Below are 57,671 nucleotides of genomic sequence, written 5' to 3'. Positions count from 1 at the left end.
CTTGGCAACCGTCGCTGGGTGCTGGTGAACCAGCCGCCGGATGAAGTCTGGCCGCAACTGCATTACTTCCTGCGCACCGCCGGTCTGCAGCTGGCCATGTCCGACGCTGGTGCCGGCACCATGGAAACCACCTGGCTGACGTTCGGGGAAAACCCGGAAAGCAAAGACAAATACCGCCTGCAGGTTGAGTCCGGGGTGCAGCCGGATACCACCGAGATCCATGTGCGTCACCTCGCAGTGCCGCTCGACGCCCCTGTGGGCGGTTCGGTCAATTGGCCGGCGCAGTCCAGCAATCCCGAGCGCGAGGGATGGATGATCGATGAAATGTCCGGTGCCCTGGCCGCGGAGTCTACCGGAGCTGCGGCGTCCCTGGTGGCTCAGGCCATCGGTGGCGGCAAGGTCAAGGTGCAGGTGATGGAGCCGGCGGGCAAAGAGCCGTTTATCGCGCTGGACCTGGCCATGAACCGCGCCTGGGCCACTGTGGCCCACGCCCTGAATACCGGGGCTTACCGGCTGCACAAAGAGGATGCTGACCTTGGGATTCTCTACGTGACTTACGACAGCGATCGCGAGTTGTCGGAAGAAGACGACGGTTGGTTCTCCAGCTGGCGTTCCGGCAAGGGCGAAGACAAGCTGGCGAAGTCGGCCGATGCTTTCAGCCTGCAGCAGGTACTGGCAAATATCGACACCAGTGCTACCGCCGAGCCGGCCCTGTTTGCCAACTTACAGGGGCTGGGTGGTGCACCGGACAGCAATATCCCGGGGTATCTGGTGGTACTGCGCGGTGTGGATAACTCCATCGAAGTGCGTATCCGCAATACTCGCGGTCAGCCGCTGTCCCGCGCCAAAACCTCGGAACTGCTGATGGCGATCCGCCAGAACCTGATCTGACGAAAGGCTTTTTAGGATCTGTTGATGGCGATCAGATTTGCCTCCCTGGGCAGTGGCAGTAAGGGCAATGGCACTCTGGTCGCCTCTGGTGACCACTGCCTGCTGGTGGACTGCGGTTTCACCATCAAGGAGACCGAGCGGCGCATGGCGCGGCTCGGTCTTACCCCGTCCGAACTCTCTGCAATCCTTGTTACCCACGAGCACAGCGACCATATGGGCGGCGTCGGCCCCCTGGCGCGCAAGTACCGCCTGCCGGTCTATCTGACGCCGGGTACCCTGCGGGCCCGGGATATCGGCAGCCTGCCACAGGTAGTGCTGATTGAGGGCCACCAGCCGTTCTCGGTGGGGGATATCCAGGTAACACCGGTTGCGGTGCCCCACGATGCCCGCGAAGCGGCCCAGTTTGTGTTTCGCAGTCGCGGCAGCAGCCTGGGTTTGCTCACGGACCTGGGGACCATCACTCCCCATGTGGAATCCCATTTTGGCGACTGCGATGCGCTGGTGCTGGAGGCCAACCACGACCCGCAAATGCTGGCCCAGGGGCCGTACCCTCCATCGCTCAAGCGTCGGGTAGGCGGCGCCTACGGTCACCTCAGTAATCAGCAGGCGGCCGGGTTTCTGCAGCGTGTGGGCAGCGAGCGCCTGCAGCATTTGGTGGTGGCACATATCAGTGAAAAAAATAACAGCCTGGAACTTGCCCAGGCCGCGCTTGCGGACGCCGCGGCCAAAGCCGCCAACTGTATCTTTGCCTGTCAGCAGGAAGGGTTTGACTGGCTGCAGATAGAGCAGGCAGAGTAACCACTTTCCCGCCGCTGGCGCCGGTAGCGTTGGTGGCACCATCCCACTTTTTCCAATAAAGAAACGGAGTTTCATCTGTGGCAGCACTCGACTACCTCTCGCGCACCGACAGCGGCACCTTGTATGGCAAGCCCGGTCTGGATTTGCTCTTGATTGAAACCGGGTTGTGTCGCGCGGTGATCTCCCTGCAGGGTGCCCAGGTGCTGGAGTTTACCGCCGAAGGCCGTGCGCCCTTGCTGTGGCTGAGCCCGAGTGCCCAGTTTGAACCGGGTACCGCCGTGCGCGGTGGCGTCCCGCTGTGCCTGCCGTGGTTCGGCGAAAACCGCCGCGACCCGAGCAAACCCAAGCACGGGCTGGTACGCAACCAATTGTGGGAGCTGGCAGGTACTGATGAGCTGGCCGACGGTACCCTCGTGCTGGACTTTCGCTTTGTACACCCTGGCGACGCGTTGTTTGCTGCCAGCTTTGAATGTGTTCTCAAAGTTTCCCTGGGTAAATCCCTCGGTTTCGACCTGAGCCTCAGCAACACCGCCGCGGAGGCTGCGGAGTACAGCTGGGCCCTGCACAGTTACTTTGCGGTGGACAATGTGGCCGAGGTGGAAGTCGAGGGGCTCGACGGTGTGGAATACCTGGATAAAACCCGGGGCTTTGCCCGCGATTGTCTAGAGGGGCTGCAGACCTTTCCCACGGAAGTGGATCGGGTATTCGAGCAGGCGCCCGCCCGCCAGACCATCCGCACACCCAATCCCATCACCGCGGACAGCGAAAACTGCCACACGGTGATCACCTGGAACCCCGGTGCCGAGCTGGCTGCCACTCTGGCGGATATCGGCGCGGACTATCGCGGTTTCGTATGTGTGGAGCACGGTAACGCCTTTGCTGACAGCTGGCAGTTACAGCCGGGTGAAAGCGCCAGTGCCCGCTTGACCCTCAGCCGCTAACCTGCCGGGAGCCGCCCAATGGAATCCGGATTGATTCACGCGTATCTGCTCGATGGCAGCGGCAAAGGTCGCCGCCTCAGCTGGGCCGAGGTAAAGGACTGGCAGCCCTCCCAGGGGCGCCTGTGGCTGCATTTCGACTATACGGCTCCGGAAGCTCGCGCCTGGATCACCGGCCCGGCCAAACTCGATCCCCTGGTCTCCGATGCGCTGCTGACGGAGGAGACCCGCCCCAGAACCACCAGCATTGGCGACGGCCTGCTGATCGCGCTGCGCGGCGTCAATCTCAATCCGGAGTCGCAGCCGGAAGATATGGTGTCCATCCGTGTGTGGGCGGAAGCAGACCGGGTGATCAGTACCCGCAAGCGCCAGTTGTTGTCCATCACCGATCTCTGTCATCAACTCGACAGCGGGCGCGGGCCGCGCAATTGTGCCGACCTGGTGGTTGAGCTGGCGGATCTGCTGGTGTGGCGTATGAGCGATACGGTGGAGTCCTTTGAGGAAACCATCGACGAGCTGGAAGACCGGGTGGTGGCGGGGGCCAGCGGCGCGCTGCGCCTGGACCTGGCGTTGCTGCGCAAGCAGACCATTACCCTGCGTCGCTACCTCTCCCCACAACGTGAGGCGCTGGCTCGCCTGATGGCCGAGAAAATGGACTGGGTGAGTGAAGGCAACCGGCTGCAGTTGCGCGAAGTCAGCGACCGCCTGTTGCGGCACATTGAGGATATCGATGCGGTGCGAGAGCGCGCGGCGGTAACCCAGGAAGAGTTGATGAGCCGGATTTCCGAGCAGCTCAACAGCCGTATGTATGTGCTGTCGATCATCGCCGCCATTTTCCTGCCCCTGGGGTTTCTCACCGGCCTGCTGGGGGTCAATGTGGGGGGAATTCCCGGATCCGAGAATCCCCGTGCCTTCCTGATTTTCAGCGTGTTGCTGACGGTGACGGTCGCAATCCAGCTGGTGGTTTTCCGCTGGAAGAAGTGGCTCTAAACCGGACTTTGCCCCTGGTTTCCCGCAAATACCGGAAAGCCTGGGGGCATTAACCGAATACCGCCGCTGTCTGCCGGGACAGGGCGATCAGCTTGCCTTCCGCATTCCACAGTCGCGCCTGAATCGCCGCGTAACCGTCCTCTGCCTGTTCCACTTCCGCCAGGTACTGCCACCAGTCGCCGCTGTCGGTTTGCGCCTGGAAAGCGGCTGGCATCAGCTCCAGCGTCCAGGTCAGGGAGCTCGCCGGGGCAAAATCTTTCAGCATCGACAGTACCGCCGGTGGCCAGGCGTCGATCAGTGCCAGCAGGTGTCCGGTGGTTGCCGGTCCGGCAGACTCTTTGAAACGGATCCAACCGCCCAGGCAGGGCTCGCTACTGCCGCTGTAGGGCATGGCGCCGGCGGCGATGCGGTAATCGAAGTGCTGGGTGAATTCCGGCACCAGCCCTTCGATGTAGGGCAGGGCTTCGCAGGCTTGCGGTTCGCGGAACTCGGGGGCCTTATCGGGTACTACGGAAATGGTCGAGGTCCGCGGCTTGCCAAAACTGGCCAGGGCTGCGGTGACCACCTGCTCCCCCTGGTGTGCGTGGGCTTCCAGCTGAACCGCCGAACGGCCGGCGCGCAGCACCTGGGCGCGTGATTCCAGTTCACCGGTTGCCGCCGGGGCCACAAACGAGATCGTCATCGAGCGCAGGGCTGTGTCCTCGGGCGATCCCTCTGCTGCGCCCTCTTGGGCGCTCTTCAGTGCGTTCTGCAGCTGGCTATCTATCTGCTGGTACAGCATCGCCGCCACCAGGCCGCCAAAGGTGGCGCGCCCCTGGGTCCAGCCGGCTGGAATTTCTGCCGCGGGGTTCTGGCGGGCGTTGCGGAGAATGGTGTTGAAGTCCATTTTATTGACCTGTAACTGCTCGGTTGACTCAACTAAAGCTGTGATCGCTGTCGGGGAAGGTGCCGTTTTTTACATCTTCGGCGTACTTGCGCAGGGCGCCGGGAATGTTTCCGGTTTCTTCGAGGAAATTCTTGGAGAACTTCGGTGGCTTTTCCGTGAGCCCGAGAATGTCGTTGATGACCAGCACCTGAGCATCCGTATGAGGGCCGGCTCCGATGCCGATGGTGGGCATGGAAACGGTGTTGGTAATGCGTTTGGCCAGCTCGGAGGGTACGCACTCCAGCACCAGCAGGTCTGCACCGGCTTCATCCAGCTGTACCGCGTCGTCGAGGATCTCCCCCGCGCGGTCGTCGTCGCGGCCCTGTACCCGGAAGCCGCCGAGCTTGTGTACCGATTGCGGGGTCAGCCCCAGGTGCGCACAGACCGGAATGCCGCGCTCGGTGAGCATTTTCACCGTGGGTGCCAGCCAGGCGCCGCCCTCGATTTTCACCATGTGCGCGCCGGCCTGCATGATGCGGGTGGCGTTGGTGAGTGCCTGCTCCGGGGTGGCGTAGGTCATAAAGGGCAGGTCGCCCATGATCAGGGATTTCTTGTTGCCGCGAGCCACCGCTTCCACGTGATAAATCATCTGTTCCATGGTGACGGGAATGGTGCTGTCGTAGCCCAGTACCGTCATGCCGAGTGAGTCGCCGATCAATACACTCTCAACCCCGGTTTTTTGTGCCATGGCGGCCATGGGGGCGTCGTAGAGGGCGACGCAGATAAACTTTTCTCCGTCGGCCTTCATTTTGCGCAGGGTCTGTACCGTAATCGGTCTGGTAAGCTCACTGGGGGCGTAGGGCATAGTGATCACTCGCTTTGCGGGCTAAATCCCGATAAATCGGCCCGGCCTTTCGTTCTTTCGAAGGCGGCCGGGATAGGTGTGCGGAATGGTGTTTTTACGTTGAAGCATCGCAGTTAATAACTGCTTACTTCCCCGCTTTTTACTTTCCTTGGCTTTACTTTCCAGGATTGTAATAGTGGCGGCCGCTGGTCACATTCAACAGGTACTCCACCAGCTGCTGGTAGTCCTGCTGATGGTCGACGATATCAATTTCCGCACAGTTGACGATCAGCAGGGGCGCCTGGTCGTAGTAGTGGAAAAAGTTGGTGTAGGCCTCGTTTAATGTGGCCAGGTACTCATTGCTGATGCTGCGCTCAGAGGCAATACCACGTTTGTGGATGCGCTCCTGCAACACATTGAGCGGTGCCTGCAGGTAGATCACCAGGTCCGGTTTCGGCGCCTGCAGGGTCAGGTGCTGGTATACCTGTTGGTACAGTTTCAGTTCATCGCTATCCAGGGTGACTTCCGCGAACAGGTAATCTTTTTCAATCAGGAAGTCGGCAACCCGCACCGGCTTGAACATATCGTCCTGGCGCAGGGCCTGAATCTGCTGTGAACGCTGGAGTAAAAAATGCAGCTGGGTGGGCAGGGCCGCGCTTTTGGGGGCGCGATAAAAGCGTTCAAGGAAGGGGTTGTCTTCCGGCAGCTCGAGCAGGGTATCGTAATTGAAGGTGGCTGCGAGCTTTTTCGCGAGGGTAGTCTTGCCGACCCCAATGTTGCCTTCCACCGCAATAAAACGCGGCAGGGTCCGGCCTTCGAGGTTGAGCTCATGGGCCAGGTTGTCTGCGCTGTAATCTTCGGTGGGGGATCTGTCAGAGGTTGCCGCAGTGGACGAAGCGGCATTGGATGGGGCTGAGTCGGAAGCGGTAAATCTTGTCACCGGGAGTACTCCTTCTTTTCCCTGATTACAGTCGATGTAAGCGGTTGGCCGGGCATTGTGCCAGCAACTGCGGCAGTGGTGTGCCGTCGGGCATGATCAGCGCCGGGGCCAGCTCTGCCAGTGGTTCCAGTACAAAATTTCTTTCTGCCATACGCGGGTGGGGCACGCTGAGCCGCTGGCTTGCGATCTGATCATTCCCGAACAGCAGGATATCCAGATCGAGCGTGCGTGCGCCCCAGCGCAGGGTCCGCTCGCGGCCGTGCTGGTTTTCTATTGCCTGCAGGGCATCCAGCAGGCTTTCCGCATCGAGCGCCGTTTCCAGGCAGGCTACCGCATTGACGTAGTCCGGCTGTTCGCCGGGGCCGATAGGGGCGCTGGCGTAGAAACTGGAGCAACCGCACAGTGCAGTGTCCGGAATCTCCGCCATGCGGTCCAGTGCGCTGCGCAGTTGCCCGGCAGGGTCGGCCAGGTTGCTGCCGAGGCCAATATAACAGCGTGTCACTTGTGATATCCGCTCAATTTGAAGGGCCTTGACCACCTTGGGAACCGCTGCGGCGACGTCCACCACGGTTGCGGCGGCCGCGGCCCTTTTTCGCACCGGGGGCATTGCGCGGCAGGTCGCGAATCATCTCCAGGCGTTGGTCCTCGTCGACTTGCTGGAAGTCTGTCCACCACTGGCCGAGACCCGCGGGAATCTCACCGCTGTCTTCCCGCAATAACAGGAAGTCGTAGGCCGCGCGGAAACGGGGGTGCTCCATCAGGCGCAAGGCGCGCTCACCGCCGCGGCGGGGCAGGCGGGATTGCATATCCCAGATTTCGCGCATGGGCATGGAGAAGCGCTTGGGTATGGCCGTGTGCACCAGTTGCCCGCTGGTAATTTTCTGTGCGGCCTGCGCCAGTGCGGGCACTGGTGGCAGTCCTTTTTCGGTCAGGAATTTCTGCTCCGAATTGACCGCCGGCCACAGCAGTGCCGCATACAGGAAGGCGGGCGTAACACGCTGATCTGCGCGGATGCGCTTGTCGGTGTTTTGCAGTGCCAGGCGGGTCAGTGCCAGGGCCGATGGGTCGTCCAGCTGGCGGGCGTTGTCCGGGAACAGGTGAGGCCACAACTGGTGCTCACGCAGCAGTTCAAAGGTGCGCTCGCCATGGCCGCTCATCAGAAGTTTGAGCACTTCATCGAACAGGCGCGCCGGCGCAATATTGCGCAACAGTGGCGCCAGCTCTTTGAGGGGGGCGGCGGTGGCCGGTTCAATCTCGAAGTCCAGCTTGGCGGCGAAGCGCACCGCGCGCAGCATACGTACCGGGTCTTCCTTATAGCGGGTTTCCGGGTCGCCAATCATACGGATCAGGCGCTGCTCGATATCGCGGATACCACCGGTGTAATCGTGAATCTCGAAACCGTTGGTGGTGTAGTAGAGCGCATTGACGGTGAAGTCCCGCCGCACCGCGTCACTCTCCAGGTCCCCGTACACATTGTCCCGCAGCAGCATGCCGTGTTCGGACTGCTGCGCTTCGTGGGCCTCGCCGTCGCTGTGGTGACCGCGGAAGGTGGTGACTTCGATGACCTCGCGACCGATACGGGCGTGCAGGATACGGAAGCGGCGGCCGACAATACGGGCGCCGCGGAACAGCTGTTTGGCTTCTTCGGGGGTGGCGTCAGTGGCGACGTCGAAGTCTTTCGGGTGCCCGCCAAGGAGCAAGTCGCGCACACCGCCGCCAACGATATAGGCCTCAAAGCCGGCTTCTTGCAGCCGCTTCATCACCGTGAGCGCTGCGCGGCTGACATCGCGCCGGGACAGACTGTGGTCGCTGCGGGGGACTATGACGCGAGCGCCACTGGCCGCGGAGGGCTTTCGATTCTGTGCGGACTGGCGCGGTGGCTTTTTGCCTTTGCCATGGCCGGGCTCATTATTTTCCGGCTCACCTTGCGTTGGTGTGGTTTTGGGCTTGCTGTGCCAGCGTTTGATGCTGCTGATCAGGGAATTGAACATAGAGCTTACTGTGTTATCCGCAGCCCGGCGATCGCTGGGCGGCAGTGCTGTGATTCCTGACACTGACTCCGGGCAAGCAGCCCCGGTACGACGGTGTTTCGGACTATTGTGGGGGCGGATTCTAACACACACAGCGGAATGCACAGCTGCCGGTCCCGCTCCCTGCGGGGGCCAGCAAAAGTGTGCATGATTCTGATACGAGAAAAGAAAAAGAAAGGAATTATTCTTATTCGGTATGAAGGCAGCGGCTTCCTTGCGCTATCAATTTGCTTTTCAGCAAACCCTCTCCCAGGCACAATCAGTCAGTTTGTCACGTGCTTGTCGTTATTTTTGTTGTCTTCTACAAGTTATTGTTTTTGTTATTACTCTTTATTCTTATTATTTATTGTTATTTTATTTTTTATTACTTTTTGTTTATTTTTATTGTTGTTCTGAGCCTTATTGTTTTTATTGCTCGTTTTTTGCTCCGGTTTCGATCACTTTGGCTTTTATTGTCGATCTTCCCGCTATTATTTTTATTGTGCTTCGCCCGCTTATTGTCAGTTGTTATTAGGGCTTAAACAGTCATTTATTTTTATTCTTGGCTGTTATTGTTGTTTGATCTATACAAAGCAGATAGCGTGCCAACTTTTAAAAGTCCTTTAAAATCAATAACTTAACTTTTTCTGGAACTTTTTCCTGTCACAGAAACACAGTTTTCCGTTACGCATAGCGCGGTAACTGTTACTCAACTGGGAGAGGGGGTAACACTTTCAGTTGTTACCAATTTGAGCCGGTGTTACCTCGCACACTCCCTGCGGCTCTTCTCGCATGACTTATTGCCAAGTTATTGATTTTCAATGATTTTTTGATTCTTGTGGTTGCCTGGGCGAGCGTTTTTTGCTGCCGATGGGATAGTGACAGGGCTGGCAGTGGCCGCAGCTGATTGCTGCCAGAGGTGCTCTTTGGGGAGTGGGGACCGGTGGGGATCGGGTGGGACGCCAGGCGCCAGATGTAAAAAAGCCCGGGCAGTGTGCTGACCGGGCTTTTTTGTGTTTAACGCGAGAGGCGAAGAAGGTGGTGCGGCGAGCGAGGCTCAGGCCTCCATGGCGCGCCGGGCCTTTTTACGCGGAATACCGAGCTTTTGGCGGCGCTCCCACAGGCATTTGCGGCTTACCCCCAACTTCTTGGCCAGTTCCGTTTCACTCATGGTTTCCTGATGCTCAATTACGAAACGGGCGAAGTAGTCTTCCAGTGACAGGTCCTCCCGCGGGTCCGCGTGCAGGCTGCTGCGCGGGCGGCGTTCCGGGTCGGCTTCCTCGATGGGTACCAGGTCCAGGTCGATATCCAGGGTGCGGTGATCGATCTCGCTGCTGTCTTCGGTGAGGATAACCGCACGCTGAATGGCGTTCTCCAGTTCACGCACGTTACCCGGCCAGGTGTAGGTGGTAACAGCCTGCACCGCTTCCGGTGACAGTTTGAGGGTGGCGCGGTTGATCTTGGCGCAGAATTTTTCCAGCAGGTTTTCCGCAATCGAGAGTACGTCTTTGCCCCGCTCCCGCAGGGGCGGCAGGGTCATCTGGACCACGTTGATCCGATAGTAAAGGTCTTCACGGAATTTGCGTTCCGCCGCCAGCTGGCGGAGGTTGCGGTGGGTCGCGGCTACCAGACGCACATTGACCTTGCGGGATTCGATGGCACCGATGGGGCGCACTTCGCCTTCCTGCAGTACCCGCAGCAGGCGGGCCTGGGCTTCCAGCGGCAGTTCGCCAATTTCGTCCAGGAACAGGGTGCCGCCGTCAGCGGCGGCAACCAAGCCCTCGCGGGCAGTCTGGGCGCCGGTAAAAGCGCCCTTTTCGTGACCAAACAGTTCGGCTTCGATCAGGGTTTCCGGAATGGCGGCACAGTTGACCGAGATCAGGGGCTTGCCGTTGCGCTTGCTCTCCTCGTGAATGGCGCGCGCTACCAGCTCTTTACCGGTACCGGTTTCACCGTGAACCAGCACGGTGGCGTCGGTGGGAGCCACTTTGTGGATGCGGCTGTAGAGGTCGCGCATCACCGGGCTGTCGCCGATCATGCCGGAAATGGCGCGGCCACTGGTCTTGCTGTCGGCCGCGGCGGCACTGGCGGTGCGATTCTGCTCGGCCTTGCCGATGACCCGGCGCACGGTGGCGAGCATTTCGTCGTGATCGAAGGGCTTGGCGATATAGTCCGCGGCGCCCATACGCATGGAGTCCACCGCAGAACGCAGGCTGGCGTAACTGGTCATGATCAGAACCGGCACATCCCCTGCCAGTTTCAGCAGGTCGGTACCGGGCGCGCCGGGCAGGCGCAGGTCGGAAATGATCAGATCCATATCCGCGAGGCGGTACTTGGTGGTTGCCTCGCGAACGGAACCGGCCTCACTGATCTTGTAGCGGTGCCTCTCCAGCAGTTTGCGCAGAGCGGTGCGGATAATGGCTTCATCTTCTACGATCAGGATGTGGCTCATGTGTTACGCCTGGTTACAAAATGTTCAGAGGGGCCTAAGTTTTACCTTTTGGGCGTTTCTATGCAACCCAATCTCACCGATTTGATTAATTTTTATTCGAAAAACTGCTATGCAGTGGTAACAAATCATTAGGCGATCGTACTTTAATTTTGCCCTTCGAGGGGCAGTTGCACGATAAACCGTGCTCCGCGGCCGGTATCGAGGTTGGCCGGGCTCACCAGCTCCAGCTGGCCGCCGTGCTCTTCCACAATGCTGTACACCATGGCGAGGCCGAGGCCGGTTCCTTCCCCGGGCTCCTTGGTGGTAAAGAAGGGTTCCAGGATACGCTCGCGATGGGCCGGAGAAATACCCGGCCCATTATCGGTGACCGACACACAGGCGAGGCCGGCGCGGACATAGCCCTCCACATCAATGTGACCACCATCCGGACTGGCGTCGCGGGCGTTGCTGAGCAGGTTGATGAAGACCTGGATCAGGCGCTGGTTGTCACCCAGCGCATAGAGGTCTTCCGGCACCCGGTTGGCAAAGGTGACCTGGGTTTTGTCCCGCTGCAATGACAGCAGCTGCACGGCTTCTTCCACACAGGCGTGGAGATCCACCGGTGCTTTTTCGCTTTCCTGGCTGCCGCTGTGCGAAAAACTGACCAGTGAGTGGACGATACGGCTGATGCGCTGGGTTTGGCTGAGGATCTGGTCTGCCGTCTCCAGCACTTCCGGATTGTCGGATTCAAACTGTAAGTTCTGTGCCAGACAGGCGATACCGGTTACCGGGTTGCCTACTTCGTGCGCCACACCGGCGGCCAGCCGGCCAACGGAAGCCAGGCGCTCACTGTGCATCAATTCCTGTTCCAGTACCTGGGTCTCGGTAATGTCTTCCACCAGCAGCATCTGGCCGTCGCCGCGGTTGTCCTTGCCGCGGTCGCGAACGCTGTCTTTACCGGCTTCGCGGCCATATTTGCCAGTGCGTTGTTTGAGGCGGGTCTTGTGCAGGTTCAGCCAGTGGCTGTTGCCGTCCATCTCCACCTGTTGTTTGAAGCGGCTGCCGTCAGCGGATTGCGCAAATTCGGTCAGCAGGCCGCGCCAGGGCTCTGGCAGGTATTCCAGTTTTGAGCCGATCACTTCGCTGGCGCCGACCCCGGTGAGGTCGGTCATGGCGTAATTCCACAGCAATATCTCGCCATCCCGCCCCAGGGAGCAGGCAGCCATGGGCAGTTCTTCCAGCATCTGCCGGTGGTACAGACGCAGGTTGTTCAGCTCTGCAGCGAGGCCGGTGAGCTGGTTTTTGTAGCGGCTCAAACGGGTTTCGATGAGGTTGATGTCTTTGTTCGCCGGCTGGTCGCTGGTGACAAATGGCAGGTGCCGGTCGACGATCTGGCCCGCCAGCACCCGGCCCAGCAGGCCCGAGAGGTTGGCTTCCAGTTTGTCGCGCAATTGCCGCAGGGCGTAGGGGCGCCGCTCGTTTTCAGGCAGGTTGAGTTGGCGCAGGGCGCGGCTCACTTCCTGGCTGGCCGTGGCGGCGCCGAGGCTTTCCGACAGTCGCATGCGGAAGTCCGCCGCCGATTGCACGTCCAGTTCCAGGCGCAGGGCCTGGCTGATGGAGTCGTCGCTGCAGAGATCCGCAGCGTAGCGCTCGAGGCTGGAGGCGCGGGTGAAAATCGACAGCCCGACAAACAGCAACACATTCATCGATAGAGACAGGGTGGTGATCTGCGGCCAGATTTCCATGCCCAGAGGAATCTGGTAATTGCCACCGGGGAGGGCAATGCCGCTGTTGCCGACCATCGCCGGAAACAGCAGTCCCGCCGCCCAGATCAGCATGCCGGCGAGCAGGCCGCCGATAAAGCCGCGGCGATTGCCCTGGGGCCAGTGGATGACAGCGAAGATACCAGGCAGAAACTGCAGCGAAGCGATAAACGCGATGATCGCGAGATCGGAAAGCGACAGGCGATTGTTCAGCAGCAGGTAAAAGGCAAACCCAGCCAGGAACAGGGCGGCGACCAGCGCCCGGCGCAGCCACAGCAACTGGCGGTACATATTGTCGTCGGATTGCCAGCGGGTTCCGGGCAGCAACCAGTGGTTCATGACCATGGTCGACAGCGCCAGGGTGATCATGATCAGGGCGCCGGTGGCGGCAGAAAGACCGCCGATAAACGCCACGATGGTTAGCAGCGCGGAACCACTGGCGCGGGGTACGGCCAGGGTGAAGTACTGCACTGGCTCTGCCACATCCAGGGCAAAGCCCGCCCACATAATCGGGAAGATCGGCAGCGCCATCAGCAACAGAAACAGCGGAAAGCCCCAACTGGCCGTGCGCAGCCCCTGGGTGGCGGGGCGCTCGGCAATACTCAGGTAAAAGATATGCGGCATGGCCACGGCGGTGGCAATAAACACCAGCAGCAAGGTGTGGGAGGATCCCTGTTTGATCGGTGAATAGAGCAGTTGCTGCATGTCGCTGTTCTGCGCCAGCCACTTGTCGAGCCCGCCCAGACCACCGAAGACACCGTAAACGGCGTAAAGGCCGACAGCCAGCAGCGCCACCAGTTTCACCAGGGATTCCAGCGCCATGGCACTGGCGAGACCGGCGCGGCGCTTGCGTGACGCGCCGTAAGTGCTGGTGAACAGCGCCAGTAATACACAGTACAAGAAGGCGATCAGGTCTTTGCTGGTGACGCCGCTGTCCGGCAGCGTCAGCGCTGCCACATTGTCGCGGGACAGCAGTGCCAGGGTTTCCGCCACGGCCTGGATCTGCAGCGCGATCAGGGGCAGCAGCCCCAGCAGCATAAACAGGGTGGCGAGGGTGCCCGCTTCGCGGCTGTGGTAGCGGAACACCAGCAGGTCTGCCGGTGAGGTGAGCTGATAGCGCTGGGCCAGTCGCGCCAGCGGTTCCAGGGCCACCGGTGCAAACAGGAACATGGCGCCGGTGCCCAGGTAATAGGCCAGCACGCCGTAACCGTGCTGCCAGGCGAGGTCGATGATGCCGTAATAAGTCCAGGCGCTGAGGGAGACCCCCAGGGACAGAACATAAAAGAAGGGATGCCGCACCCAGTTGGTCGACAGCCAGCCTTTGGAGGTGGCGAAGGCGACAAAAAACAGGGCAAAAATATAGGCGACGCCGATCAGCGCAATGTTGACGATCTCAAAGGTCATCGGGTTTGCGCCTCCGCTGAATAAAAATCGCCAGCAGGATCAGGACGAACCAGAGAATAAACGGGCGATACCAGGCGCCGGTGGGATTGATCATCCAGGTGAATACGGTGGGGCTGAATACATAGCCCACCAGTACCAGCAGGATTAACAGGGTACGGTTGCTCATTAAAGGCCTGTTGCGGCGTCCTGCGGTGAGGCAGATCGGACTCGTGGAAAACTGGCGCAAAATGTTAATGCGCGGTCGGGGGGAAGTTCAACCACTGGCTGCCTTTTGCAGGCTTAAACAATGTGTCGGGCGGTGTTGCCAGCGATGCTTGCTCTGCATCAGTCCGCACTACTGGTCGAGCAGGCGATTCCGGCGATCCACGGCTTTCCGCTGCCAGTGCGCGCAGGCCCAGGACAGGATCTGCGCGGGGGACTCCGCTGCGAGATCCGGTGGCGCCTGCATTCCGAGAAAGCCCAGCGCTGTGACGAGATTGCCGGGCGCTAAGTGATCATCCAGTGCCGCGGCGTGATTCTGTTTGCTCAGCTTTTGACCACCGGTATTCATGACCAGAGGTAAATGGCCGAACTGTGGCGGCTCGGCGCCGAGCGCGCGAAATAACTGGCGTTGGATTCCCGTGCAATCCAGCAGGTCGGCACCGCGTACCACGCAATTTATCCCCTGGGCGATATCGTCTACCACCACCGCCAGCTGGTAGGCGTAGAGGCCGTCCTTGCGTTTGAGGATCGGGTCCTCGTGAATGGCCTGGATCTGTTCGCCTTGCCAGATATCCGAAAAATGCTCGGTAGCGCCAGCGCAGTGAAAGCGCAGGGCGTAGTCACCCTGTTCACCCACACAGTTGTCTCTCTGGTGCCCGCCGGCTTTACGCACCTGTTCGCGGGTGCACGAGCAGGGGTAAACCAGGTCCTGGTCGCGCAATTGCTTCAGTGCCTGCTGGTACAAAGAGTGGCGGTGGCTCTGCCAGGCGATGGGGCCGTGGCTGTGCATGCCGTGGGCGCGGATGGATTTCAGGATGCGCTCTGCGGCGCCGGGCATTTCCCTGGGGGGATCGAGGTCTTCCATGCGCACCAGCCAGTGGCCGCCGTGGGCAATCGCATCCAGATAGCTGCCGAGGGCACATACCAGGGAGCCGAAATGTAACGGGCCAGTGGGCGAGGGGGCGAATCGGCCGGTGTAGGCACTGGTAAGTCCACTGCCAGAGGGCTGCTTGTCTGAAGCTGGCGATGGCGCGGTTGGGCTAGTCAAAACAGGAGGGGAATTGGTCACTGAAGGCAGATGCCGGGCGGCCTGATCACGAGTGCCGCCCGGTTGGGTCTGAATCCGTACAGCGGATCAGCCGGAAATCTGCTTTTCCTTGATCTCTGCCAGGGTTTTGCAGTCAACGCAAAGGGTGGCAGTGGGGCGTGCTTCCAGGCGACGAATGCCGATTTCCACGCCGCAGGCTTCACAGAAACCGTAATCGTCTTGATCGATCAGCTCCAGGGTAGAGTCGATCTTCTTGATCAGCTTGCGCTCGCGATCGCGGGTGCGCAGCTCCAGGCTGAATTCTTCTTCCTGGCTGGCGCGGTCGGCCGGATCGGGGAAATTCGCAGCTTCATCTTTCATGTGAGAAACGGTGCGATCCACTTCTGCCATGAGCTCGCCTTTCCAGGCCAGCAGCAGATTGCGGAAATGCTCCTGCTGCTTCTCATTCATGTACTCCTCGCCCTTCTGTTCCTGATAGGGCTCGAAGCCGTGCAGAGAATCGGATTTCGCAGCAGTATTGGGCATAGTCATTGCCTCTCTCGTAAAACGGGCCCTGTTTTATAGGGGCTCTACAACCAAATTCAAGCCTAGCAGGCACAAAGCCTTACGGACGCAGGCTGTATCCTCTGGCCGCCTTCGCGACCAAGGCGAGGAAACTATCAAATCTCTCTGGTCTGCGCCACAAAATGTTGCCCTGAGGGCGGTGCCAGCGATGATCCTCCGGAAAAGTGGGGAGCCGATGGTGTATTCTAGCGGCCGTTTTTTCTACAGGTTGGCGTGCAGTCCGTCCTTTACTGACTTTTTTGCAGGTTTTTCGTGAAGCTAGATCCTCCCCTGTCTCAGGGAAATCTTTTGCGCCGCTACAAACGCTTTCTTGCGGATGTCGAACTTTCCACTGGTGAAATTATAACCATCCATTGCCCGAACACCGGTTCGATGAGGAACTGCTGGGGGGAAAATACGCCATGCTGGTTTTCTGACTCGGGCAACCCCAAGCGCAAATATCGCCATACCCTGGAAATCACCACTACCCCGGAAGGGGCTTTGGCCGGGGTAAATACTGGTCGTGCCAATCACCTGGTGGAAGAGGCAATTCGCGACGGCGTGGTGGCCGAGTTACAGGGTTATGAGACCCTGCGCCGGGAGGTGAAATACGGAGAAGAAAACAGCCGTATCGATTTCCTGCTGAGCGGAGCGGCCGGCGACTGCTATGTGGAGGTGAAAAATGTCACCCTCGCGCAAGAGGCGCAAGGTACGCGGGGGTTGTTTCCGGATGCCGTCAGCAGCCGCGGTGCCAAGCACCTGCGCGAGCTGCAAAAACTGGCGGAGGCCGGCGTGCGCGCGGTGTTGTTTTACTGTGTGCAGCACTCGCAGATTGAGACAGTGGAAGCGGCCGTGGATATCGACCCCGCCTATGCCGCAGCGCTGGCCGAAGCCGTGGCTGCGGGAGTGGAAGTACTCGCCTACCGCGCGGTGTTGGGTGCCGATGAAATCCGCCTGACGGAAGCCGTACCTTACCGGCCCGTGGCGGCGGCCTGATCAGTCCGCCAGTATCACGTAGAGCCCATCCTGGGCGTATTCCACTGGTACTGGCGTGAGTGCATCGCCGGCACAGGGGCCGGCAATGCATTCGCCGGTACTGATCTCGAACAGGGCGCCGTGGGAGGCACATTGGATCAGGGCCTTTTCTGAATCCAGAAACTGGTTGGGTTGCCACTCGAGATTGATGCCCCGGTGCGGGCAGATGTTTTTATAGGCGAATACCTCGCCGTCTTTTTTTACCGCAAAGACATTATCCAGGCCGGCGCTGTTGTCGCCCAGGGAAAAGCCCTTGGAGTCGCCTTCGTTGAGATCTTCGTAGCGGCAGAGAAAATGTTTTTGCATCTTGTTGTATAAATTTTGTGGGTGTTCGGACAGTGAATTGGTTGCCCTAAAGTTTTACGGGGCCGGGTTTCAGGGCGCCAGGTTTCAGGGCGCGGCGAGTGTAATCGACGTCTGCAGTGCTTTGCCATCGCGCAGGTAGTCCAGGCGCACCTGATCCCCGGGGCGGTGGTTTTCCAGTGCATTCATCAGGTCGTCGTAATTACTGATGGGGCTGCCATCCAGCCCGACAATCACATCCCCCAGTTGCCAGCCACCGCGACTGCCCCGGTAAACGCCGCGCAGGCCGGCTTTTTCGGCGGGCATGCCCGGCGCGGTGCGCAGTACCGCAACCCCTTCAAAGTCGTAGCGACTCGCCCACTGATCCGGGGCGGATTCAATACCCAGAATTGGCCGCACCAGACGACCGTGGGCGATCAGCTCGGGGACAATTTTTTTCACCGTATCCACCGGAATCGCAAAACCGATCCCGACACTGGCCCCGCTGGGGCTGTAGATGGCGGTGTTGACGCCGATCAGGCGACCGCTGGAATCCAGCAGCGGGCCGCCGGAATTGCCGGGGTTAATCGCCGCATCGGTCTGGATGACATTGCGGATGGTGCGGTTGCCAGCTGCGTCAATTTCGCGGCCCAGGGCACTGACCACACCGGTGGTGAGAGTGGTGTCGAGACCGAAAGGGTTGCCGATGGCCAGCACCTTGCGCCCCACTGCCAGGGTGGCGGAATTGCCCGCGGCCAGCGGCTTGAGCAATTCCCGCGGGGCGTCGATTTTGAGCACTGCCAGGTCTTTTTCCGGCGCCGTGCCCACCAGCTCCGCCGACCACTCGCTGCGGTCCTGCAGGGTGATGGTGATCTTGCGCGCCTCTTCGATCACGTGGAAGTTGGTGACCACGTGCCCCTGCTCATCCCAGATAAAACCACTGCCGGCCCCTTTGGGTACCGTGTGCAGGCGCAGGGTCCAGCGGTCCCGCACCAGGGTTTCATTGGTGACGTACACCACCGATGGGCTGGCAAAGTTGAACACCTGCATGGTGTTTTGCTCGTCATCGGTCGAAAACTGGGGAATAGGGGAGTTGGCGCTGGCGTTCAGGGGGGTACCCAGCAGGGGAAACAGCACCGAGAACAACAACACCGAGAACAACAACGTCAGCGGAAAGGTAAGCTTGCGGGAATTTCTTATTGGATTCATGGCATTGGACATAGTTGCAGTCAGCGATGATGGGGCCGCCGGTCATTCACCCAAACCGGCAGGCCCATGACGGGATTCAGTTAACGCGCAGAATTTTGCAACGCCAGAATCCGATCCTCAAGTGGCGGGTGACTGGCGAGTAGAGCAGCCATGCTGTTGCCGTAAATACCAAAGGCCTTCATGTTGGCGGGCAGCGGTTGCTCGCGGCCGGACTCGGATTCGGCCTTGATGCGTGCCAGGGCGGCGATCATGGCATTGGGGCTGGCGAGGTGGGCACCGGCGGCATCCGCCCGATATTCACGGCGGCGACTGAACCAGGCCACCACCATCATGGCGACGACGCCGAACACCATATCCATGATGATGGAGGTGATGTAGTAGCCGATCCCCAGGCCCTGCTCGTTGCGCAGCAGCACCCGGTCGACAAAGAAGCCCACGATACGCGCAAAGAACATCACAAATGTATTTACCACGCCCTGAATCAGGGTCAGGGTGACCATGTCACCGTTGGCGACGTGGCCGATCTCGTGGCCGATCACCGCGCGCGCTTCGTCGCGATTGAAACGCTCCAGCAGGCCGGCACTGACGGCCACCAGGGCGCTGTTGCGGTTCCAGCCAGTGGCGAAGGCGTTGGCCTGGGGCATAGGGAAAATCCCCACATCCGGCATACCAATTCCGGCTTTCTGGGACAGCTCGCGCACGGTTTCCACCAGCCAGCGTTCATCGGCTGTCTGTGGCTGGTCGATGACCTGGGTGCGGGTGGACATACGGGCAATGGTCTTGGACATTAGCAGTGAAATCAGCGCACCGCCAAAGCCAAAAACCGCACACATGACCAGCAGGCCGGGCAGGTTCAGATTGACGCCATTCGCATCCAGAATGCCCTGGATACCCAGCAGGTTAAATATGACGCCAACCAGCAGCATGACGGCCAGGTTGGTTAGCAGGAAAAGCCCTATTCGTAGCATCAGCTTTCTCCGAAAGCAGTTGGAATAAAACGGTTGGTCCGGTTCATGACCTGACGGTTGGACAGAGGAACTCTGGCGAGTTTCAGGAGGCCATGAGCAATCCTCTCTGGCCTGCTGTTCAAGCCGTGGTTATCGGGAATTTGATAAGGTCGCAATGCCCCAATTACAAGTCTTACGGTACCGGCAAACGGCAAAATTTTACGCGCTGCGCGCGTCGTCTCGGGGCTGTGGGCCCCGATCGCCGGGTAAGGCTCTGGGTAAGGTTTCTGGGTACGGTTACTGGCTAAGGTTACTGGGTGATATTGCCGGGGTATGGATATTCAGGCAGTGGTGGTGAGCGCGAAGGTTTACGCGCTGTCTTTGCGGGAAAGCAGTTGCTCGGCTTCACTGACCAGGTTGGCCTTGAGGTCGGGATCGAGGTCGTTCCAGTGAATATCGAGAAGGGCGCCCTGCAGGGCGTACAGAAGAACGCGGGAGGCATTGATGCCGCGGCGGCGGATACTGGCGAATGCCTCGACCGGACCCACGCGGTGCAAATCGTCCAGCGTGCGAATACCGATGGAATGCAAAATGTTGACGGAGGCGAGCCCCAGGTTTTTCAGTTGCAACAACTCTGATTGACTAGGGTGCATAACATTCATTCCCTGAACAGTTAAGACGCTCATTCTTCGGTATATCGCCAGCAGCACTTTCACTGTGCTTCGTGTACGACGGAATTTTTGCGATCTACCAACCCTGCTTCCTGAGATCATCGGAAGCACTTTTAACCTGACTCGAGCCCGATGCTGAATGCAACGGGCGTCCAACATAGCACAAAAAAATAAAAGGCCAAACCGTGATAGCGGTCCAAGAAAGGTGCAAATAAAAATGCTTCTTTTTTACCGCATGTGTAACTTTCGGCTTGGTCCGGGTCCCTGTTATCCGGTGGTACCTTTGTGCTATTAAGTCACATCTGCAGCAAAAGCCTAGTCTGCATTGGAGAAGTTTGCAGTAAGGTTGTTTCGTCGCAAGGCGCTGTTTTTTGTCCAGAGGTTTACTTTTGATGAATCCCCATCTGCGCAATATGTTGTTTGGTCTCAATGACGCGCACGTCATAGTCGAGCCCGTGTCGGGGCAGCTGATGCACCCGGAGGCGCTGATTGCCTTTGACCAGTTGCGTCGGGATGCACAGGAAGCGGGTTTTTCCCCAAAGGTGGTTTCCGGGTTCCGGGATTTCGAGCGCCAGCGCGCTATCTGGAACGCCAAGGCGCAGGGATTGCGGCCCCTGCTGGACAGCGACGGGTGCGCACTCGACGTGGCGCAATTGTCGCCAGAGGAGATTGCATTCGCTATATTGCGCTGGTCGGCACTGCCCGGTGGTTCACGGCACCACTGGGGCACAGATTTCGACGTGATCGATGCGGCTGCCGTACCAGAAGATTACCGCGTACAGCTGACACCGGACGAGGTGTGCGATGCGGGAGTATTCGGCCCATTCCACTGCTGGCTGGATGAGCGTATCGCCAGCGGCAACAGTTATGGATTATTTCGTCCCTATGCTGAAGATCGTGGTGGGGTAGCGCCGGAGCGCTGGCACCTGAGCTATGCGCCACGAGCGATGGAATTCCAGCAGTTGCTGTCGGCGGAGGTACTGCGTGAGCAGTTGGAACTTTGCCAGTTGGACGGCGAACTGGCGCTGGCGGATACCATTTGTGCGCAGATGGATACAATTTATCCACGCTTTGTGTGGGTTCCGGAAGCGGCCTACCCCAGTAACATCAGCCGCCTTTAACCGTGCCAATGATTGATTCGCCTGAGCAAGGACAAACCCCGGGGATTGATGCCATCAACGTCAGTGAATTGAAACACCGTGATATCTGGTCCGCCATGCGCGCGGAAGCGGCAGCAGCGGCCTCCGGGGAACCGGTGCTGGCCAGTTATTTCCACAATACGGTTCTGCGCCACCGCACACTGGATAAAGCACTGGCTTACCAGCTGGCCTCGGTGCTGGATCACGCGGCGCTTACCGCAACGGCATTGCAGGAAGTGATCGCCGCGGCACTGGCGGATGAGCCAGCGATCTCGCGCTGTATGCAGGCGGACATTTGCGCCTGGTTTGACCGCGATCCGGCCTGCGATCAATACCTGACTCCGTTCCTGTATTTCAAAGGCTTTCACGCCTTGCAGTCACACCGTATTGCCCACTGGCTGTGGCGCAAGGGGCGCCACACCCTGGCCCTGTATTTCCAGAGTCAGGTATCCGAGCAGTTCGCGGTGGATATACACCCGGCGGCCAGGTTCGGCTGCGGCATTATGATCGACCACGCCACCGGTCTTGTGGTGGGGGAGACCACGGTGGTGGAAGACGATGTTTCCATTCTGCACTCGGTCACCCTGGGGGGCAGTGGCAGTGGCGGCGGTGATCGCCACCCCAAAATCGGGCGCGGTGTGATGATCGGTGCCGGTGCCAAGGTCCTGGGACCTGTGTGTATCGGCGAAGGGGTTAAAATTGCCGCGGGCAGCCTGGTGCTGAGGGATGTGCCGGCTCACGCGACCGTTGCTGGCGTGCCGGCGCGCATTGTCGCCGGTTGCGCGCGCGACAAGTCTGCAGCGGTGCCGGCATACACCATGGATCAGACCCTGGACCAGCCCCAGGAGCAGTCTCCAGAACAGTCTTCGGAGCAGGCCCCGGATCAGACACTGGATTCCGAAGACTGAATCCGTTTGAATATTCCCCTGGAAAATAACACGCCGGTTACGGCGGACCATCTATCGAGATCGAGGTGCCTTCCATGTCCGAGCCCACTTACAGCGTCATTTTTCGCGGTGATCTGCAGCCCGGTTATACCCTTGGTGATGTGAAAGCCAACTTTGCCCGCTTGTTCAAGGCCGGCCCGGAGATGGTCGAGAAGCTTTTCAGTGGCAGGCCACTGGCGATCAAAAAAGGCCTGGGTAAATCCCAGGCCGAACAGCTGCAGGCAACACTGCATAAGCTGGGCGCACAGTCGTTGATCAAGCCGGAAGTGGATTCCCCGCAACCGGTAGCGGCCCCCAGAGCGGCAGAGGAAGTACCCCCAGCACCGCAAAGTGCGGCGGTGGAGCCGGAGGCAGCACCGGAGGCGGCGGGTGATTCCGCCGGTGCGGGATTCACATTGGCGCCGATGGAGGGTTATTTGCTGAAAGAGCACGAGCGGACGGCAGTAGAGCCAGTGCAGGTTCCGGTCAGCCACCTGAGCCTCAAGCCGGCGCAGGGTAACCTGGTTGAGGCGGCGGAGCGCCCGCCAGAAGCGGTGGCACAGGTCACTGTGCCAGATTGGACGCTGGGTTCACCGGGCGGTGGTAAAGCGAATTTTACATTGCCCGATTGACTGTACCCGGTTGACTGTACCCGATTGAGTAATCGATTGACGTTGCGGCCGGCGTTTCCGTACCTGATTCAGTGATCAGAATGCCAGTTTCACTCCCACCGCAAAACGGCGTCCATTTTCATAAATTCCCTGGGGAATACCGCTGGCACTGTGGATCCGGATGACCTCATTCGTCAGGTTGATGGCTTCCAGAGAGAGTGCCAGTGTCGGCGACCAGCGCCACTGGCCTGTCGCATCCCACTGCTGATAGGCGGCGGTCTCGCTCTGGGAGCCGGCAATGATTTCCCCATAAGAGCGCGAGCGATAGTTGTAACTCAGGCGCGCTTCCCATTGCGCTCTTTCCAAATACAGTGATGCATTGAACTGGCTGCGGGAATTTCCCGGTAATTCCAGCTTTCGACTGCCGTCCTCCGATGGCACGCTGGCATCGGTATAGGTGTAATTGCTGAGTATTCCCCACCCCTGGCTAAATCCCTGTTGCCATTGAAGCTCCAGTCCGCGAATGGTCGCGCCCGGACCATTCTGCGGCCGCGTAATGTAATGCTGCTCGCCGTCGATCCACTCCGGTGCGACGTGGGGGTAAACAAAGGTTGAAATATCCTTGTAGAAAGCCGTCGCGGAAACCAGCGAAGCATCGGCAAAATACCACTCGATCCCAAGGTCCAACTGATCCGCGCGGTAGGGTTCAAGCTTGGGATTGCCCGCGGAACCGTAGCCACTGGTCGGATCCACAATGATATTGGGGGTGAGGTCCTGGAAATTGGGCCGGGCCATCACCTGGGCGATGCCGAGGCGGCCGAGCAGGTTGCCGCTCCAGTGATATTGCAGGTTGAGGGTCGGCAGCCAGTCCCGGTACTGGTTTTGCTCATGGCGCAGTTGCTCCGGATCATAGGCGCTGGCCTGCTGCCGGGTAGCCACCGCGCGCAGGCCCGCGTTGCCTTCCCAGTCTCCGGCCCCAAAATCCAGGCTCGCGTAGGTCGCCAGGCTCTGTTCGCGAATGCGGAAGAAGGCACTGCGATCGTACTGGTACTGCATGGCACCGTTCTGTAAGCCCGGATTGATCACCGCCCGCAGCAGTGCGGTATCGGCCAGCGCGTAGCGCACCAGGGTGCCACTGTTCGCACTTTGTCCACTGAGTGTGGGACTGAGGCCGCGACTGACCTGGTCCAGGCCGGTGAACTGCAGTGTCTGCCAGATATCCGCGTCGCGATCGATTTCGCCCACCGTGAGGTTGTTCTCCACCCGATGGTCGCGATATTTCAGCCCCCATTGCGCGCGTGTGAGCCAGCCGTTTTCGACGTCGTAACCCAGATCCCACTGGCCGTAGTACTCGCGGCTTTCCATTGCCCGTATCCAGTCCCGTGACAGTGGCGACAGCTGCTCCAGTGCTGCGGGATCCTCCGGATCCAGGTCGAGGTACTCGGTTGCAATGTGATCCCGCTCGAGGTGAAAGGCGACGCGGCTGTTGCCGGTGAAACGGTACAGGCGGTCGTGGCTGGTGCCGCCGCGGGCACTGGTGTGGCCAAATTGCATGTGGCTGTCCCAGGTATCGCCGCTGTAGTGGATGTCGATATCGTCAACCTGGGTATCGATGTACGCCTGGCGCTGGATGCTATCGAGCACGGCGCCGGTGCTGTCGGCGTTGCCTAGGGTGCCGCCTGAAAGCATCTTGTGGCCATCGTCGCTGGTCAGGAATTGCGGACGGCTTACGATGACTGGAGGTGTTTCACTCAACTTGTACCCGCCGGGTGAAAACAGAAAGTTGTGGTTGCTGTTTTCGATATCCATCTGTGAACGCACCAGATTTAACACGGCGTCCCACTGCGCGTTCGGGTTCCACTGCAGGGTAATATTGCCTGTGGTGTGATGGCGTTGCTGCTGCAGTAGCGCCGAGCCCCCGCCCCACACTGCGTACACATCCTCGGTGACATTGCCCTGTTCATCGGTGATGGTGTAGAGGTTGTTGTCGGCAAAGGTTTCCAGGCCGTCGCGGCGACTGTCCCGTTGCTGCCAGTTGAGCGAGGCCAGTACGCCAAGGGTTTGTGTCGTATTTTTCCAGCTGCCCAATGCCGAGCCCTGGGGCGCCCAGCGCTCCGCCAGCGCGCTGTATTGTTGTCCCACCGCCAGGTGCAGTTCCCGGTTATCCATCTCCAGGGGTTTGCGCGTGCGCACGATTACGGTACCGCCGATGCTGCCTTCGTCCAGGTCGGCGCGGGGTGTTTTGTGTACCTCCAGCGACTGCACCAGCTGTGACGCCAGGGTGGCGTAATTGAAGCCGCGACTGAGATTGTCATTGGCCCACCAGTAGGCGGAGGCCACATGCTGGCCATTCAGCAGGGTGCGGTTGATATCTTTATCGGTACCGCGGATATTCACATCCCGTCCCTCTCCCCAGATACGATCCACCGATACACCGGCAATCCGCTGCAGTGCGTCGGCCACGTTGTGGTCGGGGAACTTGCCAATATCCTCCGCGGTGGTGATCTCCACCAGGTTGTCACTGGCCTGTTTGATGGCCAGGCTTCGGCGTAAACTAGTGCGCACGCCGGTAACATAGGTTTCTTCCAGTGGGCGTGGTCGACGGATATCTTGCGGGTGCGAAGGTGTTTCCTGTTCGGCGGTGGCGGTCACCGGCGTAACCACAGGCGCGATCACGACCGTGCGATTGCTGCCGAGTTGCGCTTCAAGCCGGGTATTCTCTAGCAGTTTTGCCAGCGCTGCCTGCGGGGTCAGGTCACCGCGGACGTCCACGGAGATCTGTTCCGGTAACTGGTCCCGCCGGTAAAACAATTGAAGCTGCGCCTGCTCGGCGTAGAGTGTCAGCGCCTTGGGCAAAGGCTGCGGGGGAATGGCAAAAGGAAGGCGCTCCCGTTCAAACCAGCTTTGCTGTTGCGTGGTTGCGGGGAAAGTGGTTGCTGGGAAAATTGCTGAAGGGGATGTTGCTGCTGAGGAAGTTGTTGCCGGAACCTCGGTTAGCTGAAGCGCGATGGACGGATTTTTGGTGAGTGCCAGCGCCGCCGGTGTGGCACCGGCGGATATTGCTAGAACGAACGCCCGGAATAACGCGGAGGGTGGCACCGCAAGTCTTGCGTGCCGGCGTTGGGCGGGAACCTTTTTTTCCTTCATTATTATCGTTTGGCTGAGCGGGGCTATGGCGTAATGAGACCGAAACCGCAGATTCGCCAAAATACCCGATAATCGTCAAAGCCCGCAAGGGAGCTGGTCGCAGCCCCCATAAATTGGGAGGCCAGAAAAAAGTTTCATAAAACTGTCGGGTTTTCCCGCTGGTCGGCGTTTGCAGTGGTATGAGTCAACGTTTGCAAAAAATAAACACACCAGGCGGCTGTTGCGCGAAAGGAGGGGCCTGTGATTAGTTTCAAGTCCCGGCCCGCTCTGCGTCTGGTGCCTGCGGGATCAGCATCGGTAAATGATGACGGTCGCAGCGCATTTATCGAGGCACTTTACAGTGAACACTGTGTAGCACTTGGTCACCATGTTGCCCGAATGTTGCCGGGGGGGCGCCCGGAGGCGGAAGTCATACTGCAGGAAACTTATATCAAATTGCTGCGCCTGGAGAACCTGCAGCCTTTGCAGGAAAACCCCCGGGCCTACCTGTTCACCATTGCCACCAATCTGGTGCGCGACAGTCTGCGCCGCCACCTGCGGCGCAAGACCGAGCAGCACGACAGTTTTGAAGAGCGGGAGCACGCATCCCGCGAACCTTGCCCACTGCACAGTGCGGAGTGGCAACAGAGCCTGCAGCAACTGAAGCAGTCGTTGCTCAAGTTGAAACCCCTCACCCGCAAGGTTTTCCTGTTGAGCCGATTTGAAGAAATGACCTATCCGGAAGTCGCCGCGGCCCTGTCGATCAGTACCCGCAGCGTGGAGCGGCATATGAGCAGTGCCCTGAAGCACCTGCAGCAAGAGTTGAATGAGTTGTTATGAACCCGAAGCGCGAATTAGACAAGAGTATCCGGGCGCAGGCGGCAGACTGGTTGGCGCGACAGCAGAGTGGCGCCATGAGTGCCACGGAATCCGATGCCCTGGAGCAGTGGTTGCAGGCGAACCCTTTGCATCGCCAGGCCTTTGCGCAGTGCCAGCAGTTGGCGCTGATGACGGACTTTCTGAAAGAGGATCCGGAGTTGAACGCGGGACTCCCGGAAATCCGCAAAGCTGTGCGCCGTCGCGCCCAGTCTCTTCGCGCCCCATATCAATGGCGCTGGTTGGGAGCGATTGCCGCGACGATCCTGGTGCTGGTGGCTGGGGTTATTGCGCGGGACTATTATGCGATCGACTATTACCAGACCGAGATCGGTGGTCAGCGTGTTGTGCACCTGGAGGACGGGTCCACCTTGATGCTGAACACCAATACCCGGGTAGGCGTGCGTTACCAGCGTAAGCAGCGCTCCCTGTTTCTTGAGCGCGGCGAAGCCTTTTTCATGGTGGCGAAAAATCCGGAGCGGCCCTTTGTGGTTGCTGTGCGCGGCTCAGAAGTGCGCGCCCTGGGAACCGCCTTCAACGTCGCGCTGCAGGCTGACCGGGTACAGGTGGGCGTTACCCAGGGAATCGTTGAGGTGAGGGCAGAAGATGCTACCGGTGAAACCCAACAGTTGGCAAAAATGTTGCCGGGGCAGGGTGTTCGTTATACCGCGACCAACCCACGGGACAGCAGTGGAGTTGTGCCGGTGAACCTCGATCAGGTCACTGCCTGGCAAACGCACCGGATTTATTTTGACAATGAACGTCTAGAGGACGCCATCGCTGAATACAACCGTTACACCACGCGCAAGATGGTACTGGTGGGGGATGCCCTGACCAATCAGCGTATCAGCGGCGTGTTCAATATTGGCGATGCGGACGGCCTGGCTTTTGCACTGGAGCAGGGGTTCGGAGCGCGTATCAATAAAACCGACCAGCGTATCCTGGTGCTTGAACCCCGACAGTAACCGCTGGGCTGCCTCGACTCACAAATCCGCGGTGGCAAAGTGGTGACTGGTGATGTCAAAGCCTTCGCGCAGATAAAACCGGTGCGCGGAGAAACGCTGTACGCCGCTATCCAGATGTAGCTGGCCGCAGCCGATCTCTTTTCCGTATTGTTTCAGCCACTGGATCAGTAATCTTCCCGCCCCTTTTGACCGGTGGGCTTCGCAAGTCACCAGGTCATCCACATAAATGTGTTTGCCCCAGGCCAGCTTTTCACTGACAACAAATCCGGCGACACAAAGCATGTGCTGATGTTCGGTGACCCCCGCCAGTAGGTAACCCAATGCCTGCTGCTTGTGGATTTGCGCCAAAATGCTTTCCAGGTCGTACTGTGGGCGCAACTGCAGCAGCACCTTTGCGGCGGCTTCCAGTTCGGCGTTGGTGGTCAGTAACTGGGCGAGCATATCGGGTCCCTTAGCTAGTGGTCGTTATGTCTAGCGGTCGTTGTGTCTGGCTATTGCATTCGGGCGCTTGAACGATTTTCTCGCCCGTTCTACCTCTTTGCGCGATTTACACTCTGCCAGGTGATCGTTGATCAGCCCCATGGCCTGCATAAACGCATACACGGTGGTGGGGCCTACAAATTTCCAGCCACGCTTTTTAAGGTCCTTTGACAGCGCTTTGGATACATCCGAGGTGGACATGCTCTGGGGCGCGCACTGCGCATCGGCGCCGGGCTCAAACTGCCAGATATAGGCGGCAATGGAGCCTTCCTCTTTTACCAGCACCTTGGCACAGCGGGCATTGTTGATGACGGCCTCGATTTTTCCACGGTGGCGAACAATGCCGGCGTCTTGTAGCAGACGCTCTACGTCCTGCTCTTCGAATCGGGCAATCTTGTTGAAGTCGAAGTTCTTGAAGGCTTTGCGAAAGTTTTCACGCTTGGCAAGAATGGTGCGCCAGCTGAGCCCGGACTGGAAACTTTCCAGGCACAGTTTTTCAAACAGACGGCGGTCGTCGTCGACGGGAAAACCCCATTCTTTATCGTGGTATTCAAAGAATTCCGGTGCGGCGGCACACCAGCCACAGCGGGGTTTTCCATCGGGTCCTTCAACGGTGTTTGGCATATTCAGGCTTCTCTTATGGTGAGAGCTGCAAGCAGCGAGCGCGAAAAAGGCGGAAACCCAATATACCCCTGACGATCAACTTATCCCAGCCTGAGATGGTACTGCGAGGGGATTACTCCCGGATTCTTATCCGGCACAAGTGGATGAATGCCAGCCAGATCAGCAATACGCCCAGTGTGCTCAGTAATAGCATGGTAAACATATGCTTACCCATATTGGCCGCAGCGAGATAGGTTACCTGGGCATTGGTGATCATGGGGTAAGACTGAATGGCTGCCAGGATCTGAATGTTTTCCAGTAGGTCGCACATGGCAATGGCAAACGGGAGCAGTGCCAGATATCGGAGCGGCGTGCGCACCTGGCCGCAGCTCTTGATCAGTTCAACCGTGAGTAATGCATAGGCGATGGAATAAACGAGGGGAAACAGTATGTCCAGGGTGGCTTCATTATAAAAATACAGGGTTCTGCCGTCGCTGCCGATCTGCTCAAGAAATCCGGTTACGCGCTCGAGGGTAAGCCTCATCTGAATATCCAGGGGGTCTGTATCGGTACTGATCATCGGGTAGATAACCAGAACGATCACTGCCTGCAGCGCGAAATTGAGCGCGAGAAACAGGCCGGCCTTGCTCCATGAGGCGTAGCGGAAAAGCCAATTCATTTGAAACATCCGTTGAATTGATAACGATTGATGATGGTCAACAATTTGCGCGTACCATACTTTGAGTGAACTTCTATGGGTATGGAATGCCGGTTTTCATTGGGAAAAATTGTTGAAGTGTGAGCCTGTTTTATCGAGGGGCGGGTAAATCACAAAAAAGGCGCCCATTGGGCGCCCTGCAAGGTGTGACAAGGTGATGCCAGGGAAAAGGTCCTAGAAGCTAAGTCGCGCCCCCAGGCTAAACCGGGGGCCATTTTCATAAAAGCCCACGGGAATGCCATCGGCGGTGCGCATGTAGATGATCTCGTTGGTAAGATTTACCGCGGTAAAGAACACATCCACATTGTCGTTGACCATCCAGTTGGCAGTGGCATCCCACTGGTCGTACTGATCGGTGACCAGTTGTGAGCCCGAGGTGAGGCCGCCGTAGGATTCCGAGCGCAGGTTGTAAGACAGCCGCAGGCTCAGGTAGTCGTTTTCGTAATAGGTGGAGGCATTGAACTGGTCGCGCGAGTTGCCTGGCAATTCCAGCTTGCTGCCCGGGACCTTGGCGTCGGTCCAGGTATAGTTGGCAAGTGCACCAAAGCCGCTGCCAAAGTCATGCTGAACCTGAAGCTCCAGCCCCTGAATATCCGCACCCTTGTCGGCGTTATAGGGCCGGGTCACATTGATACTCTGGCCGTCGATATCTTCAACCTGGGTGTCCTGGAATACAAAAGTGCTCAGGTCTTTATTGAAGTAGGTCGCGGCCAGCAGGCTGGCATCGCTGAAGTACCACTCGGCGCCGATCTCGAATTGATCCGCAAACATCGGGTCGAGCATCGGGTTGCCGGCGGTGGCGGTACCGCTGGTGGCATTGATGACAATATTGGAACTCAGGTTCTGGAAGGTCGGGCGCGCCATGGCGCGGGAGGCCGCTGCGCGCAGGATCAGTTCGTCAGACAGGTCATAGATCACGTTGACGCTGGGGAGCGCCTCGCGATAGCTACGGCCGACGGCACCGCGCTCGCCGTCGATGTAGGCGTGGGAGGTCTGGTCGGTTTCGACGATGCGCACACCGAAGTTACCGCGAAGCTGGCCACTTTCAAATTCGGCCTGGGCATAGGCGGCGGTGATATCTTCGTTGATCTTGTAGTAGGCACGCTGGTCTTCTGCGTAAGTCATCACACCTGCGTCCAGGATGCTGTCGATCTTCTGGCGAGCCAGGCCCACATCGAGGAATGCGTAGCGGGTGAGGGAGCCACTGGTGGCGCCTTCACCGTGTAATTTCGGGCTGGCGCCGTTAGAGACATCGGCCAGGGTAATCGCATTGAGTGCGGCAACCTGTTGCGCAATGTCCGGGTTGGATACATCCACGGAGCCGTTCTGGCGGTTGTTCTCGATGGTGTGATCGCGCAGTTTGAGGCCGGTTTTGATGGCAGTGACAAGTCCGAAGTCCACATCAAAACTGGCATCGGCCTGGAAGTAGCTTTCTTCGTCTTCCATGATGCGCACCCAGTCGCGCAGGTTGGCGGCATTCAGGTGCAGTGCGGTGCCATCCAGCGGGTCGATACCGGGGAAACTGAATTCATTGGTATTGGGGCCAAAGTTCAGGTCCTCGGCACCCATGCCTTCGAACCAGTAGTTGCGGTCCAGGGTGCTGCCGCCTTCGGCGGTGGTATTGCCGGCCTGCAGGTGCAGCTGCCAGCTGTCCCCTTCGTAGTCCGCGGAGAAGTCCAGCACATCGGATTCTACGAAGGACTCGCGCACAATGGGCTCGTCAGCGACGCCAATACTATCGGGATTTTCAATCACGCCGCCCACCAGTGCCTGGTTGCCGTCGCTGGTGGGAATAAATACCGGGTTGGTGACGACATCACTGTTGGGAATTTTGTAGCCGCCGGCCACAAACAGGTAATTCTGGTTGCTGTTGTCCATGTCCATATCAGAGGCAACGTAATTCATTGCCAGGTCCCAGCGATCGGAAGGGCGGAACTGCAGGGTGATGTTGCCGGTATCCCGCTGGCGGTCCTGTTGGAAAATGGCAGAACCGCCGCCCCAGGGTACATACACATTGTCGGTCACATTACCGTTCTGGTCGGTAACGCTATAGAGGTCGTTGGTGGGGAATACTTCCAGGCCATCGCGGCGCATGGTGCGCTGCTGGCTGATGAAGGAGGCCAGTACACCGAAGGTTTCTGCGTCGTTTTTCCAGCTGAGCAAGCCGGAAATCTGCGGGTCCCACTGGTCCGGCAGTTCGCTGTAAACACTCTCGGCGGAGAGGTTGACCGTCATCGGATCCAGATCCATCGGCTTGCGGGTGCGCACATTGACCATGCCGCCGATACTGCCCTCGTCATGGCGTGCTTCCGGGCTTTTGTACACTTCCAGTGCGGAAACCAGTTCGGACGCAAGAATGGAATAGTTGAAACCGCGGCTCGGATTGTCATTCGCCCACCAATAGGCCGACGCCACATTCTGGCCGTTCATCAGGGTGCGGTTGAGGGTACTGTCGGTACCGCGTACAAAAATGTCCCGGCCTTCACCCCAGATACGATCCACGGAAATACCCGGTACCCGCTGCAATGAGTCGGCGACATTTTTGTCCGGAAATTTGCCGATATCTTCGGAGCTGATCGCGTCCACGATGGAGGTGGCATCGCGCTTTACATCGAGAGATTGTTGCAGGGCGCCGCGGATGCCGGTGACCACCACTTCTTCGACGGTTTTATTTTCGCTGCCATCTTCCTGTGCCAGTGTCGCCAGGGGCAGAAGTGCGATAGCACTTGCGAGCAAAGATTTCTGAAATCTGTGAGCGCGGTTTTTTTGCATGGGTTTCTCCATTCTATTTTTATTGGTGTATGCATTTATTTTTGACAAAGCGCAGCCCGGATTCCGCGGGCTGTAATTGGGTAAACGCGCGCGATGGAGAATTCCCGACAGAAATGCAAAAGAATTTTGGGGATTAACGAGCAGGCACAAAAAAACCGGCACTAGGCCGGTTTTTCGAGATCTATTCAGATCTGCGGAGAGAAGTGGCGATCAGCCCTCTTCTTTCAGGTAGCGCTCGCGGGAAGCCATAACTTCTTTACGCGCGGCGTCAGCGTCGGCCCAGCCGTCTACTTTCACCCACTTGCCTGCTTCCAGGGCTTTGTAGTTTTCGAAGTAGTGCTCGATCTGCTTGATCAGCAGCTCCGGCAGGTCGCCGATTTCGTTAACGTGGTCGTACAGTTTGGTCAGCTTGGTGTGCGGTACTGCCAGCAGTTTGGCGTCTACACCGGATTCGTCGGTCATGTTCAGCACGCCGATCACGCGGGAGCGGATTACGGAGCCAACCATTACCGGGTAAGGGGCAACAACCAGCACGTCCAGGGGGTCACCGTCTTCGGACAGGGTCTGGGGCACGTAGCCGTAGTTGGCCGGGTAGAACATCGGGGTAGCAACGAAACGGTCTACGAATACCGCGTCTGCGTCCTTGTCGACTTCGTATTTGATCGGATCGTGGTTGGCCGGGATCTCGATGATTACGTTGATATCGTTGGGCAGGTCTTTACCTGGGGAAACCTTGTCGAAGCTCATTGCTGGTCCTGACTGTCTGTGATGAGGGTTGGTCGAAAATTTGGAGGCGGGATTATATACCCTGAGCGGGCGCTAACATAGCCGGCCGTGTGACTGCTCAATTCCTGATCGTTTTCGCCCTGCAGCGCCGGGTTTCCGCCGTTTGCCGCAGGATTGTCTATGCTGAGGGGCAGGATACCGCCCGGCATTCATGGACGAAGGGTTGGTCACAATAACGGAGCCCACCCATGGACGAATCCACCGAGCTGCCGCCATCCTCGCCAGTGGCGGACACTACCCCAGTAACCTCTTCCTCCTCACGTACGGAAACCGCGGCCCTCAGTCCGCGCCAGGTGCGCTCCGTGGCCGATGCCAAGCGTATTGTCGAGGCGCGGGGTCTTACCCATATCAAGGTGGGGCTCTTCGACAACGACGGGGTCATGCGTGGCAAATACATGAGCCGCGAGAAGTTCTTCTCCGCCCTCGACAAGGGCTTTGCCTTTTGCGATGTGGTACTGGGTTGGGATATCCAGGATCAGTTGTACGACAACGCCCACTATACCGGCTGGCATACGGGCTACCCGGACGCCCCGGTGCGCATCCTGCCCCACACCTGCCGCGAGGTGCCGTTTGAGGACGGCATGCTGCTGTTTCTGGCGGAATTCGAAGGCGCGGCCGAAGCGGTGTGCCCGCGGGCGCTGTTGCGCAGGGTGATTCAGCGCTGTGAGCAGGCCGGTTTTACACCCTATGCGGCGCTGGAATACGAGTTCTTTGTGTTCGACGAGACCCCCGATACCGCCCGTGCCAAGGGTTACCGGGATCTCAAGCCGTTTACTCCCGGCTGGTTCGGTTACTCCATGATCCGCAACTCGGTACACGCGGACCTCTACCACGAGATTCTCGCACTGGCGGAACGGATGGATTTCCCCATCGAGGGTTTGCATACGGAGACGGGCCCCGGGGTACTGGAGGCGGCGATCACCGTCGACAACGCAGAAGCCGCGGCGGACAAGGCCGCACTGTTCAAAACCTTTATCAAGGTGCTGGCGGAGCGCCGCGGGCTGATGGCCACTTTTATGGCCAAGTGGTCCAACGAGTATCCCGGGCAGAGCGGGCATATCCATCTTTCCCTGCGCAACCGGAACGACGATACCTCGGCGTTTTATGCCGAGGGCGAGCCCCACTCCATGAGCGCAACCCAGCGGCATTTTCTCGCCGGGCAGCAGCGGCTGATGCCGGAACTGCTGTGCATGGTTGCGCCCACCATCAACAGCTACCGGCGCATGATCCCCGGCTTCTGGGCGCCCACCGATGCCACCTGGGGCGTGGAGAACCGCACCGCCGCATTGCGGGTGATTCCCGGTGGCGACAAATCCCAGCGTCAGGAATACCGCCTGGGTGCGGCGGATGCCAATCCCTACCTGGCGCTGGCAGTGGCGCTTGGCTCTGGTCTTTATGGGGTGGAACAGGGGTGGGCGCCGGGTAAGGCGGTGGAGGGCAATGCCTACGAAGATCAGCACCCTGAAGAACTGGCGCTGCCGAGGACGCTGTGGGATGCCGCGCAAAGACTCAAACAGTCAGAGGCCGCGCGGGACCTGTTTGGCGATGCCTTTGTGGACCATTTTGCCGCGAGTCGCGAGTGGGAAGAGCGGGAGTTCCGCAAGCATATCGGTGACTGGGAGCTACAGCGCTACTTTGAAATTATCTGATGACGATGGTTGATTACCGAACCTGAATAACGACTGCGACATTCTCTGAAGCCAAAACGTTTATGCAAAAACTCCAGTGCATTTCCCCGATCGATAATAGTGTGTATGTCGAGCGCCCGCTGGCCACGGAATATGAAATCCAGAATGCGCTGAGCCGTGCCGAGGGCGCCCAGCCTGGCTGGAAACAGGTACCCGTTGCCGAGCGCGCGGTGCTGGTACGTGCGGCGGTTAAACACCTGCAACAAAGAAAAGCACAACTGGCGGACGAAATCTGCTGGCAGATGGGCCGCCCCATGCAATTCGCCGGAGGTGAAATCGACGGCCTTGCCGAGCGCGCACTGACCATGGCGGATTTGGCCGAGGCCATCGGCGGCCCGCTGAGCGATATTCCATTGCCGGAAAAGCCGGGCTTCAAGCGCTTTATCCGCCGTGAGCCACTGGGTACCAGTTTTGTCATCGCACCCTGGAACTACCCCTATCTCACCGCCATCAATGCGGTGGTGCCATCACTGTTGGCGGGAAACAGCGTAATCCTGAAACACTCGGCACAGACGCCACTTTGTGCCGAGCGCTTGGTGGAGGCGTTTACGGAAGTGGGATTACCCCCGGGGATTTTCCAGTACCTGCACCTGGATCACCGCGATGCGGAACAGGTAATTATCAATGGCGGCGTGCAACATGTGGCCTTTACCGGCTCCGTGGGTGGTGGGGCCGCCGTGGAAACGGCGGCGGCGGGGCGCTTTCTTTCCGTCGGACTTGAACTGGGTGGCAAAGACCCCGCGTATGTGCGCGCCGACGCCGACCTGGAATATGCGGTGGCCTCGGTGGTCGATGGGGCCTTCTTCAATTCCGGCCAGTCCTGCTGCGGAATCGAACGCTTGTATGTGCACCAGACTTTGTTTGCTGAATTTGTGCAGCGGGCTGCGGCGCTGATCCGTAAATACCGTCTTGGTCGCCCGAACGATGAAAGCACCACCCTCGGCCCACTGGTGCGAGCCAGTGCCGCGGACTTTGTACGCGATCAGATCGACGAGGCGGTTGCGCAGGGGGCACAGGCGCATATCGACGGCGGCGACTTCGAACTGGATCAGCGCGGTAGTGCTTATATGGCGCCACAGCTGCTCACCGGCGTCGATCACACCATGCGGGTCATGAACGAGGAATCCTTCGGTCCGGTGCTGGGGGTGATGCCGGTAGCAGACGATGCCGAAGCACTGGCACTCATGAATGACAGCGAATACGGCCTCACTGCTGCCATCTACTCGGCGGATGTGGAGACGGCGCTGGCGCTGGGAGACCAGTTGCGTACCGGCACTGTGTTCTTGAATCGCTGTGATTACCTGGACCCCGCGCTGGCGTGGACCGGTGTCAAAAATTCCGGTCGCGGTTGCACCCTGTCAGGCATCGGATTCGAACATCTGACCCGCCCGAAATCCTTTCACTTCAAACTCAAACCCTAATTGCCACCATGTCGAAAAGCCGGTTCTTCATCAACTGGAATTATCCCACCGCCATGCGAGTAGGCCCCGGTCGCGTGCGCGAACTGCCACAACTTTGCCGGGAAATGGGCATGGCAACCCCCATGCTGGTCACCGACCCGGGACTGGTGGCACTGCCGATGGTACAGGCGGTGGTGGAAAACTGTCTGGTGGCCGGTGTGCCGCTCACGGTGTTCAGCGACATTAAAGGCAATCCCACCGGCAACAATGTGAGTGACGGTGTTGCGGTATTCAAGGCGCATGGCTGCGATGGCGTGATTGCGTTTGGAGGTGGCTCGGCGCTGGACGCGGGTAAAGCCATCGCACTGATGGTGGGGCAGACCCATCCCATCTGGGAGTTTGAGGATGTGGGAGACAATTACCTGAAGGTAAACACCCACGGCATGATGCCGGTGATTGCCGTCCCCACCACGGCCGGCACCGGCTCGGAAGTCGGGCGTTCGTCGGTCATTACTGACGAAAACGCCAAGCTTAAAAAAATCATTTTTCATCCGCGCATGCTGCCGGAAATCGTGCTGCTGGACCCGGAGTTGACCATAGGGCTGCCAGCGCCTATTACGGCGGCGACGGGTATGGATGCGCTGTCGCACAATCTGGAGGCCTTTTGTGCAACTCATTTTCACCCCATGGCGGAAGGCATTGCACTGGAGGCCATGCGCCTGATTAATATTTACCTGCCGCGCGCGGTAGCCGACGGCAATGATCTGGAAGCGCGCATGCAGATGCTGGTGGCCTCCAGCATGGGGGCCACGGCATTTCAGCGCGGGCTCGGCGCCATGCACGCACTGGCGCATCCGCTTGGTGCCCTCTATGACAAACACCACGGACTGCTGAACGCGATATTGATGCCCTACGTACTGAGTGCCAACCGCTCGGCGATTGAAGAACCCATGAGCCGGCTGTCGCGTTATCTGGCGCTACCCACAGCAGGTTTTGCCGGTGTACTGGACTGGGTGTTGTTCCTTCGACGGGACTTTGGTATCCCGCATACCCTGGCAGAAATCGGCATTGGCGAGGAGGACGCGGACCAGATCGCACAGATGGCCGCGGTGGATCCTTCTGCACCAAGCAATCCGTTGTCATTTGACGCTGATAGTTACCGCGGAATTTTTCTGAATGCCTGCCGTGGGAATTTGTGACGTGAAGCGCGCTGCCCGGCCGCAACGCGCATCGTCGGTCGCGATACTGCGTTATTGCGGGTGTAAATTCGCGTTGCGAATCAGGGCCTGATAAAAACCCGTTGCCTTCACCATATTGTCGATACTGATGCGCTCATTGGTGCCGTGGAATCCGTGCACATCCTCGCGGCTCACCAGCATGGGGTTAAAGCGATAGTTATTGTCGGCAATTTCCTGGTAGCGATGGCTGTCAGTGCCGGCAATGGTCAATCCTGGTGCTGTGATTACCGAGCCGAACACTTCTTGTGTGGTATCGGCCACCAGGCGAAATCCCTGTGCCTCATCGTTGGATACTTTGGACGCGGAATCACCGCGGCGAACCACAACCTTGATACGTTCATCGTCGATAACAGATTCGATATGCGCAAGCACATCGTCAACGCTGTCCCGCGGGTGCAGGCGGAAGTTCACGGTAGCGGTGGCCTCGATCGGTAAAACATTTTCCTTTACGCTCGCCGAGAGCATGGTGGCGGCAGTGGTAGTGCGCAGCATGGCAGCGGTTGAGGCCTGTTGTTCCAATGCGGACTCAATGACCGGGGCGAATAGCCACTGGTTGGCGAACATCAGGCGTTTTTCAAACGACATATGGCGGGCGGCGGCCTCGAACAGCTTTTTGCTAAGCCCCTCTAGTCCGCCGGGCAGCGGGTTCTGGTTCAATCGCACTAAAGCGCCTGCGAGTATATCCACCGCGGTTTCTGCCGGAGGCATGGACGAGTGTCCGCCCTTGCCTGGTGCGACGAGTTTGACGGTGAGATAACCTTTTTCTGCCACATTGATACTGGCGATTGGGGGTTCTACGCCGGGAATAAACCCATGCAGCAGGAATGAACCTTCGTCCAGGCTCCAGTCCAACTGTGTTCCGTTGTTTTTCAGCGTTTCCACAATCGCGGCAGTACCGCCATTCCCCCCGGTTTCCTCGTCACTGGTAAGGCTGATATATACGGTCCTTTCCGGTTGGTAGCCTTGTTTTAACAGACTGGTGGCCGCCTCCATGAGGGCAATGGCCGCACCTTTGTCATCGAGCGTGCCGCGACCCCAGATGTGGGTATCGTCCACCACACCGGCGTAGGGGGGGTGTTGCCAATCGTCTTCTGTACCGGGAATGACTGGCACCACGTCGTAGTGCGCGGACATCAAAATTGGTGGTAACTCCGAATTTTTACCCGGCCAGGTATACAGCAGCGAAAATTCCTGCCCCTCTTTTTTACCCAGTTTTTTCGGAGGCATGGCCGTATGTACTTCCGGATAAGTGGCTGCCAGCCAGTCGATAAAGTCTCTATATTGCTGCTGGGTTTCACGCTGGTTCAATTGAACCGAGACGGTGCGAAACTGGATGGCCTGCGACAGGCGTCCGGCAATGGCGCGGCCATCGAGGTCCAATGGCTCCGGGGTAATATTTGCCAGGGGAGGGGCGGTAAAACTGAGTGTGCGGATAACGAGTACCACTACTAACAGTAACACCGCCATGCCAATACCAATCAGGCATCGGTTGATTAATTTATTTTGCATAGTCAATTTCATACTTCAGTGAAAAGCCGGCGTTGCTAAGGCCGTATGAGTTCAATAGTGATTCAGTAAATTTATCAGAACTTTCTGTGAAGGTGCCGCTGCCGGGTCTCGCAAAGCTATACCCGGTAGCGGTACCGCCTCGGGATTTATTCGGAGCGCGGTACAAGGGGCTTTGAAAAGCCTACACAAGTTCTCAATAAGGGGGAATCAGAACCGGTATTCCACCTCAATACCCGCAGTGCGCTCCAGCCCATAAAAATGGCGCAGGGTGCCGAGGAAGTCGCGGCGGGTTTCCACCATATATTCCTCATCCGTCAGATTTTGCACGAACAGAGCCGCGTTCCAGGTGTCCGCCTGGCTTTGCAGACCGATGCGCGCATTGACCAGTTGATAGTCCTCCACTTCACCAAAGTGAACCGTGTCACCGCTCGCCAGAGTGCGCTCGCTTTCATTTTCCGCGGTGTTGTAGAAGCTGTCGCGGTAGATGTAATCCAGGCGCAGCAGCAGGTCGGCACCGATGCTATTGATCGGCAAATAATACTGGCCGCCCAGATTGAACGAAGTCTCTGGCGCGCTGGGCAGCTTGTTGCCGGAAAGGTCGCTGCCGTTGGCGTCCGCGTTCGGATAGCTTGTGAATTCCGCGTTTAGCAGGCCCAGCGACGTGTTGATGGTGAGGTTGTCGCTGGCGAGCCAGGAAAGCTCCGCCTCGAGGCCGGTGGTTTCCACTTCCGCCGCGTTGCGAATGGAAATCGAGGTGGCGCCATCGCCCAGATCCACAAACTGGTTTACCTGGTAGTCCTGGTAGATCGCGCGGAACAGGGCCAGGTTGTAACTGAACTGACGGGCCAGAGCGGTGCCCTTCAGGCCCACTTCAAACGCATCCACGGTTTCCTTGTCGAAGTCGGTGCCCGCAGCCAGGTCACCTGAGGCAACAAAATCGAGGTTGTAGCCACCGCTTTTGAAGCCGCCGCTGTATTTCGCGTAGGTGTTCATATCCTCAGCCAGCGCATAGTTGATACTGAGCGTCGGCGACAGGTGGGAGTCGGTGCGATCGTCTAGCACCTCGCCGGTGGCGATGCGGAACAGCGGTGCGCTGCTGCCGTCGATAGCCCAGTCCACTTCCTTCTGCTCTTCGGAATAGCGCAGGCCGAAACCCAGCTTCCAGCTGTCACTCAGCTGGTAGGAACCATTCACGTAGGCTGCGATGCTGCTGGTATCCACGGTACCTGCCGTGTACACGGAGCTGTCCGGATTTACCAGGCCGGGAACCCCATATTGCTGCTCCAGCAGATTTTCGAACAGTTCCGAGGTCGTTACCTCACGGAAGCTGTTGCCTTCCTGTTGGTAGAAGTAGAGGCCGGCCACATAGTTGAAATCGTCCGCGCCGGGCGATACCAGTTGGAATTCCTGGGTCAGCTGTTCGTAGCTGTCCATGTATTCGATTTCCGCCAGAGGATAAGGGGAGTAATCGGTGTCGTTGTGGTAGGTCATTTCCGTGTCGCGGGACGCGGTGATGGAGCGCAGGGTGAAGTCGCTGGGTAGGTTCCATTCCATGGTCAGGGCGGTACCGCGGATTTCGCGCTCTTCGCGGGGGTCGACGTCCATGGCCACTTGGTGCCTTTCCGGTGCGGCAGTGTCGGGTGCACTACCGAAAGTATTGGTGACGGCTTCGCCGGTGGTGGACAGGCGGTCGCTCTCCATGCCGTCCAGTGCCAGGATTGCATTGAAACTGCCGCCGGCGTCATACATCAGCTGGGCGCGGTAGGCGCTGCCATCCTGTTCATTCAGCAGATTGCCGGTGGTCAGGTTCTTCACGTAGCCGTCGCGCTGCTGGCGGTTGACGGAGATCTTGCCGAACAGACTGTCGGACAGCGGAGCGTTGATAGTGGCGGACAGCTGGCGGGAGTTCATGCTGCCGTATTCGGCGCTGATGCTGCCGGAGAATTCGTTACTGGGCTTCTGCGAGATCAGGTTGATGGCACCGGCCACGGTGTTCTTGCCGAACAGGGTACCCTGTGGACCGCGCAGCACTTCGATGCGCTCCAGGTCTACCAGGTCCTGGTTGATGGCCGGAGACTGCCCCAGATAGACCCCATCCAGATAGACGCCCACGCGGGTATCGAATCCGATATTGCGGCTAGCGGAACCGACTCCGCGCATGGTCACCGCGGTGGTGAAGTCGGTGCCGGAGCTGATATTCAGGTTGGGCACGAACTGCGCCACTTCCTGTACCTGGCGCACGCCGGTCTGCTTGATCGCCTCGGCACCCACATTGGTGATGGCGATGGGTACCTCGGTGATGCGCTCGGCGCGTTTCTGCGCGGTGACGGTAACTTCTTCCAGCTCTGCAGCGAAGACGGTGGGCGCTGCCTGGGCTGCCACTGCGGCGGTGATGGCTGCGGCCAAGGCACGGGGCGCGGCAACTCGGGTATTGAAGTGAGCGGCGAGACGGCTTTGCATGTGGTTCTCCTGACGGGTTTCTTATTTTGGTGCCTGCGGCTCAGGGATAGGCCGGGGCTCGTCAGGGTTATAGCGGTCGTGCGCCAGCGTGGCGTCCGGCCTCGCAAACTTGGAGAAAATTCTTGCTGCGCCGTGCGGGTTGGAAAGTCCGAACTTGCGAATCCGGATTTATTTTTCCTTTTAAATCAATCGTTTATCGATTTGTCTTGGCGAGCCCGGTAGCGGCTCGGTGACTCCCCAAGGCGTTTCTTGAACTGGGAGAAAAAGGTCGAGTTAGAGTTGAACCCAGCCTGCAGGCCGATATCCGTGACCGACAGGTGTGCATTTGACGGTTCGGTCAAAAGGCGCGCGGCCTCGCTTACCCGGTACTGGTTGATGAAATCGTAGAACGACTGGCCGGCGAGGCCATTGATGGTTTCCGACAGGTGGTGTGCTGGTACATCCAGCCGTTTGGCCAGCTGGGCGATTTTCAGGCCCGGTTCCAGGTAGGGCTTCTGCTGCTCCATGCTGACCAGCAACTGCTGCCAGAGGGCCTCTGCGGCGCTCTCGCTGAGATTGCGCACGCTGGATTTTCTGATGGCTGGAGCTGTGTCTTCGGAAACACTTTGCTCTGCGTCATGCGTCGCCGGTACAACTCCCCGCTTTTCAGGCGTCTGCACCGTCAAGCGGATATGGCGCTGCTGCAGGCCAAACCATCCCAACAACACACTCAGCAACAGCGGCACTAGCGCCTGCAGCAGACCCGGCGTCAGCGCGCGGCTGGGTGGTGCCAGCCAGTTGACCAGCTCCAGCAGGATGGCCAGTGCCGCGGTGGCGAGAAAGACGTAGCTCAGTACCCGCAGCCAGCGCAGGTTTACCGAATCGATATTGGAATAACTCTCCATCACCCGGCGCTGGTAGGGGCGCAGCAGGCGCAACACCCAGACTGAGTAGACGATGGGGGAAATCATTGCCGCCGCGCGGTGGATAAAGCGCGCGCGGGTCACTTCATTGGTGGCACAGCCTGCATCGTTGATACACGGGGCATTGAGCAGATCGTCGCTGGCCACCGGCAACTGCCATAACCACAGCCCCGCCGAGACCAGCGCCGGCATCAGGTGCCACAGGTGGCGCGGGTGCCAGCGAAATTCGGGCTCGGTTAGCAGGCGGCAGTAAAAGTAGAGCAATGGACCGAATAGCAGCTGCAGAGCAAATACCGCGCGAAATGCATCCGGCAGCGCCTCCACCTCAAGGCGTGGGATATACGCCAGCGCCACCAGGTTGAATACTACCAGCAGGGTGCCCAGACAACGGTTGGCACGTCGATTGCCCCAGGGTGCCATAAACAGCAGCAGTGCAAGGGTGATACCGGTAGCGATGCCGAACAGAATCACGAGGGTGATCAGGTGGAGGGTGATCTCTTGGGTCAGAAGCATGGGCGCGGATGGGTCTGATTGCCTGGCTGAAGCGGAAGCTTAATCAAAAGTTGCCGGCAGGTCAGTGATTTCTGCGTACAACACTTCGGTTTCTTCGGGAGTTGCGCGGTGCTGAGTCTGCACTGTTTGGCCGGTACGTCAGCCATCTTCAATCCGCCGGCATTTCCCATCCCCCAAAAAAAGGGCGCCGAAGCGCCCAATATAATCTGCCGAATTCAGAGTGTCAGAAGGAGAATTTGTACCCTACTGACAGGTTGAACATCCATGGATCATAGCTGTAGTCGCCGGAATAGGACTCGAAAATGGGATCTACATCCGGGGGCGGCGGTACATCATCAAAAATCTGTAGCCTCATATCCGTGTCGGATTGCGCGTAAATCGCGGCCACATTTACCAGCCAGGCACTACCGCGTCCGAAATTGAAATCCATTCCCGCTTGCCAGGTATAGCCCCAAGAATGTCCCATATCGAAATTGCCGCGAAGATCAAATTCAGCCAGATCGTCTCGCAGTACACGCCTAAGGCGGCGTTCACTGAAGTCGGTATAGCTAATTCCACCGCCTATATAGGGCTGAACCATACAGGTTTCATCCAGGGGATAGAATTTCAGGCTTGCGGTACTGATATCGGCACTAAAAATGGCTACATCACGAAATTCGACATCTTCGAAATCCGGCGAAAAAAATCTGTCAGCGTGACTGCTGGTATGGTTGTCGCCGTTCATATAGCCAAGCTCGATACCCCAGTGCTCTACAGGTTGCCACTCGAAGTTGATAGACCAGCCCCACTCGGAACCTGGATCAACCGTAGAGCGAAACGCATCGAAAAATTGGAAGGAATCGTCGACAAAGCTAACTTCGTCTTCCCCGGGGGAAATGTAGTATCCGCCAACACGGACAATAAAGTCCTGTGGCTCGGTCAAGCCGAGGGGGTTGGCCGAGACTGTACTACTAAACGCCAATGCCAGCGGTGCCAGGATGGGTGAAAATTTTAATATCCGTTTCATTCAAGGTAACTCCATATATACCCGTTGAATAAAAAGTGTAATACACCCATTTTTGACTTAAGTGAAAAACAACTGACTTTACGTGCCAAATAGCAAGGTACCGGTATTACCTTTGCGTTAAACCGGCGGCAGACAACCGGGCTTTGATGGTGCTTTCACATCTCAGCGACATTTTAGTCACATCTGCGTTGCTAACCTCCCAGCGTTTCACCAAATAAAAACGGTAGACTGTTGTCGGGACGAAAAAGGTATAACAAAGGGAATAGCAATATGAGCAGGCAGTTGAGACAGGTATCGTGGTTTACTCTTTCGGCGCTGTTGATGGGAACTCCGCTTATAACCCACGCAGCAGAGGCGCCCGGTGCACTGACCTTCATCGTCAAGGACCAGTATACCGACCGTCCGCTCTCATCCGTGCAGATCACGCTCGAGGAACGGGAAACCAATACCACGCGATCGGTAAAGACGGATGCACAAGGTCGCATCGTCATTGACCAGCTCGACCCCGGCCTCTACTCGGTGAGCGTCGCCAAGGGCGGGTTCAATTCCCTGTATGAACCAAGCATCCGTGTGGTTACGCGCAAAAACGTCAAGGTTGAACTCGAACTTGGCGCGCAGGCACTTGAGGAAGTGGAGGTTCGGGCACAGCAGGCGGAAGCATTAGCGGTTAGCAGCACCTACCTTGATCGAGAGGCATTGCGCAGTGCTGTTGGCGGCGGCGCAGACCCGCTCCTGTCGCTGGACGGTTTACCGGGCCTGGCATCCGCCAGTGAGTTCGCGAGCTTCAGCGTACGCGGCCGTGGCCCCCGGGATAATCTGATATTCGTAGATGACTTCCCCTTTGATAAAGCTGTGCACTTTGATGCGACGCTGGGTGAGGAGGAAGATGTCGGTGGTGGTGGCCGCTTCTCGATTTTCGCACCGAATGTGATCAGTGGTGCCGAGTTTTCACCGGGTGGGTGGAGTGCGGCTTATGGCGGTCGGGCGGCATCACTACTCAAGCTTGAAGTTGCCGACGGCAATCCCAGTCCTTCCGCCAGTTTCCGCTACGACCTTGCGGGCTATGAAGTTGGTTATGACGGTCCTACCGGTATCACTGAAGACTCTACCTTGCTCGTTTCTGCCCGAAGACTGGATTTCGGCGCTTTGTTTGAAACGATCGAAGAGCTCGATATCGGTGAGCCGGTCTTGCGAGACGTCATCGTGAAGTCGGTCATACCCCTCAACCAGAATAACACCTTCGAAATTCTGTTGATGGATACGCACGAGGACTATACCCGCGGTGTAACCCATGTGTTTGCGTCGCCCAATTTCGAAGATGCGTCACTGCAGGATTCCGAACAAGATAGTGATCTGTACGGTATGACGTTGCGCTCTCTGGTCGGTGAAGACGCTGTCTGGACCAACAAGGTGTACTACCGCACCAGCGACAAGGTCAGTTCAGAGGGTGAATCCTTTCCTGATCTCGTACCTGAGGAGTCCCCTGCGGCCAGCTTTCCGGTGCGGCAAGACATAATTACCATCGGTGAGGCAGAAACAGAGATCGGCTGGCGCAGCGACTTCGAGACTGTAAACCAGTGGGGCGTATTCAGTGCCGGTACTCGAGTCACGCAGATTGAACTGGACTATAACACCGTCCTCGATGGCGATTGGGTCCGATATACCTACGACGACGATGATTTCAGGCCAGACCCCGATCAGCGCTTTGTTGTGTTGACGCCCGAGAGCATCAATTCCTCGCTAGTCCGGAAAGAAACCAACTACGCCGGTTACGTAGAGCAATTGTTTCAACATGGCGATTGGGATATCCGCACCGGCATGCGGTTTGAACGCGATGGCTTTTCCGAACAGAGCTTTGCGTCGCCCAGATTCAGCGTCAATTGGCGGCCGAGTACAAAGGTTCGATATTTTGCGACGGCCGGACGGTTCCACCAGTCACCACGGTTTTTGGATCTTGCCGCGAACGAATCGAATGCTCTCGAGAGTGAAGAAATCACCCATACCAGTATCGGTTATGAATACTTCCCGAATAGCAACTGGTCGGTGTTGACGGAAGCCTATTATCAAAACCTCGACAACCTGGTGGTAGACCTTGACCGGGCAAGCGGGACCTCTGCGAACATTGGTGACGGCACATCCTACGGCGTCGATATCGTGGCCAACGCTATGGTCCGCGAGGGCATTTACGCTACCGCAACCTATTCGTACAACGATGCGGTAGTCGACCGGAAAGACGGTAGCGGTGACGTTGCCGCTGACTTCAGCCGCGAGCATGTTGCTACCCTCGGCCTGACCTGGGAAATCAGCAGCCGCTGGAAGGTCGCTGGGCGCTACAAATACCTTTCCGGTACGCCAGATGATCTGTTTATTATTCACTCAGACGTCTTGGGAGTAGGGCAGCCTCTACGCTACTCGAAGGAGATCACTGAGCGGAATCTCGGCCGCACCAGTGGTTCCGGTTCGTTGAACGTTCGGGTTGACTACCGGCGTGCATTCGGTCCAATCGATGTAACCGCCTTTCTCGATGTCATCAACGTAACGGCCGCGTCGTCGAGCGACGAGTCTGAGTTTGACTACCGCCGGGGTGTTGTAGTACAGGATGATAGCGAAGCCGAGCCACTTATTGGCCTGCGGTTGGACTATGCCTGGTAGATAATGCTTGGCAGATAGTGCCTGGTAAATCAGGCGTGGTAATCAGGCCTGGTAAATCGTGTTTGGTAATGGGGAACAGTAGATGGTACATGCGCTTGGTGCGGCGCCGATTAGAGTGTTGATCGTCGAAGATAGCCGCGGCATTTGCGAGAATATTGCCGCGTATCTTGAAAGGTATAACTATGTTATGGATTTTGCCTATGACGGTATCAGCGCTATGCACCTGGCGTTGACGAATACGTTCGATGTTATTGTTCTCGACCTGAAGCTTCCTGGGATGGATGGCCTAAGTTTCTGTCAAAAGCTAAGAGCGGATGCCCAATTAGACACGCCCGTGTTTATGCTGACTGCGAGAGATACGCTGGACGATAAGCTCAAGGGATTCGAAGCGGGGGCAGATGACTATCTGATCAAGCCGTTCGCATTACAAGAGCTGCATGCGCGACTGCAGGCGCTGTTCAAACGTAGTCGCGGTAAAACCGCTAATCTGTTAAAGGTAGGGGACCTGACTCTGAATCGGTCTACGCTGCAAGTGCATCGCGCGGGGTTACACATCGATCTCACACCTGCTGGTATGCGGCTACTGCAGAGATTGATGGAAGTGGCGCCGTCTGTTGTGGTTCGCGATGATCTCGAATCCTTGCTGTGGGCGGACGAGCGCCCCGATGGTGATGCGCTTCGCTCGCACATGTACAAGCTGCGGCAGGCGATCGATCGACCGTTTGATGGCCCGCTCATTCATACGGTGCATCGTATCGGCTATCGCATTGCAGAGGATGCCCAGTAATGTACAAGTACAGTTTGCGCAAGCGTGTCGCTATTGCCTTTGCGATGTGTGTGGCGGTACTCAGCGTGGCCTGGGGACTCGCGTTCTTCTCGGCGATCCGGTTGAGCGAAGACCGCGTATTGGTGCGTCAGCTAGAGCGCGCCGCTGAAAGCTATCCCTCTCTGTCGTTGAACCTTCGCGGATACGATGAGGTCGCAAGCTTGCCGGAATCACTCCGGGAATGGGCGCAGACAAACCCCGGTGAAGGGGTGTACGAATTCGACACTGAAGAATTGCATGTCGCGGTAGTAGCTGCGGACAATGAACAGCGACGCGCATTTGTGGTTTTCGACGTTGCTGGGATTGAGGCTGCGTCTTCAGAGGATTGGTGGTGGCTACTCGTGATCACCGGAGTTGTGGGTACGCTCGGTGTTCTTGGTTTCGGGCTGGGAGTTGTTGTGATGCGTAGAGCTGTCGCCCCTGTTGTGCAACTCGCTCACATGGTTGCGGACATCGATCCGGAAAAACTATCGGCCGAAGATCATAAACGCATAGAGTCCAGCCGGTTCGATGATGATGAGGTTGGTGTGCTCGCCAGGACCATTGAGAAGACGCTTGAGCGGATCAGCGAATTTGTTGAGAGGGAGCGATACTTTACCGGTTCAGCCAGCCATGAGTTGCGCACACCGGTCACCGTGATACTGGGTGCGCTTGAGCTGTTGGAAGAAAGTGATCTGTCAGCGACCGATAGGAAGGCGGTAGATCGAGTGCGGTGTGCGGCGCTCGAAATGAAAGCCACGATTGAAATGTTCTTGTGCCTCGCTCGCGAAACCGACGATGGCTTGTATGACGAGCAGTTTTTAGTGATGCCGCTGGTAAGCCAGGCGATTGATCAGCAGCGCCACCTGTTGAACGGCAAGTTCGTCGATGTTGAAATCGATGATTTATCAAAGCCCATCGCCTGCGGACATTCCCAGGCTTTTTCTATCGCGGTCAATAATCTGGTGCGAAATGCATTTCAGCACACGCTTGACGGACAGGGGCCGATCACGATTCACATCAGAGAGCGCGCGCTGTTCGTCACCAATCAGGTCGGTAGTGAAGCTAGTGAGCGGCACACAACGACCGAGGCGTCGTCTCAAGGATATGGTCTGGGTCTGGGTATCGTTCAACGGCTGTGTGAACGCAATGGCTGGTCGTTTTCATTGGACGCGGATGAGGCTCGTGTAGCCGCCCGCCTTTCGTGGTGACGGCGGCAGATCGTATTTCTGTAACTCGATCCGTAGTCAATAGCCAATATTCAATAGCATGCCAGGTTGGATGGCTAAATTGGACGGCTAAGAAAAACTCGCCAACAGTTCAGTGATTTCTGTGTCCAGCGCAGATTGCTCGATCTGCGGTGAGGCGCTTCCGGGGGAATGGGAGAATTGGACCACATACCAGAGCACGGAAAGGTAGCGGTAAGTTCGCTTCCAGTGGTCCAGTCTGGTCAGGTCGGCTTCACACGCTGGCCGCAGCAAGTACTCGCTGAGCAGTGCCCGCTGCTGTTGCCGGTCCAGATCGTATCCGGTGGTTACTGTCGCAAGGTCAAAGAAGGGGTCGCCGCAAGCGGTGTATTCCCAGTCAATGGCCCGGAGCTGACCGGACCTATCCTGTAGCAGGTTGTCGGGTAGCAGGTCGTTATGACAAAGCCGGTAGTTTTCGGGACGTGCGCTGCTTTGTTTAAGCTGCAGTTCCATCAATTGGTAGAGCTGAGCCAGCGCCGGGAAGAAATCCGTATTTCTGTCAATGGACTGCCAGTAGCGGTCCGCCTTGTCGGCAATATCCAGTTGCACGGAAATCGGTGGCAACTGGTGAATTTGCCGTAGCAATTGCGCGAGCTGGGCAAAAGCCTGGGGCTGGTTGATATCCAGCGGCGCGCCATCGACAAATTGGGTCAGCAGGTAGCGGTGAGCCGGATCCACATACACCAGCGGTGCACATAGGTCTTTCGGACTAGCCTGCTGCAGTGCCTCTGCCTCGGCGGCGCGATTGAGATCCAGCGCAAGGGAGTTGGGGGCGTTAATGCGTAGTACCAGCTTTTTATCGCCCGCATCAATCAGGAAACTGCGGTTGGTGAGCCCGCCTTCCAGCGGGCGAATCAGTTTGGGCGGTCTGTCGCTCCATCGTTGCCATTCGCTGGCAATGAGATGTTCGACGCTCTGGTTCATGCGGTAACCGTCTGTTCCTGGCTACCAGTTTGTTTTTGGTACAGCGCATACCACTGGAAAAACCCGATGATGACCAGTATCACATACAGAACAAATAGTAGTGCTGTGAGATACAGCTCGCGGTCGATATACAGATAAATCGCGGCACCGTCGATGACGATCCAGTAAAGCCAGTTTTCCAGTACCTTGCGGGTGACCATATAGGTGGTTACCACGGCACCCCAGGTAGTGAAGGAGTCCAGGTAGGGCAGGGCGGCGTTAGTGTAATTATCCAGTACGTAGCCAAATATCAGGGTGAGTAGACCCACGCCCGCAAATGCAGAGATATGCATGGCGGCGGACCAGCGGTGGATATGCAGCTTTTCACCCTCTTTATTGCGGTGTCGCCACTGCCACCAGCCGTACACGGCAATCACCAGATAAAAAATCTGTAGCGCCGATTCCATCAATAGGCTGACGTCCCAGAACAGGAACAGGTAGATGGCAGTACTGGCAAAGGCTGCGTACCAGCACAGGATATTTTCCCGCATTGCCAGCAGCAGATAGGTCAGTGCCAATACCACCGCTGCCACTTCCCACAGGGTCATGGCGGCGTACGCGGTGGCGATGGCTTCGCGGATTTCCGGGGAGAACATGGATCAGAGTCCAATGTTGGGGTTCAGGTCGCCGTCGATAAATTTGCACACGAAGATCGCGCGCCCGAACTGCTCCCAGGATTTGCGCATTTCCACTTTCAGGACGTCCATCACCACATCGTAGTCACCGAATACCTGGGTACTCATGGTGTTGGAGATTACCTGCAGCTGAGGCTGTTCGTTCAGACGCTGGATAAAATCCTTGATGGCCGGAATGTACTCGTCTTTCAGCGGGTACATGCTGATGTCTACGGAGAGTTGCATATCAATACTCCTACTTAAAAGGTATAGCTGCCGGAGATACCCGCAGTGCGCGGTTCGCCCAGCTGGTAGTAGGCTTCCGGCGCGTAGCCGTTGGCCGGATTGTTGCCGAACTGATTGCTGAAATAGAAACCGCGAGTGTAGATCACTTCGTCGGTGAGGTTTCTGCCCCACAGGGAAAGATCCCAGTTGTCGCCGCGGTAGGTGAGGCGCGCATTGACCAGTTCGTAGGCGGTGGATTTTTCGTTGTGGCTGTTGGACAAGTAGAAGTCGTCCTTGCCTTCCAGTTCCACGCGCGCCGTCAGGTTGCTGGTCAGCGCGTACTCGGCACCGGTGAAGTACTGGTAGTTGGGGGCGTGGGCCAGGTCGCGGCCGCTGAGGTCCACCGGCGAAGTCTCGCCGGTGTTGTCATCGCGGCCGTCGACGTGGGTGCTGCTGATAAAGTCTTCGAATTCCGCACTCAGCCAGCCGAAGGTGGCAAAGAGTTGCAGGGTATCGCTGGCCTGGAAGTTGATTTCCGCTTCGATACCGGTGCTGTGACCACCGGCAGCATTGGCCAGATAGTCATCGAAGGAAAAGTCTTCCGGGTTGAAGATGGACTGCTTGGCCTGAACGTCGCTGCGGTCTTGGTAAAAGGCGGCGACCTGGGCCTGCAGGCGGCTTTCCAGCCAATTACCTTTTACCCCGAACTCGTAGTTCAGCATGTTTTCGGTATCGAACAGGAAGGTCTCGCTGCCGATGGCCGGGTTGTTTTCCGAGGCCGAAATAATGCGACCGTTGACACCGCCCGCCTTGTAACCGCGGGACAGGGTGCCGTAAAGCATGGTGTTGTCGGTGGCGCTGAACTGCAGGGTGATATTGCCGCCCCACAGGTCTTCGCTGGTATCGCTGGTGACCGCAAGCGAGTCACTGTATTCCGCGCGGCGCTGCTCCAGGCGCAGGCCGGTAATCAGTTCGAAGCGCGCATTTAGGGCGGTATTCAGCTGCCCGTAAATGGCTGCATTGTCGGTATCGAACTGGCTGGCGAAGCTGGCGTTGCGTTCCAGTGCTTCTTCCTCGGTGCGCAGGTATGCACCGGCCACCCAGCTAGTGCTGCCGCCGAACAGTCGACTTTCGTCGGTGGAGACCAGGCGCACATCGGCGCTCAGGTTGTCGCGGTCGCGCAGGTAGTTGTCGGTGGAGCTGTATTCCCAGGGGTGAAAGCCCACATGGGTCCAGTCTTCGTCATAGCCGTATTCGGTATCGGAGGTGGCAGCGCTCAGTACGGATTTGACGGTGAACAGTTCGTTGCCGGTCCAAAGTCCGCTCATTGCGCCGGCGAGGGCTTCCTGGCGATCCCAGCCCGGCTGGTCGGACAGGGTGTTGCGGGAGTTATCCAGGGTAAAGGCGTCGTAGCCGTTGTCCGCATCCAGGTAGAAGAGGGTGAAGTCCAGTTGCAGGTCGTCACTGGCCTGGTAGCGCAGCTTGCCGCGGGCCACGGTCTCGTCAATGTTGTTGGTGTCCTTGCGATCCAGGTAGCGGTTGTGCACATAGCCGTCGGACTGCTGATTCTGTATCGCGAAGCGGTAGCTTAATTGCTCTGACAGTGGGCCACTGGTGACCGCAGAAAGAGTGTGGGAACCGTAGCGGGCGGCTTCGGCGGATACTTTTGCAAAGGTTTCCGCAGTCGGTGCATTGCTGGTCATGCTCACCAGGCCCGCCAGCGCGTTGGCACCGTAAACGGTGCCCTGCGGGCCGCGCAGGATCTCAACTTGCTGCATATCCAGGGTGCTGGCGGCGAGGCCGAGGCCGGTAAAGTCGATGCCGTCGACAATCAGGCCCACGGACGGATTCACCGGATCGATAAACTGGCTGCGCTCGCCGATACCGCGGATCTGCACGAAGCGGCCACGAGAGGCTCCGCTGGAAAAATTCACGTTGGGCGCCAGATTCAGCAGTTGCTCAAGATTGGTCGCGCCGCGGGTTTCAATGGCGGCGGTATCCAAAACACTCACGCTGGTGGGGGTGTCAAACTGGCTGGCCGTACGCAGCTGGCTGGTAACCACCACTTCTTCGATGGCGGTTTCCGCAGCGGCAGGCACGCTGGCCAAGGCTGCGGCAGTGGCGATCGCCCGGGCGACAGGCTTGATGCCGGGTTTGGTTCTGGGCTTGATGCAGTTATTGGAATTCATGGCTCTCTCGAACAAATAAGTGAGAGACCCGGAGTGCGACGTGAAGAGGGGAGCTTGTGGACTACCTATTCCTACGCCGGTATTAGCCGGATCAGGTTCAAGGGTTTGCGGGCCAGACCGATATGATCTGGCGGCATCTCAGGCGGTTGCCACCCCTTAGGTTTTACGGGCGCGATGGTAGCAGATATGCCGAAGCGTCGGAACTGGTGAATGTGAACCCCAGCAGCCGCCAGGTCGAGGACGGGGCTTGCTGCTGTGGCTACTTATGGGGGCTACCTATGGGCTCACTGCTGGACCTGATTCTGCGGCTCTTCTCCTGCAGGTTGTGGATGCTGCTCTAGCAGCTGCGCCCGCTGCTTCTGCAGTCGTTCCAGCTTTCTCTTACCTTCAGCCAGCTGCTCCGGTGATACTCCGCCCTGCCGTCCCAGTGCGATCATGTCTTTTAGATCGGCGATTTTTTTGGCTGAAGCGGCGGCAAAAGAGGCGTACACCTGCTGCTGCTGACGCGCTTCGTACGCCTGATACAGCTTGTGGTCTGCCAGCTCTTGGGTGGTGGGAGCAACCCGATCGCTGGGCCTGGGGGCCAGAGGGGGCATGCGCGGGTCGCCTGCGGCCATAGTCTGGCGCAGCGAGGTAACCGCGCTGGGTTCTGTCTCCTGAGGTTCTTTGCTGGCGGTTTTCGGTTGTGCAGGTTGCTGGTCGGATGACTGCACGGGGGAGGATGAGGGACTCTGCTTGGCGATTGCGTCAGCTTTTTGCGATGACTGCCCGGAGCCAATGAAGGGGACACCATCAGCCGCTGTCGGCCAAAACCCAGACCAATAGCCACCGAGAAGAGCTGCGGAAATAAATGCGAAGGTGATTAACTGGCGCGTCATGATGCGTTCTTCCGGTTTATTTCTCTTTGTATTTCGATGTGGGCGGCTTCCCGAGATTCGTGCAGTAACTGTTGGAACGTCTGCTGTAGCTTTTGCTGCGCAATGGCGTTGGCAGCCCGGTAGCGTACTGACTCGCCGTCTGCTGGCTGAAAACCGGTTTCGCGCTGGTCTACAAAGAGTATTTCCCAGTAAAGCGCTTTGCCGTTCTGGGGGCTGCGAACGGGTCGGGAAACCAGATGGGGCGTTTGCACAAATGCCAGCGCCTTGCTCCAGTGATCCTCACGGCTGTTGCGGTCTATCCACCCCAGTGCGCCACCGGAGGCTTTATCTTCGGCCCGTGAGTAACCTGTTACGGCTTCCGCAAAGGGCAAGCCGTCCTGAATTTCTGCGTACACCTGGTCCGCTAGCTCCTGGCTGTCCAGGCGGATGTGATAGGCATGGACTTTTTCCACCCGGGTAAATTTGTCCCGGTGGCTCCAGTAGTAGTTTGAAATTTCCTCCGCGGTGACCTGTCTGGCGAGGGCCTGTAGTTTGGGGTTTTCGTCGTGGATATCCTGTAGTAATCCCATTTGGCGCAGGCCAGATTCTCGTACCAGTGCATCTTCCACACACTGCTTGATGATCGCGCGAGAGGGTTCACTCACACCGGATTGGCGGTCAAACCAGTCGAGTACAAATTCCGTGGTTAACTGCTGCCGGATTGCCTCGCGAATGAAGTCCTGATTCAGGTTGTGCATTTGTACCTTGAGCTGCATATTTTGGCGGCGGTACAAGTCCCACAGTGTCAGCTGCCGCTCCGCTTGTTGCGGATGAAAACGATACCGGGCCAGTACCAGTTTTTTTGCTTGTTGCTGCTGTTGTGGCGTCATCGAAGTGTACAGTTGCTGTTGCAGCCGCAGCGCTGGCGCCAGGTATTCGGTATCGATGGATAGCGGTGCGGTAAGGAAGTCCAGGACATCGCCAGTACCAGTATTGCGCATGTCGTTTTGCAGTGATTCGCTGAAAGCGCTGCGAATGAGGCGGAACAGCTGTTGCTCCAGCTGGGTATCTCGGTCGTAACCCACCAGAGAGGGAGCAGCCTCGGACGATTGCCCTGTGAACTTGTTCGCCAGGATCCGGTTTTCCAGCAGACCGTTTAACACGGATTCCCGATCCGCGGACGCGTTTCGCTGCCGCGCTACGGTAACGAACAGGTCCAGTGCCTCAAAAGTAATATCCTCGCCATCGATTCGTGCCGCCACATGATCTGGCAGTGCAGGAGTGAACAGGGTAGCGGTCAAAAGTATCACTGCGACTGCCGGAACCAGTAACCAGAGCTTGTTGTTTTTCATTGTTGATTTCCGTCTGCCGGTATCGCGAGATACCGGCATTCTTTCGTTACCGATTTACTTACCGATTTACTTATCGATGTACTTACCGATTTACCTATCGATAGTTACTGGCTTACCCGCTGGGCGGCGTGGTTCAGGATGTGAACCACCATGGCGATCGCGTTGGGGACAACGGTGCGCGCTACCTGGACCCGGTCATTGTGATCCGTGCTCGACAACACGATGCCGCCGCTGCTGTACGCCAGTGCGCCACCCTGGGTGAGCAGTGGTCGGATATCGTGGTTGTTGCTGTTGACCGGGACAAAGTTGCTCAGGGCCTGGGTAACCAGGGTGTCGTCGTTCAGGTTTTCACTGTCATAGTAGTCGGCGACCCAGCCTTCCCAGCCGCTGTGGTTCAGTGCGGACGTTGTCCAGACGTGGTGGGGCTGCAGCAGGTCGGTGGTGTGCATGACAAAACCAAGGCTTTGCGCGGTAGGCTGAGCGAGGAACTGGCTGTACCAGTACTGGCCGAGGTTGTCGATGGGCTGGAAGGGGATTTCCTCGAAATCGTCGTACATGGATTTTGCGGAATGACTTCCCTGGCGATAGTTTGCTTCGGTAATGCCGTAGCTGTTGTACTCCGAATCATCTGCCCAGAACCAGCCCGACATACCACCATTGCCGTCATCCAGGTAATCGCCCACCAGCCAGCTGGCGGCCAGGTTATCGATATCCCCCCACACGGTGAGCAAGTCGTAGTTGTAGCCACCCAGGTCGTTGCCATGCACGTCGGGCCCGCGGGTGTGATTCTGGAAGTGCCAGTAGCTGGTGTAGTTCACCAGGGAGGCGCCGGCATTGAATACCGGCGCGTATACACAGTCACCGGTAACCGCACCGCAGAGGTAGGTGTCCTGAAAGTCATCGACATCGTAGGCGCCCTGGCCCAGGACCTCGGCAAACTGGTCCACGGTGTAGCCGGCGGCGTTCACCCAGGCTTTCAGTTTCGCGTATTCCGTGGTGCCGGGGTTATTGCGCATATAGTTGACGGCGTCGATCGCAATACGCTTGTGGGTGATTTGCTGGAATGCCTGGGCTGGAGTGGCCAGCAGGGCGGCCAATAGACTGGTGATCAGTAATTTATACATAAAAACTCCGGTTGTTTGTGTGGTTGCTTGTCTGGTTGCTTATGTAGATGCTTGTCGTGCGCCAGTAATTTTCTGGTCTATACCAGTCTGGAGTTTTTAAATGACAGCTTTTCGTGCGGATTGACGACAGTTGCTTGTGGCTTTTGTTTCGTCGTAGAAATGTGGCGAACATCGCAATTCGATCGCCCGGTTTCATTCATCTGCGGCATTTTTGTAATGTTCGTCGCATGCATTGTCGGCGCACGCTGAATGTCGCGATGCTGTATAAGTCGATGTATAAGTCGGTGTATAAGCTGATGCATCAGCCTCTGGAGTAAGAATTTTGAAACCTGTGGTGCACTCCTGGATTCGGTTTCTCGCACATTTCCTGTTTATCCTCACGGCATGGACAGTGTTCATTAAATATCTATTTCCCATCGCCTATGCTCTGGGCGTGGGGGAGGCGTGGGATACCCATGTTTACTGGGATCTCTGGCCCATCGCGCATCTGTGGATGGGTTGGGCGCTGCTGGCGCAGCCGGTCTATACCCGCCGCCTGGCGGTGGTGATGTCGACGATCGAAATCGTGATCATCGTCAGTAAATTTGTCGTATTTTTCGGGGATCCGGAGTGGACCATCTGGCGCACTAACTGGTTTGTGAACAAGGTGTTCGTTTTGGCGTGTTTTATACTGGTATTGCTTAGTGCTTTGGTGAAACCGGAATGGTTCCGGGCTGTCAGGTCTTAACTGACAGATCAAAATCAGGAATAAGTCATGGATGATGTACAAGCCCGCCGAAAATTTTTGCAGTTGCTGAGCGTCGGCGCGGTTACTGCTTACTGTGCGAGGTTTTCTCCGACTCTGGCACAAACTTCCGCTCTTGCGCACAAGGCGATTCCGAGTAGTGGTGAGCAGCTGCCGGTGATCGGTATGGGCACCTGGCGCACGTTCAATGTGGGGGATGATCCCCAGCTGCTGAATGCGCGCACCGGGGTGGTTAAGGCCTTTTTCAGCCTGGGTGGCGGCCTGATCGACTCCTCCCCCATGTACGGTTCCGCGCCGGATACCCTGGGCTATGCCCTGAAGCAGCTGGGCAGGCCGAAATCGCTGTTCACCGCAGAAAAGGTCTGGAGTCCCGCCGGTGGCAGCGCCCGCGAGCAGATCGCGAACCTCGCAGCGCGCTGGGGGCTGCCCACATTTGATCTGGTGCAGGTGCACAACCTCGACGACTGGCGCGAGCACCTAGCGGTGCTGCGGGAGTTGAAGGCGGCGGGCACTATCCGCTATCTGGGGATCACCACCTCGCACGGTCGCCGCCACGAAGAATTTGAGCAGGTAATGACTGCGGAGCAGCTCGACTTTGCCCAGCTCACCTACAACATTACCCATCGATCTGCGGAAGCGCGGCTGCTGCCGCTGGCGCGCGAGAAAGGTATCGCGGTCATTGCCAACCGCCCCTACGACGGCGGCAACCTGATCAAGCGGCTAAAGCGCAGTGAGACAGTGCCGGAATGGGCGCAGCAGGAGTTGGGGTGTCGCACCTGGGCGGATTTCCTGCTGAAATTTATCGTTAGTCACCCGGCGCTCAACTGTGCCATTCCGGCAACCACCCGGGTGGCGCATATGCAGGAAAATATGCAGGCGGGTAGTGGGCGAATGCCGGATCCCGGTTCCCGTGCGCGTATGGCGCGATTTATCGAAGCGCTGTAAATACAGAAGGGGGTGGTATGGGCGATTGGGCAACCTATCAACTGCAGGATTTCATTCCCTTCGATGCGGATGTCTATTTCCGCCTGCTTGCGCGTATGGGGGAACATTTCTGGCCGCTGCAGCTGGCGACACTGGCACTGGGAATCGTCGCGCTCATACTTGCAGTGGCCGGGCGTGGTCGGGTGGCTTTGGCTCTCGTTGCGCCACTTTGGGCGTTTATAGGTGTTGCATTTTTTGCCCAGCGCTACGCAGCGCTCAACTGGGCGGGTGGTACTTTTTGCTGGGCCTGGCTGCTTCAGTGCCTGCTGCTGTTGCTGGCGGCCGTGACCGGCCGGGGAATTGCACCGAGCGCGCCTCTTTTTAGCGTGCCAGGGTCGAGTGCAACTGGGTCGATTGCAACTGGGTCTAGTGCGTCGGTGCAGGCCG

50 protein-coding genes and 1 riboswitch (2 of these 51 cut by a window edge) are annotated in these 57,671 nt (G+C 58.0%); of the genes, 19 read left to right on the top strand and 31 right to left on the bottom strand.

Annotated elements, in window-relative coordinates; genetic code table 11:
- The 4 genes from bamC to zntB all read left to right on the top strand — a co-directional run.
- Positions 1 to 891, top strand: partial view of an outer membrane protein assembly factor BamC gene (bamC, locus tag M0G74_RS01785; protein WP_248213674.1) — the 3' portion only. Its footprint begins 288 nt before the window's first position; only the last 891 of its 1,179 coding nucleotides appear in the window; its start codon lies off the left edge, out of view; its stop codon occupies positions 889 to 891.
- A 24-nt stretch (positions 892 to 915) separates the two neighbouring features.
- Complete coding sequence (locus tag M0G74_RS01780) at positions 916 to 1,689, top strand: MBL fold metallo-hydrolase (RefSeq protein ID WP_160152736.1); 774 nt, start codon at positions 916 to 918, stop codon at positions 1,687 to 1,689.
- A gap of 77 nt (positions 1,690 to 1,766) precedes the next feature.
- A complete protein-coding gene (locus M0G74_RS01775; protein WP_248213672.1) occupies positions 1,767 to 2,630 on the top strand; it encodes a D-hexose-6-phosphate mutarotase in 864 nt (287 codons plus the stop codon).
- A gap of 18 nt (positions 2,631 to 2,648) precedes the next feature.
- Entirely contained in the window at positions 2,649 to 3,617 is a 969-nt protein-coding gene (gene zntB, locus M0G74_RS01770; protein WP_248213671.1) for a zinc transporter ZntB, read from the top strand.
- Between the two features lie 49 nt (positions 3,618 to 3,666).
- Here the strand turns inward: zntB and M0G74_RS01765 are convergent, their stop codons facing one another.
- The 10 genes from M0G74_RS01765 to dksA all read right to left on the bottom strand — a co-directional run bounded on the left by M0G74_RS01765 (position 3,667) and on the right by dksA (position 15,647).
- Entirely contained in the window at positions 3,667 to 4,503 is an 837-nt protein-coding gene (locus M0G74_RS01765; protein ID WP_248213669.1) for a thioesterase family protein, read from the bottom strand.
- Between the two features lie 28 nt (positions 4,504 to 4,531).
- On the bottom strand, positions 4,532 to 5,347 hold the full coding sequence (gene panB / locus M0G74_RS01760) for a 3-methyl-2-oxobutanoate hydroxymethyltransferase (RefSeq protein ID WP_160152740.1): 816 nt from the start codon (positions 5,345 to 5,347) through the stop codon (positions 4,532 to 4,534).
- 154 nt (positions 5,348 to 5,501) lie between these two features.
- On the bottom strand, positions 5,502 to 6,164 hold the full coding sequence (locus M0G74_RS01755) for a deoxynucleoside kinase (RefSeq protein WP_248215283.1): 663 nt from the start codon (positions 6,162 to 6,164) through the stop codon (positions 5,502 to 5,504).
- 127 nt (positions 6,165 to 6,291) lie between these two features.
- Entirely contained in the window at positions 6,292 to 6,768 is a 477-nt protein-coding gene (gene folK / locus M0G74_RS01750) for a 2-amino-4-hydroxy-6-hydroxymethyldihydropteridine diphosphokinase (RefSeq protein WP_248213667.1), read from the bottom strand.
- 13 nt (positions 6,769 to 6,781) lie between these two features.
- Positions 6,782 to 8,257, bottom strand: a complete 1,476-nt coding sequence (gene pcnB / locus M0G74_RS01745) for a polynucleotide adenylyltransferase PcnB (RefSeq protein WP_248213665.1) — start codon at positions 8,255 to 8,257, stop codon at positions 6,782 to 6,784.
- A gap of 1,075 nt (positions 8,258 to 9,332) precedes the next feature.
- On the bottom strand, positions 9,333 to 10,727 hold the full coding sequence (locus M0G74_RS01740; protein WP_160152743.1) for a sigma-54 dependent transcriptional regulator: 1,395 nt from the start codon (positions 10,725 to 10,727) through the stop codon (positions 9,333 to 9,335).
- A gap of 143 nt (positions 10,728 to 10,870) precedes the next feature.
- A complete protein-coding gene (locus tag M0G74_RS01735) occupies positions 10,871 to 13,873 on the bottom strand; it encodes an ATP-binding protein (RefSeq protein WP_248213663.1) in 3,003 nt (1,000 codons plus the stop codon).
- Entirely contained in the window at positions 13,863 to 14,039 is a 177-nt protein-coding gene (locus M0G74_RS01730; RefSeq protein ID WP_197023780.1) for a hypothetical protein, read from the bottom strand. Before M0G74_RS01730 ends, M0G74_RS01735 begins: the two co-directional genes overlap by 11 nt.
- Before the next feature lie 168 nt (positions 14,040 to 14,207).
- Positions 14,208 to 15,122 (bottom strand): tRNA glutamyl-Q(34) synthetase GluQRS, encoded by a 915-nt coding sequence (gene gluQRS / locus M0G74_RS01725; protein WP_248213661.1) that lies wholly within the window; start codon positions 15,120 to 15,122, stop codon positions 14,208 to 14,210.
- A gap of 87 nt (positions 15,123 to 15,209) precedes the next feature.
- Entirely contained in the window at positions 15,210 to 15,647 is a 438-nt protein-coding gene (gene dksA / locus M0G74_RS01720; RefSeq protein ID WP_160154873.1) for an RNA polymerase-binding protein DksA, read from the bottom strand.
- Between the two features lie 291 nt (positions 15,648 to 15,938).
- Between dksA and sfsA the strand changes: the two genes are divergently transcribed.
- Positions 15,939 to 16,661, top strand: a complete 723-nt coding sequence (gene sfsA / locus M0G74_RS01715; protein WP_248213659.1) for a DNA/RNA nuclease SfsA — start codon at positions 15,939 to 15,941, stop codon at positions 16,659 to 16,661.
- Here the strand turns inward: sfsA and M0G74_RS01710 are convergent, their stop codons facing one another.
- From M0G74_RS01710 to M0G74_RS01695, 4 genes are all read right to left on the bottom strand, one after another.
- The gene (locus M0G74_RS01710; RefSeq protein ID WP_160152747.1) at positions 16,662 to 17,006 is read right to left on the bottom strand and encodes a Rieske (2Fe-2S) protein; all 345 of its coding nucleotides are present in this window, start codon (positions 17,004 to 17,006) and stop codon (positions 16,662 to 16,664) included.
- 84 nt (positions 17,007 to 17,090) lie between these two features.
- A complete protein-coding gene (locus tag M0G74_RS01705; RefSeq protein ID WP_248213657.1) occupies positions 17,091 to 18,191 on the bottom strand; it encodes a trypsin-like peptidase domain-containing protein in 1,101 nt (366 codons plus the stop codon).
- An 80-nt stretch (positions 18,192 to 18,271) separates the two neighbouring features.
- Entirely contained in the window at positions 18,272 to 19,159 is an 888-nt protein-coding gene (gene htpX, locus M0G74_RS01700; protein WP_160152749.1) for a protease HtpX, read from the bottom strand.
- 347 nt (positions 19,160 to 19,506) lie between these two features.
- The gene (locus M0G74_RS01695) at positions 19,507 to 19,791 is read right to left on the bottom strand and encodes a TfoX/Sxy family protein (RefSeq protein WP_160152750.1); all 285 of its coding nucleotides are present in this window, start codon (positions 19,789 to 19,791) and stop codon (positions 19,507 to 19,509) included.
- Between the two features lie 410 nt (positions 19,792 to 20,201).
- Between M0G74_RS01695 and M0G74_RS01690 the strand changes: the two genes are divergently transcribed.
- From M0G74_RS01690 to M0G74_RS01680, 3 genes are all read left to right on the top strand, one after another.
- Positions 20,202 to 20,930, top strand: coding sequence for a M15 family metallopeptidase (locus tag M0G74_RS01690; RefSeq protein WP_248213656.1), 729 nt, complete (start codon positions 20,202 to 20,204; stop codon positions 20,928 to 20,930).
- Between the two features lie 8 nt (positions 20,931 to 20,938).
- Positions 20,939 to 21,856: a serine O-acetyltransferase gene (cysE, locus tag M0G74_RS01685; RefSeq protein WP_248213655.1), complete on the top strand. Its 918-nt coding sequence runs from the start codon at positions 20,939 to 20,941 to the stop codon at positions 21,854 to 21,856.
- Between the two features lie 74 nt (positions 21,857 to 21,930).
- Complete coding sequence (locus tag M0G74_RS01680; RefSeq protein ID WP_248213654.1) at positions 21,931 to 22,506, top strand: hypothetical protein; 576 nt, start codon at positions 21,931 to 21,933, stop codon at positions 22,504 to 22,506.
- Positions 22,507 to 22,581: 75 nt separating this feature from the next.
- Here M0G74_RS01680 and M0G74_RS01675 read toward each other — a convergent pair whose 3' ends face one another.
- On the bottom strand, positions 22,582 to 25,632 hold the full coding sequence (locus tag M0G74_RS01675; protein ID WP_248213653.1) for a TonB-dependent receptor: 3,051 nt from the start codon (positions 25,630 to 25,632) through the stop codon (positions 22,582 to 22,584).
- A gap of 240 nt (positions 25,633 to 25,872) precedes the next feature.
- Between M0G74_RS01675 and M0G74_RS01670 the strand changes: the two genes are divergently transcribed.
- Together M0G74_RS01670 and M0G74_RS01665 are read left to right on the top strand one after the other, a co-directional pair.
- Positions 25,873 to 26,451, top strand: a complete 579-nt coding sequence (locus M0G74_RS01670; RefSeq protein ID WP_248213652.1) for an RNA polymerase sigma factor — start codon at positions 25,873 to 25,875, stop codon at positions 26,449 to 26,451.
- On the top strand, positions 26,448 to 27,452 hold the full coding sequence (locus M0G74_RS01665) for a FecR domain-containing protein (protein ID WP_248213651.1): 1,005 nt from the start codon (positions 26,448 to 26,450) through the stop codon (positions 27,450 to 27,452). Before M0G74_RS01670 ends, M0G74_RS01665 begins: the two co-directional genes overlap by 4 nt.
- 18 nt (positions 27,453 to 27,470) lie before the next feature.
- Here the strand turns inward: M0G74_RS01665 and M0G74_RS01660 are convergent, their stop codons facing one another.
- The 5 genes from M0G74_RS01660 to ppa all read right to left on the bottom strand — a co-directional run bounded on the left by M0G74_RS01660 (position 27,471) and on the right by ppa (position 32,772).
- On the bottom strand, positions 27,471 to 27,893 hold the full coding sequence (locus M0G74_RS01660) for a GNAT family N-acetyltransferase (protein ID WP_248213650.1): 423 nt from the start codon (positions 27,891 to 27,893) through the stop codon (positions 27,471 to 27,473).
- Positions 27,894 to 27,923: 30 nt separating this feature from the next.
- Positions 27,924 to 28,556 (bottom strand): DNA-3-methyladenine glycosylase I, encoded by a 633-nt coding sequence (locus tag M0G74_RS01655; protein ID WP_248213649.1) that lies wholly within the window; start codon positions 28,554 to 28,556, stop codon positions 27,924 to 27,926.
- A gap of 112 nt (positions 28,557 to 28,668) precedes the next feature.
- Positions 28,669 to 29,214 carry a hypothetical protein gene (locus tag M0G74_RS01650; RefSeq protein ID WP_248213648.1) on the bottom strand — a complete coding sequence of 182 codons (546 nt, stop codon included), beginning with the start codon at positions 29,212 to 29,214 and terminating at the stop codon, positions 28,669 to 28,671.
- Positions 29,215 to 29,427: 213 nt separating this feature from the next.
- A complete protein-coding gene (locus M0G74_RS01645; protein WP_248213647.1) occupies positions 29,428 to 32,025 on the bottom strand; it encodes a TonB-dependent receptor in 2,598 nt (865 codons plus the stop codon).
- A gap of 210 nt (positions 32,026 to 32,235) precedes the next feature.
- On the bottom strand, positions 32,236 to 32,772 hold the full coding sequence (gene ppa, locus M0G74_RS01640; RefSeq protein WP_160152760.1) for an inorganic diphosphatase: 537 nt from the start codon (positions 32,770 to 32,772) through the stop codon (positions 32,236 to 32,238).
- Between the two features lie 227 nt (positions 32,773 to 32,999).
- On the opposite strand from ppa, the gene M0G74_RS01635 reads away from it, so the two are divergent.
- From M0G74_RS01635 to M0G74_RS01625, 3 genes are all read left to right on the top strand, one after another.
- Positions 33,000 to 34,460, top strand: a complete 1,461-nt coding sequence (locus tag M0G74_RS01635) for a glutamine synthetase (protein ID WP_248213646.1) — start codon at positions 33,000 to 33,002, stop codon at positions 34,458 to 34,460.
- 62 nt (positions 34,461 to 34,522) lie between these two features.
- Positions 34,523 to 35,920, top strand: coding sequence for an aldehyde dehydrogenase family protein (locus M0G74_RS01630; RefSeq protein ID WP_248213645.1), 1,398 nt, complete (start codon positions 34,523 to 34,525; stop codon positions 35,918 to 35,920).
- 8 nt (positions 35,921 to 35,928) lie between these two features.
- A complete protein-coding gene (locus M0G74_RS01625; RefSeq protein WP_248213644.1) occupies positions 35,929 to 37,098 on the top strand; it encodes an iron-containing alcohol dehydrogenase in 1,170 nt (389 codons plus the stop codon).
- Positions 37,099 to 37,149: 51 nt separating this feature from the next.
- Here M0G74_RS01625 and M0G74_RS01620 read toward each other — a convergent pair whose 3' ends face one another.
- The 4 genes from M0G74_RS01620 to M0G74_RS01605 all read right to left on the bottom strand — a co-directional run bounded on the left by M0G74_RS01620 (position 37,150) and on the right by M0G74_RS01605 (position 43,527).
- A complete protein-coding gene (locus M0G74_RS01620; protein ID WP_248213643.1) occupies positions 37,150 to 38,646 on the bottom strand; it encodes a M20 family peptidase in 1,497 nt (498 codons plus the stop codon).
- A gap of 207 nt (positions 38,647 to 38,853) precedes the next feature.
- Positions 38,854 to 41,106 carry a TonB-dependent receptor gene (locus M0G74_RS01615; RefSeq protein WP_248213642.1) on the bottom strand — a complete coding sequence of 751 codons (2,253 nt, stop codon included), beginning with the start codon at positions 41,104 to 41,106 and terminating at the stop codon, positions 38,854 to 38,856.
- 185 nt (positions 41,107 to 41,291) lie between these two features.
- Entirely contained in the window at positions 41,292 to 42,521 is a 1,230-nt protein-coding gene (locus tag M0G74_RS01610; RefSeq protein WP_248213641.1) for a helix-turn-helix domain-containing protein, read from the bottom strand.
- Positions 42,522 to 42,744: 223 nt separating this feature from the next.
- Positions 42,745 to 43,527: an OmpW family outer membrane protein gene (locus M0G74_RS01605; RefSeq protein WP_160152766.1), complete on the bottom strand. Its 783-nt coding sequence runs from the start codon at positions 43,525 to 43,527 to the stop codon at positions 42,745 to 42,747.
- A gap of 270 nt (positions 43,528 to 43,797) precedes the next feature.
- Here M0G74_RS01605 and M0G74_RS01600 point away from each other — a divergent pair, with 270 nt between their 5' ends.
- The 3 genes from M0G74_RS01600 (at position 43,798) to M0G74_RS01590 (ending at position 48,195) form a co-directional block, all read left to right on the top strand.
- Positions 43,798 to 46,179, top strand: coding sequence for a TonB-dependent receptor (locus M0G74_RS01600; protein WP_248213640.1), 2,382 nt, complete (start codon positions 43,798 to 43,800; stop codon positions 46,177 to 46,179).
- A gap of 109 nt (positions 46,180 to 46,288) precedes the next feature.
- Entirely contained in the window at positions 46,289 to 46,966 is a 678-nt protein-coding gene (locus M0G74_RS01595; protein WP_248215282.1) for a response regulator transcription factor, read from the top strand.
- Complete coding sequence (locus M0G74_RS01590; RefSeq protein WP_248213639.1) at positions 46,966 to 48,195, top strand: HAMP domain-containing sensor histidine kinase; 1,230 nt, start codon at positions 46,966 to 46,968, stop codon at positions 48,193 to 48,195. Before M0G74_RS01595 ends, M0G74_RS01590 begins: the two co-directional genes overlap by 1 nt.
- A gap of 87 nt (positions 48,196 to 48,282) precedes the next feature.
- Here M0G74_RS01590 and M0G74_RS01585 read toward each other — a convergent pair whose 3' ends face one another.
- The 7 genes from M0G74_RS01585 to M0G74_RS01555 all read right to left on the bottom strand — a co-directional run bounded on the left by M0G74_RS01585 (position 48,283) and on the right by M0G74_RS01555 (position 55,555).
- Positions 48,283 to 49,155: a choline/ethanolamine kinase family protein gene (locus tag M0G74_RS01585; RefSeq protein ID WP_248213638.1), complete on the bottom strand. Its 873-nt coding sequence runs from the start codon at positions 49,153 to 49,155 to the stop codon at positions 48,283 to 48,285.
- Positions 49,152 to 49,790, bottom strand: coding sequence for a nicotinamide riboside transporter PnuC (gene pnuC, locus M0G74_RS01580; RefSeq protein ID WP_248213637.1), 639 nt, complete (start codon positions 49,788 to 49,790; stop codon positions 49,152 to 49,154). Before pnuC ends, M0G74_RS01585 begins: the two co-directional genes overlap by 4 nt.
- A gap of 3 nt (positions 49,791 to 49,793) precedes the next feature.
- Positions 49,794 to 50,054 (bottom strand): YkoF family thiamine/hydroxymethylpyrimidine-binding protein, encoded by a 261-nt coding sequence (locus M0G74_RS01575; protein ID WP_248213636.1) that lies wholly within the window; start codon positions 50,052 to 50,054, stop codon positions 49,794 to 49,796.
- 14 nt (positions 50,055 to 50,068) lie between these two features.
- Positions 50,069 to 52,222, bottom strand: coding sequence for a TonB-dependent receptor (locus M0G74_RS01570; RefSeq protein ID WP_248213635.1), 2,154 nt, complete (start codon positions 52,220 to 52,222; stop codon positions 50,069 to 50,071).
- Between the two features lie 51 nt (positions 52,223 to 52,273).
- Positions 52,274 to 52,389, bottom strand: a riboswitch (TPP riboswitch).
- Between the two features lie 117 nt (positions 52,390 to 52,506).
- Positions 52,507 to 53,100, bottom strand: coding sequence for a hypothetical protein (locus M0G74_RS01565; RefSeq protein WP_248213634.1), 594 nt, complete (start codon positions 53,098 to 53,100; stop codon positions 52,507 to 52,509).
- Positions 53,097 to 54,431, bottom strand: coding sequence for a peptidylprolyl isomerase (locus M0G74_RS01560; RefSeq protein WP_248213633.1), 1,335 nt, complete (start codon positions 54,429 to 54,431; stop codon positions 53,097 to 53,099). The genes M0G74_RS01565 and M0G74_RS01560 overlap by 4 nt, the downstream gene beginning before the upstream one ends.
- Before the next feature lie 104 nt (positions 54,432 to 54,535).
- Positions 54,536 to 55,555, bottom strand: coding sequence for a phospholipase (locus M0G74_RS01555; RefSeq protein WP_248213632.1), 1,020 nt, complete (start codon positions 55,553 to 55,555; stop codon positions 54,536 to 54,538).
- A 322-nt stretch (positions 55,556 to 55,877) separates the two neighbouring features.
- On the opposite strand from M0G74_RS01555, the gene M0G74_RS01550 reads away from it, so the two are divergent.
- The 3 genes in view from M0G74_RS01550 to M0G74_RS01540 are tightly spaced (at most 27 nt apart) and all read left to right on the top strand, a layout consistent with a single transcriptional unit that may run on beyond the window.
- Positions 55,878 to 56,282 carry a hypothetical protein gene (locus tag M0G74_RS01550; protein WP_248213631.1) on the top strand — a complete coding sequence of 135 codons (405 nt, stop codon included), beginning with the start codon at positions 55,878 to 55,880 and terminating at the stop codon, positions 56,280 to 56,282.
- Positions 56,283 to 56,309: 27 nt separating this feature from the next.
- Entirely contained in the window at positions 56,310 to 57,245 is a 936-nt protein-coding gene (locus tag M0G74_RS01545; RefSeq protein WP_248213630.1) for an aldo/keto reductase, read from the top strand.
- Positions 57,246 to 57,262: 17 nt separating this feature from the next.
- A protein-coding gene (locus M0G74_RS01540) for a DUF6064 family protein (RefSeq protein WP_248213629.1) crosses the window boundary here: on the top strand, positions 57,263 to 57,671 show its 5' portion. The gene runs 311 nt beyond the window's last position; only the first 409 of its 720 coding nucleotides appear in the window; its start codon is at positions 57,263 to 57,265; the stop codon falls past the right edge of the window.

The sequence above is a fragment of the Microbulbifer sp. CAU 1566 genome (genome assembly GCF_023156515.1).
Lineage (GTDB): Bacteria > Pseudomonadota > Gammaproteobacteria > Pseudomonadales > Cellvibrionaceae > Microbulbifer.
This window is presented reverse-complemented; position numbering and strand designations above follow the sequence as displayed.

Excerpts from the sequence above, each read along its gene's own strand:
- M0G74_RS01780 (WP_160152736.1), top strand. The coding sequence starts at position 916 with ATGGCGATCAGATTTGCCTCCCTGGGCAGTGGCAGTAAGGGCAATGGC.
- zntB (WP_248213671.1), top strand. The coding sequence starts at position 2,649 with ATGGAATCCGGATTGATTCACGCGTATCTGCTCGATGGCAGCGGCAAA.
- M0G74_RS01765 (WP_248213669.1), bottom strand. The coding sequence starts at position 4,503 with ATGGACTTCAACACCATTCTCCGCAACGCCCGCCAGAACCCCGCGGCA.
- panB (WP_160152740.1), bottom strand. The coding sequence starts at position 5,347 with ATGCCCTACGCCCCCAGTGAGCTTACCAGACCGATTACGGTACAGACC.
- pcnB (WP_248213665.1), bottom strand. The coding sequence starts at position 8,257 with ATGTTCAATTCCCTGATCAGCAGCATCAAACGCTGGCACAGCAAGCCC.
- M0G74_RS01740 (WP_160152743.1), bottom strand. The coding sequence starts at position 10,727 with ATGAGCCACATCCTGATCGTAGAAGATGAAGCCATTATCCGCACCGCT.
- M0G74_RS01735 (WP_248213663.1), bottom strand. The coding sequence starts at position 13,873 with ATGACCTTTGAGATCGTCAACATTGCGCTGATCGGCGTCGCCTATATT.
- M0G74_RS01730 (WP_197023780.1), bottom strand. The coding sequence starts at position 14,039 with ATGAGCAACCGTACCCTGTTAATCCTGCTGGTACTGGTGGGCTATGTA.
- dksA (WP_160154873.1), bottom strand. The coding sequence starts at position 15,647 with ATGCCCAATACTGCTGCGAAATCCGATTCTCTGCACGGCTTCGAGCCC.
- M0G74_RS01710 (WP_160152747.1), bottom strand. The coding sequence starts at position 17,006 with ATGCAAAAACATTTTCTCTGCCGCTACGAAGATCTCAACGAAGGCGAC.
- M0G74_RS01705 (WP_248213657.1), bottom strand. The coding sequence starts at position 18,191 with ATGAATCCAATAAGAAATTCCCGCAAGCTTACCTTTCCGCTGACGTTG.
- htpX (WP_160152749.1), bottom strand. The coding sequence starts at position 19,159 with ATGCTACGAATAGGGCTTTTCCTGCTAACCAACCTGGCCGTCATGCTG.
- M0G74_RS01695 (WP_160152750.1), bottom strand. The coding sequence starts at position 19,791 with ATGCACCCTAGTCAATCAGAGTTGTTGCAACTGAAAAACCTGGGGCTC.
- M0G74_RS01690 (WP_248213656.1), top strand. The coding sequence starts at position 20,202 with ATGAATCCCCATCTGCGCAATATGTTGTTTGGTCTCAATGACGCGCAC.
- cysE (WP_248213655.1), top strand. The coding sequence starts at position 20,939 with ATGATTGATTCGCCTGAGCAAGGACAAACCCCGGGGATTGATGCCATC.
- M0G74_RS01680 (WP_248213654.1), top strand. The coding sequence starts at position 21,931 with ATGTCCGAGCCCACTTACAGCGTCATTTTTCGCGGTGATCTGCAGCCC.
- M0G74_RS01675 (WP_248213653.1), bottom strand. The coding sequence starts at position 25,632 with ATGAAGGAAAAAAAGGTTCCCGCCCAACGCCGGCACGCAAGACTTGCG.
- M0G74_RS01665 (WP_248213651.1), top strand. The coding sequence starts at position 26,448 with ATGAACCCGAAGCGCGAATTAGACAAGAGTATCCGGGCGCAGGCGGCA.
- M0G74_RS01660 (WP_248213650.1), bottom strand. The coding sequence starts at position 27,893 with ATGCTCGCCCAGTTACTGACCACCAACGCCGAACTGGAAGCCGCCGCA.
- M0G74_RS01655 (WP_248213649.1), bottom strand. The coding sequence starts at position 28,556 with ATGCCAAACACCGTTGAAGGACCCGATGGAAAACCCCGCTGTGGCTGG.
- M0G74_RS01650 (WP_248213648.1), bottom strand. The coding sequence starts at position 29,214 with ATGAATTGGCTTTTCCGCTACGCCTCATGGAGCAAGGCCGGCCTGTTT.
- M0G74_RS01645 (WP_248213647.1), bottom strand. The coding sequence starts at position 32,025 with ATGCAAAAAAACCGCGCTCACAGATTTCAGAAATCTTTGCTCGCAAGT.
- ppa (WP_160152760.1), bottom strand. The coding sequence starts at position 32,772 with ATGAGCTTCGACAAGGTTTCCCCAGGTAAAGACCTGCCCAACGATATC.
- M0G74_RS01635 (WP_248213646.1), top strand. The coding sequence starts at position 33,000 with ATGGACGAATCCACCGAGCTGCCGCCATCCTCGCCAGTGGCGGACACT.
- M0G74_RS01630 (WP_248213645.1), top strand. The coding sequence starts at position 34,523 with ATGCAAAAACTCCAGTGCATTTCCCCGATCGATAATAGTGTGTATGTC.
- M0G74_RS01625 (WP_248213644.1), top strand. The coding sequence starts at position 35,929 with ATGTCGAAAAGCCGGTTCTTCATCAACTGGAATTATCCCACCGCCATG.
- M0G74_RS01620 (WP_248213643.1), bottom strand. The coding sequence starts at position 38,646 with ATGCAAAATAAATTAATCAACCGATGCCTGATTGGTATTGGCATGGCG.
- M0G74_RS01615 (WP_248213642.1), bottom strand. The coding sequence starts at position 41,106 with ATGCAAAGCCGTCTCGCCGCTCACTTCAATACCCGAGTTGCCGCGCCC.
- M0G74_RS01610 (WP_248213641.1), bottom strand. The coding sequence starts at position 42,521 with ATGCTTCTGACCCAAGAGATCACCCTCCACCTGATCACCCTCGTGATT.
- M0G74_RS01605 (WP_160152766.1), bottom strand. The coding sequence starts at position 43,527 with ATGAAACGGATATTAAAATTTTCACCCATCCTGGCACCGCTGGCATTG.
- M0G74_RS01600 (WP_248213640.1), top strand. The coding sequence starts at position 43,798 with ATGAGCAGGCAGTTGAGACAGGTATCGTGGTTTACTCTTTCGGCGCTG.
- M0G74_RS01590 (WP_248213639.1), top strand. The coding sequence starts at position 46,966 with ATGTACAAGTACAGTTTGCGCAAGCGTGTCGCTATTGCCTTTGCGATG.
- M0G74_RS01585 (WP_248213638.1), bottom strand. The coding sequence starts at position 49,155 with ATGAACCAGAGCGTCGAACATCTCATTGCCAGCGAATGGCAACGATGG.
- pnuC (WP_248213637.1), bottom strand. The coding sequence starts at position 49,790 with ATGTTCTCCCCGGAAATCCGCGAAGCCATCGCCACCGCGTACGCCGCC.
- M0G74_RS01575 (WP_248213636.1), bottom strand. The coding sequence starts at position 50,054 with ATGCAACTCTCCGTAGACATCAGCATGTACCCGCTGAAAGACGAGTAC.
- M0G74_RS01570 (WP_248213635.1), bottom strand. The coding sequence starts at position 52,222 with ATGAATTCCAATAACTGCATCAAGCCCAGAACCAAACCCGGCATCAAG.
- M0G74_RS01565 (WP_248213634.1), bottom strand. The coding sequence starts at position 53,100 with ATGACGCGCCAGTTAATCACCTTCGCATTTATTTCCGCAGCTCTTCTC.
- M0G74_RS01560 (WP_248213633.1), bottom strand. The coding sequence starts at position 54,431 with ATGAAAAACAACAAGCTCTGGTTACTGGTTCCGGCAGTCGCAGTGATA.
- M0G74_RS01555 (WP_248213632.1), bottom strand. The coding sequence starts at position 55,555 with ATGTATAAATTACTGATCACCAGTCTATTGGCCGCCCTGCTGGCCACT.
- M0G74_RS01545 (WP_248213630.1), top strand. The coding sequence starts at position 56,310 with ATGGATGATGTACAAGCCCGCCGAAAATTTTTGCAGTTGCTGAGCGTC.